General features: G+C 75.4%; 44 protein-coding genes and 1 pseudogene (2 of these 45 cut by a window edge). 15 read left to right on the top strand and 30 right to left on the bottom strand.

The annotated features are described in order from the left end of the window. The 3 genes and pseudogenes from ACOQFB_RS19135 to ACOQFB_RS19145 form a co-directional block, all read right to left on the bottom strand. Positions 1–508: the 5' portion of a MarR family winged helix-turn-helix transcriptional regulator gene (locus tag ACOQFB_RS19135; protein ID WP_421609574.1), read on the bottom strand. 29 nt of this gene lie to the left of the window's left edge; only the first 508 of its 537 coding nucleotides appear in the window; the start codon lies at positions 506–508; its stop codon lies beyond the left edge, outside the window. 81 nt (positions 509–589) lie between these two features. Next, positions 590–742 (bottom strand): hypothetical protein, encoded by a 153-nt coding sequence (locus tag ACOQFB_RS19140; RefSeq protein ID WP_494492320.1) that lies wholly within the window; start codon positions 740–742, stop codon positions 590–592. 368 nt (positions 743–1110) lie between these two features. Then, positions 1111–4008 (bottom strand): annotated as a pseudogene (locus ACOQFB_RS19145) (tetratricopeptide repeat protein); the annotation flags it as partial. A gap of 141 nt (positions 4009–4149) precedes the next feature. Here ACOQFB_RS19145 and ACOQFB_RS19150 point away from each other — a divergent pair. The 9 genes from ACOQFB_RS19150 to ACOQFB_RS19190 all read left to right on the top strand — a co-directional run bounded on the left by ACOQFB_RS19150 (position 4150) and on the right by ACOQFB_RS19190 (position 16921). After that, entirely contained in the window at positions 4150–5004 is an 855-nt protein-coding gene (locus ACOQFB_RS19150; RefSeq protein ID WP_059437856.1) for a lysophospholipid acyltransferase family protein, read from the top strand. Between the two features lie 5 nt (positions 5005–5009). Next, the gene (locus ACOQFB_RS19155; protein ID WP_082100238.1) at positions 5010–5957 is read left to right on the top strand and encodes an SDR family oxidoreductase; all 948 of its coding nucleotides are present in this window, start codon (positions 5010–5012) and stop codon (positions 5955–5957) included. A 26-nt stretch (positions 5958–5983) separates the two neighbouring features. Next, positions 5984–6556, top strand: a complete 573-nt coding sequence (locus ACOQFB_RS19160) for a hypothetical protein (RefSeq protein WP_059437855.1) — start codon at positions 5984–5986, stop codon at positions 6554–6556. A 51-nt stretch (positions 6557–6607) separates the two neighbouring features. Beyond that, positions 6608–7495, top strand: a complete 888-nt coding sequence (gene hslO / locus ACOQFB_RS19165) for an Hsp33 family molecular chaperone HslO (RefSeq protein WP_059437854.1) — start codon at positions 6608–6610, stop codon at positions 7493–7495. A 237-nt stretch (positions 7496–7732) separates the two neighbouring features. Beyond that, complete coding sequence (locus ACOQFB_RS19170; RefSeq protein WP_059437859.1) at positions 7733–8278, top strand: phosphoribosyltransferase; 546 nt, start codon at positions 7733–7735, stop codon at positions 8276–8278. Between the two features lie 23 nt (positions 8279–8301). After that, positions 8302–10251, top strand: a complete 1950-nt coding sequence (gene selB / locus ACOQFB_RS19175) for a selenocysteine-specific translation elongation factor (RefSeq protein WP_059437853.1) — start codon at positions 8302–8304, stop codon at positions 10249–10251. Between the two features lie 115 nt (positions 10252–10366). Next, positions 10367–14833, top strand: coding sequence for a GAF domain-containing protein (locus ACOQFB_RS19180; RefSeq protein ID WP_421609576.1), 4467 nt, complete (start codon positions 10367–10369; stop codon positions 14831–14833). Between the two features lie 13 nt (positions 14834–14846). Beyond that, positions 14847–16271, top strand: coding sequence for a sigma-54-dependent transcriptional regulator (locus ACOQFB_RS19185; protein WP_237757934.1), 1425 nt, complete (start codon positions 14847–14849; stop codon positions 16269–16271). Positions 16272–16579: 308 nt separating this feature from the next. Further along, positions 16580–16921: a response regulator gene (locus ACOQFB_RS19190; RefSeq protein ID WP_059437851.1), complete on the top strand. Its 342-nt coding sequence runs from the start codon at positions 16580–16582 to the stop codon at positions 16919–16921. A gap of 101 nt (positions 16922–17022) precedes the next feature. On the opposite strand, the gene ACOQFB_RS19195 is transcribed toward ACOQFB_RS19190, so the two are convergent. Genes ACOQFB_RS19195 through nuoL form a run of 3 tightly spaced genes read right to left on the bottom strand, consistent with a single transcriptional unit; the run spans position 17023 to position 22162 of the window. Beyond that, positions 17023–18498 (bottom strand): NADH-quinone oxidoreductase subunit N, encoded by a 1476-nt coding sequence (locus ACOQFB_RS19195; protein ID WP_059437850.1) that lies wholly within the window; start codon positions 18496–18498, stop codon positions 17023–17025. Position 18499: 1 nt separating this feature from the next. Next, complete coding sequence (locus ACOQFB_RS19200) at positions 18500–20128, bottom strand: complex I subunit 4 family protein (protein ID WP_059437849.1); 1629 nt, start codon at positions 20126–20128, stop codon at positions 18500–18502. Between the two features lie 3 nt (positions 20129–20131). Continuing rightward, a complete protein-coding gene (nuoL, locus tag ACOQFB_RS19205) occupies positions 20132–22162 on the bottom strand; it encodes an NADH-quinone oxidoreductase subunit L (protein WP_421609577.1) in 2031 nt (676 codons plus the stop codon). An 80-nt stretch (positions 22163–22242) separates the two neighbouring features. Between nuoL and selA the strand changes: the two genes are divergently transcribed. Beyond that, positions 22243–23718, top strand: a complete 1476-nt coding sequence (gene selA, locus ACOQFB_RS19210; protein WP_421609578.1) for an L-seryl-tRNA(Sec) selenium transferase — start codon at positions 22243–22245, stop codon at positions 23716–23718. Positions 23719–23886: 168 nt separating this feature from the next. Here the strand turns inward: selA and ACOQFB_RS19215 are convergent, their stop codons facing one another. Both ACOQFB_RS19215 and ACOQFB_RS19220 read right to left on the bottom strand, forming a co-directional pair. Beyond that, positions 23887–24579: a response regulator transcription factor gene (locus ACOQFB_RS19215; RefSeq protein WP_421609579.1), complete on the bottom strand. Its 693-nt coding sequence runs from the start codon at positions 24577–24579 to the stop codon at positions 23887–23889. Beyond that, on the bottom strand, positions 24572–25471 hold the full coding sequence (locus ACOQFB_RS19220; protein WP_494492321.1) for an ATP-binding protein: 900 nt from the start codon (positions 25469–25471) through the stop codon (positions 24572–24574). Before ACOQFB_RS19220 ends, ACOQFB_RS19215 begins: the two co-directional genes overlap by 8 nt. A gap of 727 nt (positions 25472–26198) precedes the next feature. Here ACOQFB_RS19220 and ACOQFB_RS19225 point away from each other — a divergent pair. Beyond that, positions 26199–28553 carry a multiheme c-type cytochrome gene (locus ACOQFB_RS19225; RefSeq protein ID WP_059438582.1) on the top strand — a complete coding sequence of 785 codons (2355 nt, stop codon included), beginning with the start codon at positions 26199–26201 and terminating at the stop codon, positions 28551–28553. Positions 28554–28681: 128 nt separating this feature from the next. Here the strand turns inward: ACOQFB_RS19225 and fadJ are convergent, their stop codons facing one another. Both fadJ and fadI read right to left on the bottom strand, forming a co-directional pair. Beyond that, positions 28682–30856, bottom strand: coding sequence for a fatty acid oxidation complex subunit alpha FadJ (gene fadJ, locus ACOQFB_RS19230; RefSeq protein WP_059438583.1), 2175 nt, complete (start codon positions 30854–30856; stop codon positions 28682–28684). Positions 30857–30908: 52 nt separating this feature from the next. Beyond that, complete coding sequence (gene fadI / locus ACOQFB_RS19235) at positions 30909–32216, bottom strand: acetyl-CoA C-acyltransferase FadI (RefSeq protein WP_421609580.1); 1308 nt, start codon at positions 32214–32216, stop codon at positions 30909–30911. Between the two features lie 171 nt (positions 32217–32387). On the opposite strand from fadI, the gene ACOQFB_RS19240 reads away from it, so the two are divergent. Further along, positions 32388–32867 carry a hemerythrin domain-containing protein gene (locus tag ACOQFB_RS19240; protein WP_059438585.1) on the top strand — a complete coding sequence of 160 codons (480 nt, stop codon included), beginning with the start codon at positions 32388–32390 and terminating at the stop codon, positions 32865–32867. Between the two features lie 9 nt (positions 32868–32876). Here the strand turns inward: ACOQFB_RS19240 and ACOQFB_RS19245 are convergent, their stop codons facing one another. Further along, positions 32877–33854, bottom strand: a complete 978-nt coding sequence (locus ACOQFB_RS19245; protein ID WP_059438586.1) for a ParB N-terminal domain-containing protein — start codon at positions 33852–33854, stop codon at positions 32877–32879. Positions 33855–33925: 71 nt separating this feature from the next. Between ACOQFB_RS19245 and ACOQFB_RS19250 the strand changes: the two genes are divergently transcribed. Next, complete coding sequence (locus tag ACOQFB_RS19250) at positions 33926–34930, top strand: ABC transporter ATP-binding protein (RefSeq protein WP_059438587.1); 1005 nt, start codon at positions 33926–33928, stop codon at positions 34928–34930. Positions 34931–34933: 3 nt separating this feature from the next. Here the strand turns inward: ACOQFB_RS19250 and ACOQFB_RS19255 are convergent, their stop codons facing one another. From ACOQFB_RS19255 to ACOQFB_RS19340, 18 genes are all read right to left on the bottom strand, one after another. After that, on the bottom strand, positions 34934–36184 hold the full coding sequence (locus ACOQFB_RS19255) for a small ribosomal subunit Rsm22 family protein (protein WP_421609581.1): 1251 nt from the start codon (positions 36182–36184) through the stop codon (positions 34934–34936). A 216-nt stretch (positions 36185–36400) separates the two neighbouring features. Beyond that, a complete protein-coding gene (locus ACOQFB_RS19260) occupies positions 36401–37105 on the bottom strand; it encodes a pirin family protein (protein ID WP_059438600.1) in 705 nt (234 codons plus the stop codon). A gap of 81 nt (positions 37106–37186) precedes the next feature. Then, positions 37187–38104 (bottom strand): ribonuclease Z, encoded by a 918-nt coding sequence (rnz, locus tag ACOQFB_RS19265; protein ID WP_059438599.1) that lies wholly within the window; start codon positions 38102–38104, stop codon positions 37187–37189. Between the two features lie 68 nt (positions 38105–38172). Next, positions 38173–38961 (bottom strand): ABC transporter permease, encoded by a 789-nt coding sequence (locus ACOQFB_RS19270; protein WP_059438598.1) that lies wholly within the window; start codon positions 38959–38961, stop codon positions 38173–38175. Positions 38962–38964: 3 nt separating this feature from the next. Continuing rightward, on the bottom strand, positions 38965–39762 hold the full coding sequence (locus ACOQFB_RS19275) for an ABC transporter permease (protein WP_059438597.1): 798 nt from the start codon (positions 39760–39762) through the stop codon (positions 38965–38967). A 57-nt stretch (positions 39763–39819) separates the two neighbouring features. Next, the gene (locus tag ACOQFB_RS19280; protein WP_059438596.1) at positions 39820–40797 is read right to left on the bottom strand and encodes a ferredoxin reductase domain-containing protein; all 978 of its coding nucleotides are present in this window, start codon (positions 40795–40797) and stop codon (positions 39820–39822) included. Between the two features lie 46 nt (positions 40798–40843). Then, entirely contained in the window at positions 40844–42790 is a 1947-nt protein-coding gene (locus tag ACOQFB_RS19285; RefSeq protein WP_059438595.1) for a M3 family metallopeptidase, read from the bottom strand. Positions 42791–42895: 105 nt separating this feature from the next. Continuing rightward, positions 42896–43894, bottom strand: coding sequence for an NAD(P)H-dependent glycerol-3-phosphate dehydrogenase (locus ACOQFB_RS19290; protein WP_059438594.1), 999 nt, complete (start codon positions 43892–43894; stop codon positions 42896–42898). Positions 43895–44011: 117 nt separating this feature from the next. Further along, complete coding sequence (locus ACOQFB_RS19295) at positions 44012–44740, bottom strand: tetratricopeptide repeat protein (protein ID WP_421609582.1); 729 nt, start codon at positions 44738–44740, stop codon at positions 44012–44014. Positions 44741–44797: 57 nt separating this feature from the next. Continuing rightward, complete coding sequence (locus tag ACOQFB_RS19300; protein ID WP_059438592.1) at positions 44798–45451, bottom strand: DUF799 domain-containing protein; 654 nt, start codon at positions 45449–45451, stop codon at positions 44798–44800. Between the two features lie 2 nt (positions 45452–45453). Beyond that, positions 45454–45948 carry a DUF4810 domain-containing protein gene (locus ACOQFB_RS19305; RefSeq protein ID WP_059438591.1) on the bottom strand — a complete coding sequence of 165 codons (495 nt, stop codon included), beginning with the start codon at positions 45946–45948 and terminating at the stop codon, positions 45454–45456. Next, positions 45948–46250 carry a hypothetical protein gene (locus ACOQFB_RS19310; protein WP_059438590.1) on the bottom strand — a complete coding sequence of 101 codons (303 nt, stop codon included), beginning with the start codon at positions 46248–46250 and terminating at the stop codon, positions 45948–45950. Before ACOQFB_RS19310 ends, ACOQFB_RS19305 begins: the two co-directional genes overlap by 1 nt. Positions 46251–46258: 8 nt before the next feature. Then, complete coding sequence (locus tag ACOQFB_RS19315; RefSeq protein ID WP_059438589.1) at positions 46259–47224, bottom strand: CsgG/HfaB family protein; 966 nt, start codon at positions 47222–47224, stop codon at positions 46259–46261. A 166-nt stretch (positions 47225–47390) separates the two neighbouring features. Further along, the gene (locus ACOQFB_RS19320; protein ID WP_421609583.1) at positions 47391–48485 is read right to left on the bottom strand and encodes an NAD(P)/FAD-dependent oxidoreductase; all 1095 of its coding nucleotides are present in this window, start codon (positions 48483–48485) and stop codon (positions 47391–47393) included. A gap of 3 nt (positions 48486–48488) precedes the next feature. Continuing rightward, on the bottom strand, positions 48489–50249 hold the full coding sequence (locus ACOQFB_RS19325) for an AMP-binding protein (protein WP_421609584.1): 1761 nt from the start codon (positions 50247–50249) through the stop codon (positions 48489–48491). Beyond that, the gene (locus tag ACOQFB_RS19330) at positions 50246–50548 is read right to left on the bottom strand and encodes an acyl carrier protein (protein ID WP_059438160.1); all 303 of its coding nucleotides are present in this window, start codon (positions 50546–50548) and stop codon (positions 50246–50248) included. The genes ACOQFB_RS19325 and ACOQFB_RS19330 overlap by 4 nt, the downstream gene beginning before the upstream one ends. Beyond that, positions 50542–51648, bottom strand: coding sequence for a type III polyketide synthase (locus ACOQFB_RS19335; protein ID WP_059438161.1), 1107 nt, complete (start codon positions 51646–51648; stop codon positions 50542–50544). Before ACOQFB_RS19335 ends, ACOQFB_RS19330 begins: the two co-directional genes overlap by 7 nt. A gap of 90 nt (positions 51649–51738) precedes the next feature. Then, positions 51739–53193, bottom strand: coding sequence for a trypsin-like peptidase domain-containing protein (locus ACOQFB_RS19340; RefSeq protein ID WP_059438162.1), 1455 nt, complete (start codon positions 53191–53193; stop codon positions 51739–51741). Between the two features lie 197 nt (positions 53194–53390). Here ACOQFB_RS19340 and clpB point away from each other — a divergent pair, with 197 nt between their 5' ends. Then, on the top strand, positions 53391–56003 hold the full coding sequence (clpB, locus tag ACOQFB_RS19345) for an ATP-dependent chaperone ClpB (protein WP_421609585.1): 2613 nt from the start codon (positions 53391–53393) through the stop codon (positions 56001–56003). 134 nt (positions 56004–56137) lie between these two features. After that, the gene (locus tag ACOQFB_RS19350) at positions 56138–56980 is read left to right on the top strand and encodes an LEA/WHy family protein (protein ID WP_059438164.1); all 843 of its coding nucleotides are present in this window, start codon (positions 56138–56140) and stop codon (positions 56978–56980) included. A gap of 7 nt (positions 56981–56987) precedes the next feature. On the opposite strand, the gene ACOQFB_RS19355 is transcribed toward ACOQFB_RS19350, so the two are convergent. Continuing rightward, on the bottom strand, positions 56988–57313 hold the 3' portion of the coding sequence (locus ACOQFB_RS19355) for a hemerythrin domain-containing protein (protein WP_494492322.1). The gene runs 70 nt beyond the window's last position; 326 of the gene's 396 nt are visible here — the last part of the coding sequence; the start codon falls outside the window, past its right edge; it ends in the stop codon at positions 56988–56990.

The raw sequence follows: 57313 nt of genomic DNA on the forward strand, positions 1-57313 counted from the left end.
TTCCGCCCGCGCGGCGGGCCGTCCCCGGGCGCGCCGGCGCCGCGCCCTCCGCCGGTCGGAGCCGCTCGTCCAGCCGCGCCAGGATGCGGACGAGGTCCCGCCGGTCGCGCGGCTCGAGCAGCGCGAGCAGGCCCTCCAGCCGCGCCGAGATCTCCGCGTCGAGCGCGCGCCAGGCCGCCTCGCCGCGCTCGGCCAGCGAGACCCGCACCACCCGCCGGTCGTCGCGGCTGCGCGCCCGCTGCACCAGCCCGTCCCGCTCCAGCCGGTCCACCACGCCGGTGATGGTCTTCTCGGTCACGGCCACGTGCCGCGCCAGCTCGCCCATGGTGAGCGCGCCGCCCATCCCCAGCCAGAGCAGCGCGTGCACCTGCACCGGGGAGAGGTCGAGCCCGTGGCCGCTGCCGCCGATGGGATCGCGGAGCGAGCCGCGCCGCGACAGGCGGACCAGCAGCTCGCGGACGCGGCGGGCGTCGGCGGCGGGGCCGGAGCGGGCGGGGGTACTCCGCATTGCGGAGCACCCGTAGAGCGGACCGTCGCGGCTGTCAACCGAAGACCGCGCGCGCGGCGCGCCCCGTCCGGGCAGCGCGGGTCAGCGCGCGCCGCCCAGGTCCTCGATCTCCGCCTCGATGTCCCGGCGCTCCGGCGCGTCCGGCTTCAGCGCCAGGAAGGCCCGGAACGCCTGGACCGCCCGCTCCCGCTGACCGCGCTCCTTGTACGCGTACCCGAGGAAGTAGTGCGGCATCGCGTTCTTCGGGTCCTCGCGCACGGCGCGCTCGTAGAGCGGCAGCGCGGCCCGCACCCCCTCCGCCTGGTGCACCTCGCGCGCGAGCGGGTACAGCACCTGGCCCGCGGCGGGGTCGGCCCGCTGCGCGGCGCGGAGCGTCCGCACCGCCTCGGCGTGCTTGCCGAGCTTGCCCTGGCACTCGCCCGCTCGACGCGCAGCCGGGTGGCGCGCGGGGCGAGCTCGATGGCGCGCGCGAGCGGCGCGAGCGCCAGGTCGCAGCGGCCGTTCGCGGTGTACAGCAGCGCCATCCGCTCGTGCGGGTCGGGGAGCGCCGGGGCGGCCGCGGCCGCCGCCTGGTACGCCTCGATCGCCTCCTGGAGCGCCCCGGACCGCTCCAGCGCCTGGCCGAGCTGGAGCCGCGGCTCCGGGGCGGCGGGGGAGAGGTCCACCGCCTTGCGGAGGCGCACCAGCGCGGCGGGCGTCTCGCCCCGGGCGAGGAGGGCGCGCCCGAGCCAGAGCTGCGCGTCGGCCGCCCCGGGGGCCTCGGTGGTGGCGGCGCCGAGCAGCTTCACCGCCGCCTCGGCGTCGCCCCGCTCCAGCTTCACCGCGCCGAGCCGGGTGAGCGCGGCCGCGTTGCGCGGCTGCAGGTCCACCGCGACCGCGAGCGCCGCCTCGGCCTTCTCGAGCTCGCGGGCCGACCACTCCAGCGTCCCGAGCGCGAGCTGCGCCTCGGCGCTCCGCGGCTCGAGCGCGAGCGCCCGGACCAGGCCGGCGCGCGCCGCCGCCACGTCGCCGCGCGCCTGGGCGAGGCGGGCGAGGCCCAGCACCGCCGGGGCGTGCTCGGGGTCGAGCGCGAGCGCGGCCCGGTACGCCGCCTCGGCGCCGGCCGCGTCCCCCTCCGCGGCGCGGAGCTCGCCGAGCGCGGCGTGGGCGGAGGGATCGCGCGGGCCCTTCTCGACCGCCTGCGCCAGCGCCTCGCGCGCGGCCGGGAGCTCGCCGCGCGCGAGCGCGAGCCGCCCGAGCGCCACCCGCGGCTCCACCGCCCCGGCGTCGCGCGCCAGCGCCTCGGCGTAGGCCGCGGCCGCCTCCTGGGGCTTGCCGGCCGCGGAGAGCGCCACCGCCTTCGCGACGAGGAGCGCGGGCGTCCCCGGCGCCACGCCCAGCGCCTGATCGGCGAGCTGGGCCGCGTCGAGCGCGCGCCCGGCGAGCGCCAGCGCGCGCACCCGCGCCGCCGCCAGCGCCGGATCCGAGGCCGCCTCCGCCGCCACCGGATCCGACGCCGCCACCGCGCCGGCCGCGTCGCCCCGGCGCAGCCGCTGGCGCACCAGCGCCGCGCGCGCCGCCGCGAGGCGCGGATCGGCCTCCAGCGCCGCGAGGAGCGCCTTCTCCGCGTCGGCCGCGGTGGCCGCCGAGCGGTCGAGCAGCGCCGCCTCGACCATGCGCGCGCGGCCGCGCTCCAGCGGCGCGAGGCGAGCCTGGGCGGCGTCGGCGAGCACCGGCGCGAGCTGCGCGCGCGCGCCCTCCACGTCGCCGGCCGCCTCGGCCAGGGCCGCGAGCTCGAGGCGGGCCGGCAGGTAGGCCGCGTCGGCGGCGGCGAGCTTCTCGAGGATGGGCCGCGCCTCCTCCGGCTTGCCGCGCAGCAGCGCGGCGCGCGCGAGCCCCATGGGCGCGCGCGGCCCCTGCTCCAGGCCGCCGAGCCGCTGGAACGCCGCGGCCGCCTTCACCGCGTCGGCGCGCGCCAGCGCCGCCTCCCCGAGCAGCGCGAACGCCTGCGGGTCCGGCCTCGCCCGGGCGAGCGCCCCCGCCAGCGCGGTCTCGGCCGCGGCGGTGCCGGCGCCCGGCGCGGTCGCGAGCGCCGCCGCCAGGCGCGCCTCCAGCGCGGGGAGGCTGCCGGGATCGTCGCGCTCCAGCGCCTCGGCCGCGCGGCGCGCCTGGTCGAGCGCGGGCCGGGGGGCCGCGTGGCGCCGCTCCAGCGCGGCGACCGCCATGGCGTGGAGCGCGGCGGCCTCCGCCGAGCCGGCGTCCGCCGCCACCGCCTGGGCGGCGAGGTCGAGCGCGCTCCGCTCCGAGGCGTGGTCGCCGCGGGCCAGCGCGGCGCGCGCGCCGGCGAGCTTCTGGGTGGCCACCTCGGAGTCGCCGCGGCGCAGGTGCCCGGTGAAGAACCACCCGTGGCCGGTGAGCCCGGCGCCGAGGCCGACCGCCAGCACGGCCGCGACCGCGAGGCCGGCCGCGAGCGGCTTCGCGAGCCGCCGCACCACCGGCTCGCGCTCGCCCTCCACCACCTTCGCCGCCGCCATCCGGTCGCCGAACGGCTGCCCGCCGGGAGGGCGCGCCGCGGCGGCCGGGGGCGCGTGGGCCGCCTCCTGGGCGGCGAGCCGCTCCAGCTCGGCCCCGAACGCGGGCACCGCCGAGAGGGCCTCGAACGTCGTGCCGTCGGCGGAGACGTCCTCGTTGCCGAGCAGCTCGCCCTTCGCGAGCATCTCGGCGATCTGCGCCTCGGTGAACGGGCCGAACACCTTGCCCGAGCGGCGGCGCACCCGGTACCCGTCGCCGCCCGGCGCCGGGGCGGGCCGCGCCCCCTCGCCGAAGAGCATCTCCAGCTCCTCGCTGGCGCCGGCCCGCGCCGCGCCGCTCGGGCCGCCGAAGGCGGGGCCGCCGGCGGGCGCGGGGTCGAACGGGGCGACGGAGGCGGCGGCCGCGAACGGATCCGACTCCGGCCCCGGCTCGTCCACCACGATGTCCGCGTCGTCCACCGGCGCCGGCCCGGCGTCGAACGGCTCGGGCGTGCCGCGGGACGGCGCCGCGGGCGCGTCCGGGAAGTCCACCTCGCCGAAGCCGAGCGGCGCGTCGTCGGCAGCGGCGGGTGCGGGCAGCTCCACCGCCCCGGACGCGCCCGCCGTGCCGGTGAACGCGGGCTCCGGCTCGGGCGCGGGGCCGAGCGCGAACGGCGACGGCGCCTCGGGGGCAGGCCCGAACGCGAACGGCGAGGGCCCGCCGGCCTCGGGTCCCGCGTCGGGCGGGGGGAGCGGGATGCTGCCGGTGCCGCCCGGCGGGGGCAGCGGGATCCCTTCGGTGCCGGGCGGCGGGGCCGCCGGCGCGGGGAGCGGCACGCCGGCGGTGGCGGCGGCTCCCCCGGGCAGGGGAACGGCCGCGCCGGCCTCGTCGGGCCGCCGCACCGGAAAGGACTGGTGACATCTGGGACACCGGACCTTGACGCCGGCCGGCGTGACCCGCGCGTCGTCGATCTTGTACGCGGCGTTGCAGTGCGGGCAGGTCACCCTCATGGCGTCGTCCGGGGCAGCGGGGCTCGTGGTGTGGATCCAGGAATCCCCAGGATTCTCGCGACCGTAACACCGCCCCCGCGCCCCATTCAAGGCGACACTGCCGCCGTCCCGCCGGGGCCGCGCACGTGGTAGGACCGGGGCATGGCCGAGCTGTCCGAGGCGATCAAGGCACGGCTCCGCGCCTGGACGTTCGCGCTCGGCGGCCCCGGGACGCGCAGCCGGCTGGAGAAGCTCACCCCGCCGCGCAACGAGTACGGGGTCGATCCCTACGGCTTCGACAGCGAGTATGCGGTGGCCGCCATCGCGCCGCTCCTGTGGCTGTACCGCAAGTACTTCCGCGTCCAGGTCCACGGCCTCGAGAACCTGCCGACCGAGGGCCGGGTGGTGCTCGTCTCGAACCACTCCGGCCAGCTCCCCTTCGACGCGGCCATGATCGAGGTCGCCTGCCTCATCGAGCTCGACCCGCCGCGCGCGGTGCGGGCGCTGGTGGAGCGCTGGGTGCCGACGCTGCCGTTCGTCTCCACGTTCATGGCCCGCTGCGGGCAGATCGTCGGGACGCCGGAGAACTGCCGGCGGCTGCTCGCGGCGGACGAGGCGATCCTGGTGTTCCCGGAGGGCGTGCGCGGCCTCAACAAGCCGTTCAGCCAGCGCTACCAGCTGCAGCGCTTCGGCGCCGGGTTCCTGCGGCTCGCGCTCGAGTCGGGCGCGCCGGTGGTGCCCATCGGCGTGGTGGGCGCGGAGGAGCAGGCGCCGGCGCTCTTCGACCTGAAGCCGCTCGCGAAGCTGCTCTCCTTCCCTGCCTTCCCCATCACCCCGACCGTCCTGCCCTTCCCGCTGCCCTCGCGCTACCACATCCACTTCGGCGCCCCCATGCGCTTCCAGGGCTCGCCCGACGAGGAGGACGAGGCGCTCGAGCGCAAGGTGGCGGAGGTGGAGGCGGCGGTGCGGGGGCTGCTCGCGCGCGGCCTGGCCGAGCGCGAGCACGTCTACTGGTAGCGAACATGCCCGCCGACCCCGTCACCTTCCCCGGCATGCCGCGCACCGTCCTCGTCACCGGGATCTCCGGGAACCTGGGGCGCGCGCTCGCGAAGCACCTGCACACCGAGACGCAGGTGGTGGGGCTCGACCGCCGCGCCTTCCCGGGCAAGCCCAAGGACATCGACCACCACCAGGCGGACCTGCGCAAGGCGCGCTCCGAGGACGCGTTCCGCCGCCGGCGCGTGGACGCGGTGATCCACATGGGCATCATGCACGATCCGCGCATGCCGTTCAGCGAGGCCCACAGCTTCAACGTGGTGGGCACGCAGCGGCTGCTCGAGCTGTGCGTGCGCCACGGGGTCAAGAAGGTGGTGGTGCTCTCCTCGGCGAACGTCTACGGGCCGCGCCCGCAGAACTCGAACTTCCTGCCGGAGGAGACGCCGCTCATGGGCGCCGACCGGGCCAGCGACGTGCGCGACCTCGTCGAGGTGGACATGTACGCGCAGTCGTTCATGTGGCGTCACCCCGAGCTCGAGACGGTGATCGTGCGGCCGGTGAACATCGTCGGCCCGACCGTGCGCAACGCGCCCAGCAACTACCTGCGCCTCGAGTCGCCGCTCACGGTGATGGGCTTCGACCCGATGCTGCAGCTCATCCACGAGGAGGACGTCTGCCGGGCGCTGGTGCTGGCGCTCCGGCCCGGGCTGCGCGGCGTCTTCAACGTGTCGGGGCCGGGCGAGGTGCCGCTCTCGGCGGTGCTGCGCGAGCTGGGGCGCGGGCCCATCCCCGTCCCGCACCCGCTCATCCGCCCGCTCGTCCGGCGGCTGTTCGACGCCCGCCTGACCAGCTTCCCGCCGGACGAGGTGGACCACATCCAGTACCTCTGCGTGGTGGACGGCTCGCGCTTCGCCCGGGAGGCGGGGTGGGCCCCCCGTTTCTCCATGCGCGAGACCATCCGCAGCGTGCTCTGAGGGCGGCCCCGCGTTATCGTCGCCCCATGCGTGCCCCTGCCCTGCTGCGCCTCTCCGTCCTGTGCGCCGGCCTGCTCGCGGCCGCCGCCGCGCGCGCCCAGGACGTGCCCTTCGAGCCCTCCGGCGAGATCCGCATCCTGGCCTGGGGCACCATGGGGACGAGCGCCGCCTTCGACGAGGGGCGCGTCGTCGGGCCGACCGTGAACCTCACCCGGCGCGAGGACGGCACCTGGGCCGGCGACCTCGCCGGCCGCAACGTCGCCCTCGAGATCCGCGAGGGCCGGCTCACCGGGGCGAACGTGAACCTGGTGCTCACGCAGAAGGGCGGCGCGACCCACGGCGAGGGGCTCTTCTACGGGGTCCGCTTCCGCTTCGACCTCGACGGCAAGCGGCTCTCGGCCCGCTTCGGCGACTGCACCGTGGACGCGAAGCGCCTCAAGGCGCCGGGCCAGCTCCGCGGCGATGCGGCGTGCCTGCGCCGCGGCGCCTCCTTCCCGTCCAACTCCCGCGCCACCGTGCAGCTCATCGGCGACGCCGCGAACGAGCCGCCGCCGCTGCCGCAGCTCGCGCTCGCGCTGCTCGCCACCATGGCCGGGTGACGGGCCCGCAGGGGTGGCGCACCGGGCGGTTTCCGAACAGAATCCCGCCCGATGACCGATCGCCTCTGCCGTGGCCTCCTCCCGCAGCGCGGCCTCCGCGCCGCCTTCGTCCGCGTGGGCGACACCGCCCGCATGGCGCGCGTGCTCCACGGGCTCTACCCGACGAGCGCCCACCTGTTCGCGCAGGGGCTGGCGGCCGCGGCGCTGCTCGGCGCCCTGCAGAAGGAGCAGGGGCGCGTGAACCTCCAGGTCGAGTGCGACGGCCCGGTGGGCGGGCTGTTCGTGGACGCCGACCGCGACGGCAACGTGCGCGGCTACGTGCGCCGCCCGGCGGTCCACTTCCCCGGGGATCCGGACCGCGCCGCGCGCGCCGCCCTGGGCGGCTCCGGGTTCCTCTCGGTGCTGCGCGACCCGGGGAGCGGCCAGTACTACCGGAGCGCGGTGGACCTCGAGGCGCTCGACCTCGTCGAGGACCTGCGGCGCTGGTTCGCGGCGAGCGAGCAGGTGGAGACGGCGCTCGACCTCGCGGTGGTGGGGCGCGAGGGCGAGCCGCTCGCCGAGGTGGGCGGACTGCTCCTCCAGAAGCTGCCCGACGGCGACGGGGGCGCGATCCGGGAGGCGCGCGAGCGGCTCGCCTCGGGCGCGCTCCGGGCCGCGCTGGCCCGCGGCGCGACCGCGCAGGAGGTCATCCGCGAGGTGGCCGGGGACGGCTTCGAGCTGCTCGCCGACGAGGAGATCGCGTACCGGTGCGGCTGCAGCCCGGAGCGGGCCCGCGCGGCGGTGTCCGCGCTCGGGCGGGAGGGCATCGAGCAGGTGCTCGCGGAGGAGAAGCAGGCGGTCATCTCCTGCGAGTTCTGCCGCCAGCGGTACGTGATCGGCGAGGCGGAGCTCCGCGACATCGCCCGGCGGCTGGCGGAGCGGGACGCGGAGGGCGGGTAGCGGCGCCATCCGCCCCGCCGCGTGGTAGATTTCGGGCGCCCCGTCACAGGCCGCACGCGGCCCGAGTCCCGGAGGGACATCATCGCTTCCGCCACGAAGAGGAAGACCGTCCGCAGGCGCCCGCCCGCCCGCGGCAAGGCCGCGCGCGCCGGCGCCGCCGCGCCGCGCAAGGCCGCGCCCCGCAAGCGCGCCGCGCCCCGCGCCAGGCCGAAGCGCCGTCCGGAGCAGCCGCTCGGCATGGGCGTCGCCGACGGCTTCGCCATGGACCGGCTCGCCGCGCCGGCGCAGCTCCGCCGCGCGCCCAAGAAGGCCATGCGCGAGATCGGCTGGGCCGCGTTCGGCGAGGTGGCCCGCGGCCTGGCCGCGCGCATCCACGAGTCCTTCCGGCCCGACGTGGTGGTCGGGATCGCCAAGGGCGGCGTGTTCGTGGGCGGGGCGCTCGCCGCCGCGCTCGGCGCCGAGTTCCAGCCCGTCCGCATCGAGAAGCGCCGCCGCGACGCGGGCGGCCCGGGCGCGCCCGCCGCCGAGCTGCCGGCGCTGACCGGGCGGCGCGTGCTCGTGGTGGACGACGTGGCCGCCACCGGCGCCACGCTCGCCAAGGCGCGCGCGGTGGCGCGCAAGGCCGGGGCGCGCGAGGTGCGCACCGCGGTGCTGGTGGTGCGCCCGAGCGGCGCCCGGCCCGACTTCCACGCGTTCGAGACCGACGAGCTCATCCTGTTCGCCTGGGATTACCAGCTCGACCAGCTGGGCGCGGCGGTGGATCCGGGCGAGGTCGGCGTCTAGCCGGGTCGCGGCGCCGGAGAGCCATGAAGCGCGTCGTCATCGGCACGGCCGGCCACATCGATCACGGGAAGACCTCGCTCGTCCGGGCGCTCACCGGGATCGACACCGACCGGCTCCGCGACGAGAAGCGGCGCGGCATCACCATCGAGCTGGGCTTCGCGCACCTGGCGCTGCCCGACGGCTCGGTGGCCGGCGTGGTGGACGTGCCCGGCCACGAGCGCTTCGTCCGCTCCATGGCGGCGGGCGCGGGCGGCATCGACCTCGTGGTGCTGGTGATCGCGGCGGACGAGGGGGTGATGCCCCAGACCCGCGAGCACCTCGACATCTGCCGGCTGCTGGGCGTGCCGCGGGGCCTGGTCGCCGTCACCAAGGCCGACCTGCTGCCGGAGCTGGGCGCGGACTGGCTGCCGCTCCTGGAGCAGGACGTGCGCGAGGTGACGCGCGGCACGTTCCTGGAGGGCGCGCCCATCGTCCCGGTCTCCTCCGCGACCGGCGAGGGGCTGGACGCGCTGCGCGCCGCGCTGGCGGCGCTCGCGGCCGAGGTGCCGGAGCGGCCCGCCGACGGCCCGCTGTTCCTCCCGGTGGACCGCGCCTTCTCGATGAAGGGCTTCGGCACGGTGATCACCGGGACGCTGCTCTCCGGGCAGATCGCCGAGGGCGACGCGGCCGCGCTCCTGCCCGCCTCGGCGGCCGGCGAAGGGCTGCGGGTCCGCTCGGTCCAGGTGCACGGCAAGCCCACCCCGCGCGCGCTCGCCGGCCAGCGCACCGCGGTGAACCTGCCCGGCATCGAGCCCGCGGCCATCCGGCGCGGCCAGGTGCTGGTCCACCCCGGCGTCGTCCCGGCGTCGTCGATCCTCGACGCGGAGCTGACGCTGCTCGCGGCGGCCCCGAAGCCGCTCCGCCACCGCGCCAAGCTGCTGCTGCACGTGGGCACGGCGCAGGTCCCGGCGGTCGTCTCGCTGCTCGATCGCGCCGAGCTGGCGCCGGGCGCCACCGCCCACGCGCAGCTCCGGCTGGCCGAGCCGGCCGCGGCGCTGCCGGGCCAGCGCTTCATCCTGCGCGGGTTCGCGGTGCTGGAGGGGCGCGGCAAGACGGTCGGCGGCGGCCGGGTGCTCGCGGTGGCGGCGCCGAAGCGCCGCCGCGGGCGACCGGAGTCGCTCGCGCAGCTCGCGGCGCTGGCCGGGCCCGACGCCGAGGCGCGCCTCGCCACGGTGCTCGCCATGGCCGGGCCCGCCGGCCTCGACCTGCCCGCGCTGGTGGGGCGCACCGCGCTCTCCCCGAAGGCGGCGCAGGCCGCGCTCGACCGGCTCGGCGCGCGCGGCGGCGTGGTGCTGTTCGACCGCGAGCGGCGCGCCTACGTGGCCGGGCCGGTGGCGCAGGAGCTGACCCGCCGCATGGCGGCCGGCGTGGCGGCGTTCCACCGCGATCACCCGCTCGCCGCCGGCATGGGGCGCGAGGCGCTGCGCGGGAAGCTGCCGCCGGTGACCGACCCGCGGCTGTTCCAGCGGCTGCTGGCGCAGGCCGCCGAGCGGGGCGACCTGGTGGTGGAGGGCGACCTGGTCCGCGAGCAGGGCCACGCGGCCGCGAGCGGCGAGAGCGCCGGCGGCGCGCTGAAGGAGAAGGTCGCCGCGGCGCTGGCGAAGGGCGGGCTCACGCCGCCGTGGCTGGCCGAGCTGCCCGGCGCGGTGGGCGCGAGCGCGCCGGACGTGCAGGCGGTGCTGAAGCTGCTCGCCGCCGAGGGGCGCGCGCTGCGCGTCTCGTCGGAGCTGTACTTCGACGCCGCGGCGGTGAAGGCGCTCGAGGCGAAGCTGGTGGCCTGGCTGAGGGAGCGCCGGCAGATCACGACGCAGGAGTTCAAGGACCTGGTGGGCGCGACCCGCAAGCACGTCATCCCGCTGGCGGAGTTCTTCGACCGCGAGAAGGTGACGCTGCGGGTGGGCGAGAAGCGGGTGCTGCGCGGCGAGGGACGCTGATGGCGGAGCGGTTCCAGGGCGGCTCGCTGATCGTGCGCGATCGCAAGGTCGTGTACGCGAGCGAGGGCGCCGCGGCGCTCGCCGGCCGGACCGTGGCCACCATGGTGGCCCGGACGTGCTCGACCTGGTCGCGCCGGAGGACGTGGCGCGCGTGGTGGAGCGGCACGAGCGCCGGCTGCGCGGCGAGGCGGCGCCGGCCGAGTACGAGGTCGGCGTCCTCCTGCCCGACGGCACCCGGCGGCCGGTGGAGCTGCGCGTCCGGGTGCACGGCCCCGACGTCATCGTGGAGGTGCGCGACGCCACCGCGCAGGCCGCCCGGCGCCCGCGCCTCGAGGCGCTCGCGGAGCTGGGCGCGGCGCTCCAGCGCGAGCCCACCGAGGCGGCGGTGCTGGAGCGGCTGCGCGGCGCCGCCGGCGAGCTGTCGGCGCTGGTGCTGCTGGCCCGGCCGGAGGGCGACGGGGTGCGGGTGGACTGGTCGGCGCTCCCGCCCGCGGCGGCGGCGCGGCTGGAGCGCGCGCTGGAGCGGCCGCTCGACTCGCATCTCGGGCGCTGGCCGCCCATGTTCCGCGTGGCGTGGGACGCGGGCGCGGCCTACTCCGACGACCTCCCCAACGAGGCGGCCGCGTTCGTGCCGGAGCCGCGCGCCGCGGCGACCCGCGAGGCCATCGCGGCCATCGGGATCGCGCGCGCGGTGGCGGTCCGGGTGGACGCGCGCGCCGGCCCGGCGCTGGTGCTGCTCGTCGCGGCGCGCTGGCTGCGGAGCGAGGACGTGGGCGCGCTCCGGCTGTTCGGCGCGCAGCTCGCCGCGGCGCTCGACGCGGCCCGGACCATCGCCGACCTCTCCCGCCACAACGCGGACCTGGCGCTCCTGAACCGGGTCGGACGGCTGGCGGGCGACGCCCCCGATCTCGACACGTTCTTCGCCGAGGTCACCACCGTGCTGACCTCCGCCACCGGCTGCGTGGTGGTGGCCGTGTACCTGGTGGAGGAGGGCGGCCGCGAGCTGGTCCGCACCTTCGCGAGCGGCACGAGCGCCGAGGTGCAGGCGCGGCTGCAGCGGGTGCCCGTCACCGCGCGGATCGGCGAGGTGCTGCGCGACCGGGCGGCGCGCGCCGTCCCGGTGGACGCCGCCGAGGCCGGCGCCGACGCGCTCCGCGCCGAGGGGATCCGCGCCGGCATCTGGGTGCCGCTCGTGGCCCGCGGGCGCGCGGTCGGGGTCATGGTGGCCGCGTTCCGCGAGGGGCTGGACGCGGTGCGGCCCTGGCTGGGCCTGCTCGGCGCGGTCGGCCCGCACGTGGCCAGCGCGGTCGAGACGCAGGGCCTGCTGGGCGCGCTCCGCCGCCGCGTGGCCGAGCTCACGCTCATCAACGACGTGGCCATGGGCAGCGCCCAGCTCGATCCGGTGCTGCTGCTCGACACCTCGCTGCGCCGGGTGGTGGAGACGTTCCAGGCGGACACCGGGGCCGCGTTCGTCCGCGAGGGCGAGCGCCTCGCGCTGGTGGCCGGCCACGGCCTCTCCGCCGAGACGCTGCGGCGGGCCGCGCGGCTCGGGCTGGGCGAGTCGCTGCCCGGCCTGGCGGTGAAGCGCTGCGGGCCGGCCCGGTACCCGGACGACGCCGATCCGACCGCGTTCCAGGTGGCGCGCGCCGAGGGGCTCCAGGCGGCCATGGCGGTCCCGCTGCTCGCCAAGGGCCAGGCCGCGGTGGGCTCGATCGTGCTCGGGCGCCGCACCGCGCGCCCGTTCGCGGAGCGGGAGGTGACGCTGCTCTCGGCCATGGCGGTGCAGATCGGCGTGGCGGTCGAGAACGCGCGCCTGTTCGCCGACGTCCGCCGCCGCCTCTCCGACCTGGAGGCGGTGCACGCCCTCGCGCTGCGCATCTTCGGGAACGCGCCCGGGGACGTGCCGGCGCTGCTCGACGACGGCTGCCGCGAGGTGACGAGCGCCCTCTCCTGCCGCGGCGCCGCGGTGCTGCTGGTGGACGCGCAGGAGCGCTGGCTCCGCGGCGTGGGCGGCTGGGGCGGGCCGCTCCGCGCCGAGGCGCTGCGCATCCCGGCGGGCCAGGACCTGCTGGCGGAGGACGCGCTCCGCCGCGGCGCGCCCGCCTGGACCGAGGACGCCTCGCGCGACCCGCGCAGCGCGCTGTGCGGCCGCGAGGGCCTGCCGCCCACCGCGCTGCTGGTGGTCCCGCTCACCTCCCGCCAGGCCACCCGCGGCGTGCTGTTCCTCTTCGACGACGCCGGGCGCAGCTTCTCGGATCCGGAGCTGGCGCTGGCGAACGCGCTCGCGGGCGAGCTGGCGGTCGGGCTGGAGAACGCCGAGCTGTACGCGGAGGCGAGCCGCCGGGTGGAGGACCTCTCGCTGCTGAACGAGATGAGCCGCACCGTGGCCGGCTCGCTCGACCTCGACCACGTCCTCTCCGAGGGCGTGGACGCGGCGCGGCGGCTGCTCGGCGCCGGGGTGGGCGTCGTCCACCTCTACGACCCGGTCCACCTCTCGCTGCGCGCCGCCGCCATCAGCCAGGGCGGCGCGGCGGCGCTGGAGCGGGCCTCGGCCGCGCTCGCGACCGGCGAGGGGCTGAGCTGGCGCTCGGTGCGCGAGCGGCGCACGTTCGTGGTGGAGGACGCCGAGGCCGAGTCCGCGGGGCTCAACCGGCTGCTGGTCGAGCACCACCGGGCGCGCGCCGCGATCGTGGCGCCGCTCCTGCTGCGCGGCGAGCCGCTGGGCGTGCTGGTGGTGGTGGACACCGAGCGCCCGCGCCGCTTCACGCCGGCGGAGGTGGAGCGGGTCACCGCCGTCGCGAACCAGCTCGCGGTCGCGATCGAGAACGCCCGGCTGTACGCCGAGGCCCGCGGGCGCCTGCACGAGCTCTCCACCGTCATCGACGTGGCGCGGGTGGTGTCCTCGTCGCTCGACCTCGAGGAGGTGCTCTCCGCCGGCGCCGAGCACCTGAAGCAGACGCTGCAGGGCTCCGACTGCACCATCCTGCTCGACGACTACCGGCGCCGCGAGCTGCGGCGCGCGGCGACCCGCGGCGCGCCCATCGGCCCGGCCTCGGTGCCGCTCGCCGATCGGTCGCTGGCGCGCGACGCGCTCGAGGCGCGGACGCCGGTGGCGGGGCGGCTCGCCGAGCCGGGCGTGCCGGACCGGGCGCTGCTGGCGGTGCCGCTCCACGTCCGCGACCACCCGGTGGGCGTGGCGCTGGTGGCCGCCGCCACCATGGACCGGACCTTCTCGCCCGGCGAGCTGTCGCGGGCCATGGCCATCGCCAGCCAGCTCGCGGTGGCGGTGGACAACGCGCGGCTCTACTCCGAGACGCGGCGGCGCGCCGAGGAGCTGGGGCTGCTCCACGAGGTGGGCCGCTCGCTGGTGGCCACGCTCGACTTCGAGCAGGTGCTCGACGCGGGCGTGCGCAACCTGGCGCGCATCGTGGACGCGCCGCGCGCGGCCATCGCGCTCTGCGCCCCGGGCGGCGGGCAGCTCCAGGTGCGGGCGGTCTGGGGCCTCCCGCCCGGCGCCGTCGGCGTCGAGGTGCCGGTGGAGGCCGCCGCCCCGCGGCTCGCCGCCATGGTGTTCGAGCGCCGCGAGCCCATCGCCATCGAGGACGCGGCGCGGGATCCGCGCGTGCGCGAGGACGTGGCCCTCGACCCCTCGATCCGCGCCATGCTCGGCCTGCCGCTGCTGGTGCGCGACCGCTACATCGGCGCCGCGGTGATCCTCGAGACCCGCGGCCCCCGGCGCTTCAGCCCGGCGGAGATCGAGCGCGGGGCGGCGATCGCGAACCAGCTCGCGGTGGCCGCGGAGAACGCGCGGCTCTACGAGGACCTGCGCCGCAGCTACGCCGAGCTGGCGCACGCGCAGCGCCAGCTCATCCAGCAGGAGCGGCTCGCCGCGCTGGGCGAGCTGTCGGCGGTGGTGGCCCACGAGGTGCGCAACCCGCTCGGCGTCATCTTCAACTCGCTCGGCTCGCTGCGGCGCATGCTGCGCCCCCAGGGCGACGCGCGCATGCTGCTCGACATCGTGGGCGAGGAGGCCGACCGGCTCAACCGGATCGTGGGCGACCTGCTCGACTTCGCCCGCCCCTCCACGCCGGAGGTGCGCCCCGAGCCGCTGGACCGGGTGGTGGAGGAGGCGCTCGCCACCGCGCTCGCGCAGAACGGCCAGCCCATCGACGTCCGCCGCGAGGTGGACCCGGCGCTGCCGCAGGTGCCCATGGACGCGCGCCTGGTGCGCCAGGCGGTGGTGAACGTGGCGGTGAACGCGGTGCAGGCCATGCCGCGCGGGGGCCGGCTCACGGTCCGGCTGCGGCGGGACGGGGACGCGGCGGTGCTCGAGCTGGAGGACACCGGCGCGGGCATCCCGGACGAGGTCCGGGGCCGCATCTTCGAGCCGTTCTTCACCACGAAGGCGAGCGGGACCGGCCTCGGGCTGGCGGTGGTGCGGCGGATCGTCGAGGGACACGGCGGCGAGGTGGCCGTGACCAGCCGGCCCGGCGCCGGCACCGCCTTCGCCCTGCGCTTCCCGCTCACCCCGCTCGCGGGGGAAGACGGCGGCCCGGTTGAAAAGGAGGCGGGGATTGGCTGACATTCCGGGTGGCATGATCGACCCCGTTCCGCCGGAGGACGCGCGGGCGCCGCGGATCCCCGAGCCGCCCACCGGCGGCAAGGTGCTGGTCGTCGACGACCAGAAGAACATGCGCGCCACCACCGCCATCCTGCTCCGGCAGGCGGGCCACGCGGTGGAGGAGGCCGAGGACGGCGCGTCCGCGACGCAGCGGGTGCAGCACGAGAGCTTCGACGTCGTGCTCACCGACCTGCGCATGCCCACCGTGGACGGCATGGAGGTGCTGCGGGCGGTGCAGCAGGCCTCGCCCGAGACGCAGGTCATCGTGATGACCGCGTACGGCACCATCGAGTCGGCGGTGGAGGCGATCCGGCGCGGCGCCTACGACTTCCTGGCGAAGCCGTTCAAGGAGAGCGAGGTCCTGCTCCGCGTCTCCAAGGCGCTGGAAAAGCGGCGCCTGCTCGGCGAGGTGAACCTGTTCGCCGAGGAGTTCCGCAAGCGCTACGGCCTCGAGCACATCGTGGGCCGCTCCCCCGCCATGCGCGACGTGCTCGACCGCGTGCTGCGGGTCGCGCCCACCGACGCGACCGTGCTCATCACCGGCGAGTCCGGCACCGGCAAGGAGCTGGTGGCGCGCGCGCTCCACGTCACCAGCCGCCGCAGCGACAAGCCGTTCGTCCCGGTGAACTGCGCCGCCATCACCGACACGCTGCTCGAGTCGGAGCTGTTCGGCCACGCGCGCGGCGCCTTCACCGGCGCCACCCGGGCCCGCCGCGGCCTGTTCGAGGAGGCGAACGGCGGGACGCTGTTCATCGACGAGATCGGCGAGACCTCCCCCGGCTTCCAGGCGAAGCTCTTGCGCGCGCTGCAGGAGGGCGAGATCCGCCGGGTGGGCGAGTCCAGCCCGGTGCAGGTGAACGTGCGGATCATCGCCGCCACCAACCAGGACCTGCGCCGCGCCATCGCCGAGAAGCGGTTCCGGGAGGACCTGTTCTACCGGCTGAACGTGGTGCCGCTGCGCATCCCGCCGCTCCGCGAGCGCCGCGAGGACGTCCCGCTGCTCGCCGCCCACTTCCTGCAGCGCTTCGTGCAGCGCACCGGCAGCGAGCGCGTGCTCACCCCGGAGGCGGTGGCCTCGCTCGTGGCCCACGACTGGCCGGGGAACGTCCGCGAGCTCGAGAACATCATCGAGCAGGCCGCCGCGCTCTGCACCGGCCGCGAGATCCGCGCCGCCGACGTCCAGGTCGAGGCGCGGGCCGCGCCGGCGGCCGGCGCCGGGGTGACGCTCGCCGACGCGGTCGAGGACACCGAGCGCCGGGCCATCACGGCCGCGCTGGTGCGCTGCGGGAACGACCTCGGCCGGGTGGCCCGCGACCTCGGCATCTCCGGCACCACCCTCTGGCGCAAGATGAAGCGGCTCGGCATCGAGGCCCGCGAGCACCCGTCCGTAGGGCCCTGATCGGGTCGCAAGACCACATCGGGACGGGCATCCGGGCCAGGCCGCTTTTCACTTTTGCAGCGGCGTCTTGCACATCCGAAATCGCACCGGCGCTTTCGAGGGGACCGCACCGGGAGTGGTCCGGCGAGGGCGGCAGGCAAGTGCCCGAATAGAGACGGCATCCTCCGGAGCGAGCGCACCCGTCCTGGCTGGCACCGTCATTGCTCTCTGGGACGGGTGAGAAGTGCAAAGCAGCCTGTTGAAGTAGGTCCCCCCCCGCCACTTCAGCTGCGCTTTGCACTTTTTTTTTTTCTCCCGGAAGCGTCCCCATGGCGCAGTGCTTCCTGCTCGTGGACGAGGATCGGAACTTCCGGGAGGCCCTCGCGATCGCGCTCCGGCTGGACGGACACCGGGTCGAGGTGTGCGTGGGCGCCGACGAGGCGCTCGCGCGGCTCGCCGCGGGCGGCGTGGGCTGCTGCCTGGTGGACGCGCACATGCCCGGCGCCGACGAGGTGCTCGCGGCGGCCACCGCCGCCGGCGCGCGCCCGGTCATGACCGGCCCCTACGCCGACGTGCTCGAGCAGGCCGCCCGGCGGCACCCGGCGGCGACCGCGCTGCCGAAGCCGTTCCGCGCGGCCGAGCTGGCAGACGCCGGCCGCGCCGCGCACTAGCCCCGCCGCACCCTCGCCCGCGACGGGCGCCGCCCGGAGACGGCGGCGCGGCGGCCCGGTCGCCCCGGCCGCCGCGCGAGAGGTGGGGCGTGCGCCGCCCGCTACAGGATGATGGCGCTCGCGGCCTGGGCCAGCCGCACCATCGGGTCGGCCACCACGCCGAGCAGGACCACCACCGCCACCGCCGCGGCGAGCGCGATGGTGAGCGACGTCGCCGAGAGCACCACCTCGCCGGCCTCGTCCTTCGACGGCAGGAAGTACATGTAGAGGACGACGCGCAGGTAGTAGTACGCGCCGAGCACGCTGGTGAGCACGCCCAGCACCGCCAGGCCGTAGAGGCCGGCGCCCATGGCCGCCTTGAAGATGTAGAACTTCCCGATGAAGCCGGCGGTGGGCGGCACGCCCGCGAGCGAGAACAGGAACACCGCCATGGCGAACGCGAGCGCCGGGCGGCGCCGCGCCAGGCCGGCGAAGCGATCCAGGTCCCAGGCGTCGGCCGGCTCGAAGTCGCCCCGGGTCCGCCGCTCCAGCGCCCCGACCACCGCGAACGCGCCGATGACGGTGGCGGTGTAGGCCGCGAGATAGAACAGCAGGCCCGCGAGCGCCTTGTCGCGCGCGCCCGCCACCACCGCGGAGACCACGCCCACCAGCAGGTAGCCGGCGTGGCCGATCGACGAGTACGCCAGCATCCGCTTCACGCTGCGCTGCGGCAGCGCGAGCAGGTTGCCGAAGATCATCGTGAGCACGGCCAGGGCGGAGAGCACCGTGCCGAGCGAGGTGGACATGGCGGCCGAGCCGCTCTCGGTGGCCAGGAACAGGCGGACCAGCACCGCGAAGGCGGCGGTCTTCACGCCGGCGGCCATGAACGCGGTCACGGGGGTGGGCGCGCCCTCGTAGACGTCGGGCGTCCAGGCGTGGAACGGGACGGCGGCGATCTTGAACGCGACGCCGCCGGCCACCAGCGCGATGCCGGCGAGGTAGAGCGCCGAGCCCTGCCCGCGCGGCAGGAGCGAGAACAGCGTCGAGCCCGAGGCGCCGTAGAGCAGCGCCGACCCGTAGAGCAGGAGCGCCGAGGAGATCGAGCCGAGCACCACGTACTTGAAGGCCGCCTCGGCGGGCTTCTTGCCGCGCCGCAGGAAGGCGGCGAGGCAGTACGTGGAGAGGCTCATCACCTCGACCGCGATGAACGCGATGAGGAGGTCGGTGGCCATCCCCAGCAGCACCATGCCGGCGGTGCCGAACAGCGCGAGCGCGTAGAACTCGCCGCGCTCGGAGTTGCGGGCGTTCAGCCAGCTCTGGCCCACCAGGGCCGAGAGCGCCAGGCCGGCGCAGAGCACCACCGTGACGAAGGCGGAGAAGCTGTCCACCACCGCCTGGCGCCCGAACACGTTGCCGGGCACCGGCATCCAGGCGGCGTACGCCGCGGCGGCGGCCGCGAACACCATGGTCAGGTAGGCCTGGTAGGCCCGCCGGCCCGAGGTGAGGAACACCTCGGTCATCAGCAGGACCAGCGCCCCCATCGTGAGGATCGCCACCGGGACCAGCGCGACGAAGTCCTGGATCGGGAAGCCGCTCATGTCAGTAGTTCCCTCCGGGCTGCTGGAGCGGGACCGGCGCCGGCGCGGGGAGCGGGGCGGGCTCCGCCGCCGGGGCCGGCGCGGGCGCGCGGACCATCACCGCCGGCACCGCGGTGCCCACCTGCGGCCCCTTGCCGAGGCGCGCCTCGGCCACCTGGAAGCGCTGGATGAGGCGGTCCACCGCCGGCTTGGCCGGCGCCAGGAACGGCCCGGGCAGCAGGCCCATCACCACGATCAGCGCGATCATCGGGGCGAGCACGAAGCCCTCGCGGACGGAGAGGTCCGGGAGGTGGTGGTTCTCGGGGTTCTGGTTCGGCCCGAAGAACACCTTCTCCACCAGCAGCAGCATGTAGACCGCGCCCAGGATGACGCCCAGCGCCGCGACGGTGGCGAACACCGCCGAGCCGCCCAGGCGCGAGAGCCAGGTGCCGGACAGGATCAGGAACTCGCCCACGAAGCCGTTGGTGCCGGGGAGGCCGATCGAGGAGAGCGTCACGATCACGAACGCCGCCGCGATCACCGGCACGCGCTTGGCGATGCCGCCGTACTCGGAGATGAGGCGGGTGTGGCGCCGCTCGTAGAGCATGCCGACCAGGAGGAACAGCGCGCCGGTGGACACGCCGTGGTTCAGCATCTGGTAGACGGACCCGGTCATCCCCTCGGCGGAGAGGGCCATCAGGCCCAGCATCACGAAGCCGAGGTGGGAGACCGAGGAGTAGGCCACCAGCCGCTTCATGTCGGTCTGCACGAGCGACATGAGCGCGCCGTAGATGATGCCGATGACCGCCAGCACCGCGACCAGGTTGCGGTGCTGCAGCGCCGCCTCCGGGAAGAGCGGCAGCGCGTAGCGGAAGAAGCCGAAGGTGCCCATCTTCAGGAGCACGCCGGCCAGGATCACCGAGCCGGCGGTGGGCGCCTCGGTGTGCGCGTCCGGCAGCCAGGTGTGCAGCGGGAACATCGGCACCTTGACCGCGAACGCCAGCGCGAAGGCGAGGAACAGCCAGCTCGCGGCGCCGGGCGTCACCGCCAGCGCGCGCCGGGCCTCGACGTAGTCGAAGGTGCCGCCGTCGTGGAAGTACACGTACAGGATGGCGAGCAGCATCAGCACGCTCGCCGCGAACGTGTACACGAAGAACTTCACCGTCGCGTAGAGGCGGTTCTGCGAGCCCCAGATCCCGATGAGCAGGTACATCGGGATGAGCATCGCCTCCCAGAACACGTAGAAGAGCACCAGGTCGAGCGCGATGAAGGTGCCGAGCATGGCGCTCTCGAGCACCAGCAGCGCGATCATGAACTCCTTCACGCGGTCGCCCACCGCCTTCCAGGCGGAGAGGACCACCACCGGCATGAGCACGGTGGTGAGCATGAACAGGAGCAGCGCGACGCCGTCGATGCCGACGTGGAAGCCGATGCCGATGGTGGGCATCCACGGGACCATGAGCTCGAACTGGAACTCGGGCGCGCCCGGGCTCGCGTCGAAGCCGAACCAGAGCCCCAGCGACAGCGCGAACGTGACGAGCGAGACCACCAGCGCGAGCGCCCGGTGCTGCGACGGCTCGTCCCGCGGGACGAGCACCATCGCGAGCGCGCCGAGCAGCGGGAGGAAGGTGACGACGGTGAGCAGGTTCACGAGCTAGCGCCCTCCTGCGCCGACCACGGTCCAGAGGATGACGGCCGCGGCGACCACCATGATCGCGGCGTAGCGCTGCACGTCGCCGTTCTGGGCGAGCCGGAGCACCGACCCGGCGTACCCGACCAGCCGGGCCACGCCGTTCACCACCAGGCCGTCGATGGCGAACACGTCCACGATGCGCCAGAGCAGGTAGGCGGCGGTCTTGAGCGGCTCGATGACCACCATCTGGTACAGCTCGTCCACCCGGAACTTGTCCACCGCGAACTGGTACAGGCGCGGGAACGTGCGGGCCAGGGCGGCCGGGGCGGTGCGGAGCGCGCCCGCGTACATGAGGTACGCGACCAGCGTGCCCACCGCGGCGAGCGCCCAGGCCACCGCGAACGGCCAGGCGGGGTGCGCGCCGGCGTGCAGGTGGCCGACCTCGTGGAGCTGCTCGGTGCCGGCCGCGAACACCGGCTCGGTGAACCGCGCGAACACCTCGGCGAGCGGGCCGTGACCGGGGAGGCCGAGCAGCAGCGCCACGATGGAGAGGATCGCGAGCACCCACAGCGGCAGGTACATCACCGGCGAGGACTCGTGCGCGTGCTCGGCGGCCGCGGTGCGCGGCTTGCCGGTGAAGGTCAGGAAGAACAGGCGCGACATGTAGAACGCGGTGCCGAGCGCGGCGAGCGAGCCGAGCACGTACGCGATCTGGCCGACCTGGTGCCAGGCCGGGTTGTGGCTGAACAGCGCGTTCCCGAGGATGGCGTCCTTCGAGAAGAAGCCGGACAGCGGCACGAAGCCGGTGATGGCCAGGGTGGCGATGCCGAAGGTGGCCGCGGTGTGCGGCATCTTCTTCGCGAGGCCGCCCATGTTCCGGATGTCGGTGTCCTCGTGCATCCCGTGCATCACCGAGCCGGCGCCGAGGAACAGGCACGCCTTGAAGAACGCGTGGGTGACGAGGTGCAGCACGCCGGCCCACCAGGCGCCGACGCCGACGCCGATGAACATGAAGCCGAGCTGGCTGACGGTGGAGTAGGCCAGGACCTTCTTGATGTCGGTCTGGACGAACGCGATCATCGCCGCGAACAGCGCGGTGAGCGCGCCCACCAGCGTCACCGTGGCCATGGCCGCCGGGGCGAGCGAGAACAGGTAGGCGTTGCGCGCCACCAGGTACACGCCGGCGGTCACCATGGTGGCGGCGTGGATCAGGGCGGAGACCGGCGTCGGGCCGGCCATCGCGTCGGGGAGCCACACGTAGAGCGGCAGCTGGGCGCTCTTGCCGCACGCGCCCACGAACAGGCCGATGAGCGCGAAGGTGATGGCGGCCTGGTAGGTGCGGCCGGCGAACACGCCGGTCTGGATCGCGGCGGCCGGGTCGACGCCGTGCGCGAGCGACTGCAGGTCGGCGTAGCCGACCGTGCCGAAGATCGAGAACAGCGCGAAGACCCCGATCAGGAAGCCGAAGTCGCCGATGCGGTTGGTGACGAACGCCTTGCGGCCGGCGAACGCCTTGGCCGGGTCGGTGTACCAGAACCCGATCAGCAGGTAGCTGCAGAGGCCCACGCCCTCCCACCCGACGAAGGTGAGGATGAGCGAGTCGCCGAGGACGAGCGTGAGCATCGCCGCGACGAACAGGTTCAGGTACGTGAAGAAGCGCGCGTAGCCCGCGTCGTCCTCGTGCGACATGTACGACGCCGAGTAGACGTGGATGAGCGTGCCCACGCCGGTGACGACCATGATCATCGTCGCCGACAGGCGGTCCACCAGCAGGCCCCAGCCGATCGAGACGATCGTGCGGCCGTCGGCGCCGGTCACCTGGATCCAGGGCTCACCCCGGAAGCGGAGCACCGTGCCCGTCAGCGCGTGGTAGAACGCGACCGACGAGACGAGGAACGCGCCCACCATCACGCCGATGGCGATCACCGTCACGTTCCCGCGGCCGAGCCTCCGGCCGGTGAGACCGTTGACGATCGCTCCCGCGAGCGGGAACAGGATGATGGCCCACAGATAGGACTCTGCCGCAGCGGGAGAGGGTACGATCGAGGGCATAGAGTGGGGCGAAGGATTACCTTCATAGAGCCGCTCTAGCAAGGGTCTTGTCGGCCGAAAACCTCCGGGAGCAAGCGGACATGACCACTCCAAAATTCGTCCCCGGGCCGGCCGGCTCGGCCTTGCGAGGGCTCCCGCGGACGGATCGGCTGGTGGAGGCGGCGGATCGCGCGGGCATGGTCGAGGCGCTCGGGCGCGGCCCGGTCCTCGAGGCCGTCCGGGCCGAGCTGGACCGCCACCGGGCGGCGGTGCTGGCGGGGGAGCCCTGCCCCTCCCCGGAGGCGATCGAGGCAGGGCTGCTGGACCGGCTCCGGGAGGACGCCCGGGGGTCGCTCCGGCCGGTCGTCAACGCCACCGGCGTCGTGATCCACACCAACCTCGGCCGGGCGCCGCTGTCGGACGACGCCATCGCGGCCATGGGCCGGGCGGCCCGGGGCTACACGAACCTCGAGTACGACCTCGCGGAGGGCGAGCGGGGGGACCGGTACGGCCACGCCGAGGCGCCGCTGTGCCGGCTGACCGGCGCCGAGGCGGCGGTGGCGGTGAACAACAACGCCTCGGCCGTCATGCTGGCGCTCGCGGCGCTCATGGACGCGGCGCCGGACCGGTCGGGCGGCGGGGAGGCGGGGGTGCGCCCGCTGGCCGCACCCGGCCGCGGGGAGGCGGAGGCGGGCCTGCCCGAGGTGATCGTGTCGCGCGGGCAGCTCGTCGAGATCGGCGGCGGCTTCCGCATCCCCGACGTGCTGCGCCGCTCCGGGGCCGCGCTCGTCGAGGTGGGGACCACCAACCGGACCTACCTGCGCGATCACGAGGCGGCGGTCGGCCCGCGCACGCGCATCCTCCTGGCGGTGCACCGGTCCAACTTCCGCCTGTCCGGCTTCGTGCACGACACGCCGCTGGAGGAGCTGGTGGACCTCGGCCGCCGGCGCGCGCTGTGGGTGGTGGACGACCTGGGCTCGGGCACGCTCCTCGAGACGGCGCCGTTCGGCCTGGGCGTCGAGCCGACCGTGCAGGAGCGGATCCGCGCCGGCGCGGACCTGGTGTGCTTCTCCGGCGACAAGCTCCTGGGCGGCCCGCAGGCCGGGATCCTGTGCGGCACGCGCGAGGCGATCGCGCGCGTGAAGCGCCACCCGCTCATGCGCGCGCTCCGGGTGGACAAGGTGACGCTCGCGGCGCTCTCGGCGACGCTCGCGCACTACGAGCGCGGCGAGGCGCTGGAGAAGGTGCCGGTGTGGCGCGCCATCGCCGCGGGTCCGGAGGCGCTCGAGGCGCGCGCCCGCGGCTGGCTCGCGGCGCTCGGGCCGGCCGGCGCCGGCTGCGCGGTGCGCCCGAGCCGCTCCGCGGTGGGCGGCGGCTCGCTGCCCGAGGTCACCCTCCCCACCTCCGTGCTCTCGCTGCCCGGCGCGCCCGACGCGCTCGCCGCCCGCCTGCGGCGCGGCGATCCGCCGGTGGTCGGGCGCATCGAGGAGGACCGCGTGGTGCTCGATCCGCGCACGGTGATGCCGGGCGAGGACGAGGCGCTCGTCGCCGCGGTGCGGGGCGCGCTGGCCGGCTGAGGAGCCGCCGCTCGCGGTCCCCGACCGCGCGCCGCCAGGCGCGCCCGCGGGGACACTCGCGCGAGCCCGCGAATGCGGGCGCGCGAGGTCACGGGACCCGCGCAGCAGGGTGGGGCCCCGCGGCCCCTTCGACAGGCTCAGGGTCCGTGGGGCGGGGCGCAGCCCCGTTCAGACGTTGAACCGGTAGCCGATGCCGCGGACCGTCTCGAGGTGGCGAGGCTGCTCGGCGTCGTCGCCGATGTGCGCGCGCAGCCGGGCCACGAAGTTGTCCACGGTGCGGGCGGTGCCGAAGTAGCGCGAACCCCACACCGCCTCCATGAGCTGCTCGCGCGAGTAGACGCGATCGGGGTGGGTGACGAAGAACGCGAGCAGGTCGAACTCGCGGCTGGTCAGCTCGAGCGCGCGGCCGTCCACCAGCGCGCGCCGGGCGTCGAGGTCGAGCTCGATGCCCCCCGCCCTCCGGATCGCCTTCGGCTGCGCGCCCTCGCCGCGCGCGCGGCGCCGGCGCAGCAGCGCGTCGATCCGCGCGAGCAGCTCCTTCAGCCCGAACGGCTTGCCCAGGTAGTCGTCGGCCCCGAGCTGCAGCCCGGCCACCTTGTCGGTCTCCTGGTTCTTCGCCGAGAGGATGAGGATGGGGAGCTCGGGGTCCTCCTTGCGGATCTCCCGGATCACCTCCAGCCCGCCCATGCGCGGCAGCATCACGTCCACCACCACCAGGTCCGGCCGCTCGGTGCGCGCCAGCTGCAGCCCGGTCTCGCCGTCGCTCGCGGACCGGACCGTGTAGCCCTCCATCCCGAGGTTGAGCTGCAGGCCCCGCAGGATGGACGGGTCGTCCTCGATCACCAGGATCCGCTCAGCCATGGGTCCCTCCGGCCACCGGCAGCGCGATGCGGAAGGTCGCGCCGCGCCCGGGCTCGCTCTCGACCGACACCTTCCCGCCGTGCCCGATCACGATGTGCTTCACCATCGCCAGCCCGAGCCCGGTGCCCTCCACCGTGCGCTTGAGCGGGTCGGAGGCCCGGTAGAACTTGTCGAACACGTGCTTCTGGTCGCGCTGCGGGATCCCGGGCCCGTTGTCGGTCACCGCGATGGTCACGGTGGGCCCGCTCGCCACGGCCGCGAGCCGGATCCGCTTGTCCGGCCCGGTGTACTTGAACGCGTTGTTGAGCAGGTTCAGCACCGCCTCGACCAGGGCCGAGCGGTCCGCCATCACCGAGGGCAGGCGGGGCGGGAGGTCCAGCTCCAGCTGCACCGGGTGGTGCAGCCGCTGCGGCTCGAACGCGACGAGCGCCGCGTCCAGGATCGGGCCGAGCGGCTGCCGGGTGAGCTCGTAGACGCGCCGGCCGGACTCCATGCGCGCCCAGTCGAGCAGGCGGTTGATGAGCCCGGAGAGCCGCGCGGTCTCCTCGGCGACGATCTCCAGCGCCTCGCGCTGCCGCTGCGGGTCCTGGAGGCGGCCGAGCTGGAGCGTCTCGACGAACATGCGGATCGAGGTGAGCGGGGTCCGGAGCTCGTGGCTCACCTTGTTCACGAAGTCGGTCTGCAGCTTCGCGACCCGGGCCTCCCGGAACAGCACCGCCAGCGTGGCCGCGCTGCCGATGATGGTGGTGCCGACCAGCGAGACGATCAGGATGCCGAACAGGTAGTCCCGGGCCACCGAGCCGTAGACGAGGATCAGGATCCCCACCGTCAGCATGAGGGCGGCGGGCAAGACGAAGCCGATGATGAGCGGAAGGACGTGGCGGAGCTTCAAGGGGCCCTCTGGCGCGGCATCTTAAGCCGGGCGGCCGCCTGCCGCCTGCGTCCCGGAACGCCCCGGCGCGGCGCCCCCGCCGGCGGCCGGGGCGCCGCCCGCCCGCCCGCCGGCCCGGATTGACCTCACGCGTCAGGGCGGATTGGACCGCCGCGAAATCACTGCGACGCTCCTGCGCAATCCTGGCGCCGGCGGGGCGGCCACCACCCGCGCCGCGGCGCGCAAGCCTCCATCCCTCGCCCGGACGGCCGCGCCGGCGCGGCGCGCGGGCGTCCCGCGGCGCGTGGCCAGCATTGGCTACGGCCTCGGGGGAGCGCCGGCGGGCGGCGCGCCGCGCGATTGCGCACAGGGGCACAATCCCCGCGGCCGATCGCCGCGGGGTGCGCAGCGCGGCGATCGCGCGAAACCCGCGCCAGATCGCGGCCTCCACGCGGCGCCGGCGGCGCGGCGCGCGCGGACATCGTTGCGAGGCGCCAGGGTTGATTTGCGTCATCGCCGGGCGCCCCGGATTGCAGATTGGACAGAACCGCCCACCCCCGTTCCGCGGAGCGCGGCAACCGGCCGCATGCCCAAAAGGCGCGAGATATCACCGCATTGCGCCGACGACGCGGCCGACCGCAGGAAAATTACGCAATCGTCTGGCCAATGATTTTCGCCTTGGTAGACTTCGCGCCGCGATCGGATTCGGGGGCGCTATTGCCCTATCCACGCTTGGGAGCTTCACGCCATGCAAAAACTGATGCGGTACAGCGGCGCGCTGTTCTTCGCCGGCGTGCTCGCGCTTGCTGGGTGCAAGGGGTCGGACGGGAGCGTCGGGCCCCAGGGCCCTCCGGGCCAGGACGGCACGGACGGTCAGAACGGCCAGAACGGCCAGAACGGGCAGGACGGCAAGGACGCGGCTGCCATCGCCAAGCCCGAGTCGTGCTCCGTGTGCCACGCCACCGCGGGCACGCAGCACCAGGGCATCTACAACAACTTCGCCGACGGCCTCGATCCCGAGACCACGAAGCTCGTGATCTCCGACATCCAGGTCGCGAGCGTGCCGGGCGCCACGGAAGGCACGTTCGACGTCACCCTCACCTTCGCCGTGACCTACAACGGCGTCGCGTTCACGGGCGATCTCGGCACGATGAAGCAGAAGCGCTACACCGCGACCCAGTTCGACACCGCCACGAACAGCTTCACCACCGCGACGGCGTTCTCCTGGGGCTCGCCCGTGTACGACGCGGACATCGGGCGCTACACGGCCACGAAGACCGCCGCCGCGTTCGCGCCGGAGGCCTCGAACGCGTTCGTGTACCTGTACCTCGGCGACAAGCTGATCCTGCCGGCCGAGGGCCACTACAACCTGATGGACAACGTGGCCAGCGCCGGCGTGAAGTACGGCACCTGGACCTACACGTCCGTCGCGAACGTCGCCGGCTGCGAGAAGTGCCACCCGGCGCCGTACGCGAAGCACGGCTACCGCCAGGCGACCGTGGCCGGCCTCGAGGACATGGTGGCCTGCAAGGCCTGCCACACCGACCAGCGCGAGGGCACGGACTTCGTCTTCCAGATCCTGGGCGACGACCCGGCCGCGGCGGCCGCGCTCCAGGTGGACGCGGACGGCGAGACCATCTACAGCGCCGAGCAGCAGGCGAAGTACGCCTACACCGCGACCATCGTGAACGACACGCACATGTCGCACGCGATGGAGTTCCCCTACCCGCAGACGATGGCGAACTGCGTGACCTGCCACGCGGGCAAGCTCGACCTCATCCTCACCGACGCGAACTTCACGCTGAAGACCTGCAAGAGCTGCCACCCGGTCACCGGCACGGGCGCGAACGCCCCGGCGCTCAGCGCGGTCGTGCCGCACAACATCGACCTGTACACGTACACGGGCGCCTGCAACGAGTGCCACCGCGCGACGAACGGGATCGGGCCGACGTTCAGCCAGATCCACCTCGGCTATGACGCGAAGATCTACGCGAGCGAGGGCGTGAAGCACGCGGCCGGCTTCACCACCACCATCGACACCGTCGCCTTCGACGCGGCCACCAACATCCTCACGGTGGACTTCGCCGTCGCCGGCGCCGCGGCCAACGCGCTCGTGAAGCCGACCGTGGTCGTCAGCCTCTACGGCTACGACACGAAGGACTTCATCGTCAGCGGCCACGGCTCGACCGGCGGCCTCCGCAACCTCGAGTGGACCGAGGGCTCGACCAGCAACAGCCCGCGCCTCGCGGTCGCCCCGCTGGCGACGGCCGGCAACGCGGAGTGGACGGCGACCGCCGACCTCTCCACCTGGGCCGACATGATCGCGAGCGGCGTCGTCAAGCGCGTCGAGGTGGTCGTCCTGCCGGTGGTCGGCCTCGACCAGACGGCGGCCGTCTCCGCCACCAACGTGGAGATCGCGGTCGCCGGCGTGTCGAAGACCGTGGACCTCGCCGAGGGCGCGATCGTCGCCGACGATGTGGCCTACGGCCGGAACATCGTGGCGACGTCGGGCTGCAACAACTGCCACGACGCGCTCGCCACCACGTTCCACCACCCCGCGTACGGCGCCGCCGGCGTCGTCGGCTGCCGCGCCTGCCACGTGGTCGGCAGCGGCGGCTCGCACCTGGAGATGCAGTCCCGGTCGATCGACTCCTACGTGCACGCCATCCACTCGTTCCAGGCGTTCGACATCGGCGACATCGACTTCGCCGACCCGGTCGCGAACATGGAGTACGAGCACCACATCGGCTCGACGTACCCCAACTTCACGATCCTGAACTGCCGCTCGTGCCACGAGGCCGGCAAGTTCGAGGTGCCGGATCAGCGGCTGTCGATGCCGAGCCTGCTCTCCGCCTCCGACACGATCACCGGCAAGGACCGGGCCATCGGCACCGTCCCGATGTACGTGACCGGCCCCGGCTCGCGCGCCTGCGGCTCCTGCCACCGGTCGCAGATGATCAACGCGGACGCGGCGGGCGACCTCGCCTCGTTCAACGCGCACACCGCGACGTTCGGCACGATGGTCGAGACGACGTCCACGAACGGGCAGTCCACGACGGACTTCTACGACGCCGTGGCGAAGCTCTTCGCGCAGTTCCAGTAGGCGCGGCGGGCGGGGTGGGCTCCGGCCCGCCTCGCCCACCCTGAAGACCGCAGCATCGACGTGAGGGAGGCGAGCCGGGGACCCCGGCTCGCCTCTCGCATTCCCGGGGGCGCGGCGCGCGGCCGGGCTCAGCCGTGGAACGGCCGGCCCGCCCGGCCCAGCTCGGCGAGCAGCGGCGCCGGCTCGAAGCGGTCGCCGTGCCGCCCGCGCAGCTGCTCCATCCGGTCGAGCAGCGCCTTCGTGCCCACCGCGTCGGCCCAGCGGAACGGCCCGCCGCGGAACGGCGGGAAGCCCAGGCCGAACACCGCGCCGACGTCGCCGTCGCGCGCCGAGCGCAGGATGCCCTCGCCCAGGCAGCGCACCGCCTCGTTCACGAGCTGCAGCACCAGCCGCTCCTGGATCTCGTCGGCGGCGACGCGCTTGCGGCGGCGGCCGCCGGGCAGCAGGTCGTAGACGGTCTCGTCCACCCGCTTCTCCTTGCCGCCGTACGTGTAGAAGCCCTTGCCGTTCTTGCGGCCGAGGCGCCCCGCCTTCACCACGTCGTGCAGCGCGCCCGGCGGCGCCATGCGCGCCCCGAACGCCTCCTGCAGGATCTTGCCGACCTTGTCGCCGACGTCGATGCCCACCTCGTCGAGCAGCGTGATGGGGCCCACCGGGAACCCGAACGCCACCAGGGCCCGGTCCAGGTCCTCGATGGCCGCGCCCTCCACCAGGAGATGGGCCGCCTCGTTCATGTAGGGCGCGAGGATGCGGCTCGTGTAGAAGCCGGGCCCGTCGCGCACCACGATCACCGTCTTGCCCTGCTTCTTGCCGAGCGCCACCGCGGTGGCGGTCGCCTCCGGCGCGGTGCGCGGGGTGACGATCACCTCGAGCAGCGGCATCTTGTTGACCGGCGAGAAGTAGTGCATCCCGAGCACGGTCTCGGGGTGGCGGGACGCCTCGGCGATGCGGGCGATGGGGATGGAGGAGGTGTTGGAGGCGAAGATGCCGGCCGGGTTCACCGCCTCGAACGCGCGCACCATCTCCTGCTTCAGCGAGAGGTCCTCGAACACCGCCTCGACGAGCACGTCCACCCGCTCCAGGCCGGACCAGTCGGTGGTGGTGGTGAGCAGGCGGAGCTTCTCGGCGCGCTCCAGCCGGTCGATGGACCGGCGCTTCACCCGCTCGTCGAGGATGCCGCGGACCGCCGCCACGCCCCGCGCGGCGGCGGCGTCGTCCCGCTCGCGCAGGCGCACCGGCAGGCCGGCGTTCACGGTCACGTAGGCGATCCCGCCGCCCATCAGGCCGCCGCCCAGCACGCCCACCGCCGAGACCGGGCGCGCCTTCACCGCCGGGTCGTCCACCCCGTTGTCCTTCTTGAGCGCGGTGGTGGCGAAGAAGATCTCCATGAGCCGGCGGGCCTCCGGCGTCATGGCGAGCTTCCCGAACAGCTCGGCCTCCTTCTCCAGCCCCTTCTCGAAGCCCTTCGCGTACCCGTGCTCGATGGCCTCGAGCGCGCGCAGCGGCGCCGGGTAGTGCCCCTTCGTCTTCGCGAGGGTGAGCTTGCGCGCCTGCCGGAACAGCACCTCGCGGCCGAGGAAGTTCTCCTCCAGCGCGGCGCGGGTGACGCGCTCCACCGCGCCGCCGGCCCGGCGCGCGGCGCGGCGCAGCTTGCCCGAGGCGAGCGCGGCGGCGCGCTCCCGCGCCACCTGCAGCAGGAGCGGCGGCGGGACCGCCTCGTCCACCAGGCCGAGCTTCAGCGCCTTCCTCGCCTTCACGGTCTTGCCGGCCAGGATGAGGTCGAGCGCCGGCTGGATGCCGATGAGCCGCGGGAGCCGCTGGGTCCCGCCGCCGCCCGGGATGAGCCCGAGCTGCACCTCGACCAGGCCGAGCGAGGTCTTCGGGTGGTCGGTGGCGACGCGGTAATGGCACGCGAGCGCCCACTCCAGCCCGCCGCCCAGGCAGGCGCCGTGGATGGCGGCCACCACCGGCTTCCGGCAGCGCTCCACGCGGTCGAACAGCGCCTGCCCGTCGCGCGAGAGCCGCTCCGCCTCGGCGGCGTCCTTCGCGCCCTGCATCAGCTCGACCTTCGCGCCGGCCACCCACACGTCGGGCTTGCCGCTCGCGACGACGATCGCCTTGACCGCCTCGTCCTTCTCCAGCCGGTCGAGGTGGGCGGCGAACTCCCGCATCGCCTCGGGGTGCACGGTGTTCACGCGCTCGCCCGGCTCGTCGAGCACCAGCGTGGCCACGCCGCCGGCGACCTCCACGCGGAAGTACCGCGACGCGCCCTGGCCCGCCGTCATCGCCTCAGCCGACATCATGCGTCCCTCCGTGCACGCCGGCGCGCCGCGCGGGGCGGGCGCCGGGGGCGAGTCACTCCCGCTCGAGCACCACCGCCGCGCCCAGGCCGCCCGCCGCGCACACCGTGAGGAGCGCGTGCTGCCCGCCGCGGCGCCCCAGCTCCCGGAGCGTCTGCAGGATCATGCGCGCGCCGGTGGCGGCGAACGGGTGGCCGAGCGCGATCGAGCCGCCGTTCACGTTCAGCCTGGCCGGGTCCACCTCGCCGAGCGGCTCGGCCCGGCCCAGCTCCCGCTCGGCGAAGTCCTTCGAGGCGAACGCCTGCAGGTTGGACAGCACCTGCGCGGCGAACGCCTCGTGCATGTCCACGAGGTCCATGTCGGCGAGCCGGAGCCCGGCCCGCTCCAGCGCCACCGGCGCCGCGTAGGCCGGCCCCTGCAGCAGCTGGTCGCGCGGGTCGAGCGCGGCGTAGGCGTAGGCCTTCACGAACCCGAGCGGCCGGATCCCGAGCGCCTTCGCCCGCTCCTCGCTCATGAGCACGAGCGCGGCCGCGCCGTCGGTGAGCGGCGAGGCGTTGCCGGCGGTGATGGTCCCGTACTTGCGATCGAACACCGGGCGGAGCTTCGCGAGCGCCTCGACGGTGGTGTCCTTGCGCACGATGTTGTCGCGCGCCGCCACGTGGTCGTAGCGGGGCGGCACCGGGACGTGCATGACCTCCTCGTCGAAGCGGCCCGCGTCCCAGGCCTCGGCGGCGCGGCGGTGGCTCTCGTACGCGAGCCGGTCCTGCGCGGCGCGCGAGATGCCGTTCACCTGCGCCATCTTCTCGGCGCTCTCGCCCATGGTGAGCCCGGTGGTGGGCTCCTTGAGCGCGGGCGGCGTGGGCGTGAAGTCCTTCGGGCGCAGGCCGGCGAGGATGCGGGCGCGGTCGGCGAGCGTCCGCGCGCGGCTCAGCTCCACCAGCGCCTGGGCCAGCGGGCGCGAGGCGAAGATGGGCGCGTCGGAGACGGACTCGGCGCCGCCGGCGATGGCGCAGTCGGAGTGGCCGAGCCGGATCTGGTCGGCCGCGTCGGTGGCCGCCTGGATGGAGGTGGCGCAGGCGCGCGCCACCGTGTGCGCCTGCACGCTCCGCGGCAGCTGGGTGCGCAGGACCATCTCGCGGCCGATGAGCGTGACCGTCGGCGAGGGGATGACCTGGCCGAAGATCACGGAGTCGAAGGCCGTCGGCGAAAGCCCGCTCCGCACCACCAGCTCGTTCACCACCAGCGCGCCGAGATCGGTGGCGGAGAGGTCCTTGAAGTCGGTGCCCGCCTTGACGAACGGCGTGCGGAGGCCGGCCACGACCGCGGCCCGCCGGCCGGGCGGAGGAGAACCGTTCATGCCCATGAGCGCAGCTCCGGTTGACTCGGGAATCGGTCGGTTGCCTGGCCAGATTTAGTGAGCATGGCGCGAAGCGTCAACCAAGGACCGCTCCTCCCCCCGCGGGGGATCGGGGTGTGGGGGATGGAGCCGGCGGGCGCCCTTGCGCACGTCAGGGGGGCCGGGCACGATTCATCCATGAGGCGCTCCCGCCAGCTGAAGCCACTTTCGAGCGAGCACCACCAGGCCATGCTGGTCGCGTTCCAGCTCAAGATGGGGCTGGCCGGCCACCCGGAGAGCGCGGGCGCCCCGAAGGACCTGCCGGGGCTCCTCGCCCTGGCGCGGCGTTTCGACGAGCAGGTCTTCCGGACGCACAGCCGCACCGAGGAGGACGTGCTCGGGCGCCACCTCACCGGCGCCGACCTCCACCGGCTCGGCTCGGAGCACGCAGAGCTGACGCGGCTGCTCGACAGCGCGCGGACGGCCCGCCCGCCGGAGCTCCGCGCCGCGCTGACCGCGTTCGCCGAGCTGCTGGAGCGGCACGTCCGCTGGGAGGAGCGCGAGGTGTTCCCGTACGCGGAGGACCACGTGGACGAGGAGACGCTCGCCACCATCGGGGGCGAGCTGGAGCGCCGCCTGGTCCTGGCGCACACCGAGACCCGCGCCCAGCGCCGCTGATCCCGGCCGCTACTCCGCCTCCGGCGCGCCGCCGCTCCGCGCCACGTCCTCGCTCTTGATCTTGCCGGGGTCCATCCCCTGGGCGCGCTTCGTCATCTGCGCGAACAGCTCGTCGAACGGCGGCGCCGCGCCCTTCATGAAGCGGAGCGGGTTCACTCGCGCCACCACGAAGTTCTTGAGGTAGGGCGAGTCGAAGCCGCGCGCCTTGAGCCGCGCCACCGCCTCGCCCACCGCGTCGTCGAACGCGAGCAGCACCGACGCGCGCCGCTCGCGCTCGGCCAGCGCCCGGGAGAGCTCGTCGTCGGAGAGCGCGTCCACCTTCCGGAGGATGGGCGCGTAGGCGCCGCCGGAGAGGCGCGGCCGCTGCTCGTAGGCGAAGCCGAGCGTGACGAGCGCCGGCTCCTCGAACTCGAGCGCCATCTCGCTCTCCTTCGGGTCGAGCGCGCCGGCGAGGTCGCGGTACATGCGCACCACCTCGAGCGCCTTCTCGCGGAGGTTGTGCGCCTTCTCGATGTTGAGCGCGAGGATCTGGTACGCGACCTCGCGCTCCGGCACGAGCAGCGCCAGCACGGTCCGGGCGCCGAGCTCCTTCAGCGCCGTGAGCCGGTGGCCGCCGTTCGGCGTGAGGTACCGGTCGCCCTCGCGCACCGCGACGATGGGGTCGAGGTACCGGCGGGTCTTGTCCATGGCGAGGGTGAGCTTCCGCACGTGCGCGTCGGACACGTCGCGCTGGAACGCGGTGCGCTCCACCTTCTCGACCGGCAGCGCCACGAACAGCAGCGGGTGGCCGCCCAGCGGCTCGCGGTAGGCGGCCAGCACCGCCCCGCCGTCCGCCTCCACCGCGCGCGCCAGCGCCTCCAGCTCCGGCGGCCGCTCGGCGAGCGCCACCTGCTGGGCGCCCAGCTCGGTCGGCTTCAGCGTCACCCCCTTGCGGGCGCGGGGACGGCCGGTCTTGGTGACCGGGCGCTTCTTCTTCGTGGCGGCCATGAACGCATGGTAACCGGCCGCGCGACACGGGGGTTGCCCCCGGGAGGTCCGGGCCGCAATATCTCGCCCCCGTGATCCAGGTCCGCGCCCTCGCCAAGCACTACCGCGTCGCCCGGCGCCCACCCGGCCTGGCCGCCGCGGTGCGCGCGCTGTTCCACCGCACCTACGAGACGGTCCGCGCCGTGGACGGCATCGACTTCTCGGTGGGTGAAGGAGAGCGGGTGGGGTTCCTGGGGCCGAACGGGGCGGGCAAGACCACCACCCTGAAGATGCTCTCCGGCCTGCTGCACCCCACCGCCGGCGAGGTGACGGTGGCCGGGCACGTGCCGCGCCGCCGCGAGCCGGCCTTCCTGAAGGCCATCACGCTGGTGATGGGCCAGAAGCAGCAGCTGATCTGGGACCTGCCGCCCGCCGAGACGTTCGAGCTGAACCGCGCCGTCTACGACATCCCGCGGGCGCAGTTCCAGGAGACGGTGGCGGAGCTGACCGAGCTCCTCGAGCTCGGGACGCTCGTGCAGAAGCCCACCCGCCAGCTCTCGCTGGGCGAGCGGATGAAGTGCGAGCTCGCCGCGGCGCTGCTGCACCGGCCCCGGGTGCTGTTCCTCGACGAGCCCACCATCGGGCTCGACGTCTCCATGCAGGCCACCGTGCGCCAGTTCGTGAAGGCGTACAACGAGCGCTTCGGCGCCTCGGTGATCCTGACCAGCCACTACATGGAGGACGTGCTGCAGCTCTGCCCGCGGGTGGTGGTCATCGACCACGGCCGGATCATCTACGACGGCGACCTGCGGGCGCTCGCGCACCGGGTCCGCCCGGACAAGCGGATCGTGCTGCGGCTGGCGAGCGGCAACGGCGCGGCGCCGTCGGGCGGCGAGCTGGCGCGCTTCGGCCAGGTCGTGTCGGCGGAGCCCGGGAGCGCCACGCTGCAGGTGGCGGCGGAGGAGGTCTCGGCGGTGGTGGCGCGGCTGCTCGCGGCCATGCCGGTGACCGACCTCACCGTGGAGGACCCGCCGCTCGAGGAGGTCTTCTCGGAGCTGTTCCGCGCCTCGCGGCGCGCGGCGGAGCCGGCGAAGTAGCGGTCAGCCCTCGCCGCGCGGCGGCGGGACCGGCCGCCCGGCCGGCGCGAGCACCTTCACCGTGGACGCCTCGCCGAGCGCCAGCCCGTCGCCGCGCGGCTCGGCCCCGGTCACCTCCACCACGTCGCCGCGGAGCAGCCGCTCGAAGGCGCGGTTCTCGAGGCGGACGTGCTTCTCCTGCAGGCTGAGGCCCATCCGGCCCTCGGGGCCGCAGCCCATGTAGCGCAGGCGGCCCTTCGACGGCAGCGGCTCGGAGACGATGCGGAACACCCGGCCGGCCGGCGGCGCCTGCCAGGCCTCGCCCGGCGGCGCGACCACGAGGTAGCTCATCTTCACCGCCTCCTTGCGCAGCCCGGCCGCCTTCCCGATCTGCGCGACGAGCGGCGGCGGGTCCACCGGCCGCTCGGCGTGGCACCAGTCGGTCTCGCGCAGCAGCGCCGGGCAGGGGCCGCGGAACAGGCACGGGGCGCGCACGGCGGCGCCGCGCTCCACCAGCAGGTCGCGCACGCGCAGGAGCGCCCGCGAGGTGTCGCGGAGCGCCGGCTCGATCACCAGGAGCGAGCCGCCCGGCGCCACCAGCCCGAGCGCCTCCTCGAGCAGCTCGGCGCGCCGCCGGTCCTCGTCCTGCCCCTTCCACAGCTCGTTGAGGACGTGGCCCATCGAGACGAGGTCGAAGCGGCGGCCGCCGGCGAGCGCGGCGAGCCCGGTGCGCGACGGCGCCGCCGTCCCCGGCGCCGGCGCCTGGGGCCCGTGGGGCCGCGGCGCGGGCGCGGCGCGGGCCGGGTTCCACTCGCGGGTGGCGAGCGGCTCGCCGGCGTGGCGGGAGAGCTCGCGGGCGGCGGCGAGGGCGCGGGCGGAGCGGTCGGCGGCGGTCACCTCCGCGGCGCCGGCGTCGAGCGCGGCGAACGCCATGGGGCCGGGGCCGCTGCCCAGGTCGAGCACGGTGCGCGGGCGGCGCGGCAGCTCGGAGAGCACGCCCCGCGCCTGGAGGTACGAGACCGGCCAGTAGAACAGCAGATACGCGCCGAGGAGCCGCTCCTCGTCCATGTAGCGGGCGCCCGCCAGCTCCCGGTCGCGGGTGAGGCCGCGCGAGAGCCGGGCCACCGCCGCCCCGACCTCGCGCAGCTCCTCGGGCAGGAGCGCGTCGGGCGGGGGGCGGGGTCCGCGGCGCGGCGGGCCCTTGCGCGCCGCGCGCCAGGTGGCGAGCAGGCGGGGGACCCAGCGCGCGAGGTCGTCGGCGGGCGTGTTCGGCACGCCCGTGGTTCTAGACCAACCCGCGCGCGGGCGGAACAGGCGAGCGCCGGTGACGACCCGCGGGCCGGCGAGCGCCGCGAGCCCGCCGGGGCGCCGCCGCGTGCGGCGAAGCCGCTCGCGGCGGCGCATGGGACCCGGCGAGCAGGAATGGGGCCCCGACGACCCTTCGGCAAGCTCAGGGCCGGCGGGGCGAGGGCGCAGCCCTCGCACTCATGCTCAGGCGAGGTCGAAGACGAGCAGCTCGGCCGTGCCCTCCCCCGCCCCGGCGAGCGCGACCTCCGCCTCGCCGGAGAGCGCCGCGCCGTCGCCGGCGCGGAGCCGCTCGCCGTTCACCGTGGCCTCGCCGCGCGCCACCTGCACCCAGGCGTGCCGGCCCGGCGCGAGCGGGAGCGCGGCGCGCTCGCCGGCCGCGAGCAGCGTCGCGTACACCCGCGCGTCCGCGTGGATGGTGGTCGCGCCGTCGGCGCCGTCGGGCGCGGCGACGAGGCGCAGCCTCCCGCGCCGCTCGGCCTCCGGGTACTCCCGCTGCTCGTAGGAGGGCTTCAGGCCCCGGCGGTCGGGGATGAGCCAGATCTGGAGGAAGTGGACCTCCTCGCGGTCCGAGCCGTTGAACTCGGAGTGCATGACGCCCGTGCCCGCGCTCATGCGCTGCACCTCGCCCGGCCGCAGGCGGCCGCCGCCGCCGGTGGAGTCGCGGTGCGCGAGCGTGCCGGCGAGCACGTAGGAGAGGATCTCCATGTCGCGGTGGCCGTGCGTGCCGAACCCCTCGCCCGGCTTGACGCGGTCCTCGTTGACGACCCGCAGGGCGCGGAAGCCCATGTGCGCCTCGTCGTGGTAGTCGGCGAACGAGAAGGTGTGGCGGGTGTCGAGCCAGCCGTGATCGAAGTGGCCCCGGGCCTCGGACTTGCGGACGGTGATCATGCGCGGAACCTAACGGCGAACTCCGCGCCGTCCAGCGCAGGCCATCTCGATGGCCCCGCCTATGGGCGGGGGCGCGCGCCGTCACCCCGGCAGCGGGATCTCGAGCACCATGCCGTCGTGCGCCACGTCGAGCGGGCCCGGCCAGACCTCCCGCGCCTGCTGCACCAGCGGCTCCCAGGCGCGGTCGTAGCGGGTGGAGAGGTGCGTGAGCACCAGCCGCCCCACCCCCGCCTCGCGCGCCACCTGGGCCGCGCCGCGGGCGGTGGAGTGGAGCGTCTCCTCGGCCCGCTCCGCCTCGCCGTCGCCGAAGGTGCAGTCGTGGACCAGCACGTCCGCGCCGCGCGCCGCCTCGACGGTGGCCGCGCACGGCCGCGTGTCGCCGGTGATGACCAGCGCCCGGCCGCGCCGCGGCGGCTCGACCACCTCGTCGGGCCGCACCGCGCGGCCGTCGGGGAGCGTCACCGGCTCGCCGCGCTGGAGCGCGCCGAACAGCGGGCCCTTCGGGACGCCCAGGGACGCGGCCTTCTCCGGGTGGAAGCGGCCCGGCCGCGCGTCCTCGCGGAGCGCCCACCCGACGGACGGGGTGCGGTGCTCGGTGGGGAACGGGACCATGGCGCAGCCGTCGCGCCGCACCGGCTCGCCCGCGCGCACCTCATGGATGCGGACCTCGTAGCTGAAGCGCTCCGCGCCGGTGAACAGCATGGTCTCGAGCAGCCGCTTCGCCGGGCGCGGGCCGTACAGGTCGAGCGGCTCGGCGCGGTTCTGCATCGAGAGCGTCCGCAGGAAGCCGATGGCGCCGAGGTAGTGGTCGGCGTGGAAGTGGGTGAAGAAGATGGCCGCCACGTCGAACCCGGCGCCGAACTGGATGAGCTGCCGCTGGGTGCCCTCGCCGCAGTCCACCAGGAACAGCTCGCGCTCCCGCCGCACCGCGTGGCCGGTGAGGTTGCGGCGGATGGTGGGCTGGGCGGCGGACGTGCCGAGGAAGGTCAGGCGGAGCATGCCGGCCGGAATGTAGTCGAAGCGCGGGCCCGGCGGCACGCCGGATGTGCGGGACGGCGCAGCCCTCGCTAGGAGGACGCCGAGGTATAGCGCGCGATGGAGCGCAGCCACACCGCCCGGGCCAGCCCCGCGAACGCCACCGCGCCGGCGGCGATGACCAGGGCCCGGGGCGCCGCCAGCCGGCCCAGCAGCGCCTCGGCGGGGAACGTCGTCATGACCGCGAGCGGCACCACGAACGTGAAGATCACCCGGAGCGCGCCGCGGAAGACCGAGGCCGGCCAGCGCGCGGCGTCGTAGATGGACACGAACAGGAACGAGAGGTTGTCCACCTTCACCACGAAGAACGCGGCCGCGACCACGATGATCCAGAGCGAGTACAGGATCACGGTGGCGGCCGCGAACAGCAGGCAGGCCGCGAGGATCCCGCCCGCCTCCGGGAGCCGGCCCATGCGGTGGAACGCCACCGCGAAGATGACGAGCCCGCCCAGCACGTCGATGATGCGCCACGGCTCGAACTTGGCGGTGGACACGAGGAACTGCGCGTCCGCGGGCTTCAGCAGCACGAAGTCGAGCGTGCCCTTGCGGATGTGCTCGACCACGGTGGTGAGCGACGGGTTGACCGCCCCCTCCAGCACGCCCTTCATGAGCGTGAACCAGCCCATCACCACCAGCGCCTCGTCGAAGCTCCAGCCGGCCACCGCCTCGCGGCTGCCGTAGACCACCAGCAGCGGCACGAGCGACCAGCCGGTCCAGAACAGCGCCAGCGCGCCCTCCACCAGGAACTCGACGCGGTACTGCATGGCCACCGCGGCGGAGGCGCGGAACTGCACCGCGAGCAGGCGGAGGTAGCGTCCCACGCCCTACCCTCCGAACGCCGCGAAGCGGCGCAGCCCGAGCGCCCAGGCGCCCCGCGCGCCCAGGGCCAGCGCGGCCACGAACGTCCACTGGATGGCGAGCTCGGCGAGCGCGGCCGGGCGCGGGGTCATCCCGATGATCATCTCCACCGGGAACGCCAGCATGTACCGGAACGGCAGGAACCGCGCCGCGGTCGCCACCCAGTGCGGGAACAGCTCCAGCGGCACGAGGTAGCCGGAGAACACGCCGAACAGGCCCAGCCAGATCTCGAACAGCGAGCCGGCCTGGTCGATCCAGAACGCCAGGGCGCCGATGATCGCCATCGCGAGGAAGGTGATGAGCCAGGCGCCCAGCACGGTCACCGGGAAGAGCGCCAGGAGCAGCGGGTCGCCGGTGAGCCGGTCGCGGCCGACCACCAGCAGCGCGCCGAGCGCGATGGGCAGCGACACCAGCATGCGCACCGGGAGCGCGGAGAGGTTCTCCGCCGCGTAGGCGAGCAGCGGGTGGACCGGCCGGAGCAGCCGGAACGCGAGCGTGCCCTGGCGGATCTCGTAGTTCAGCTCCCAGATCACCCAGGCGCCGGTGAGCAGGCGCACCACCAGCGTGGCGAGGTAGTAGGCGACGAAGTCGCGCTGGCCGAACCGCCCCACCGGCGCGTCGCGGGCCACCGCGGTCCACAGCGCCAGCATGACGAGCGGCATGTTGGTGGAGAGCAGCCACACCACCATCTCGGCGCGGTACGCGACCGCCTCGGCGAAGCCGACCTTGAGGAGCGTGGGGATGGCGCGCAGGGTCCTGGGCACGGGCGGGCGGAAAGGTAGATCGCCGCGCGCCCGGGCGCCACGGAATGGCGCCGGGCGCTACCCGTACGACTCGCGCTTCACGCGGTCGCGCGGCACGCCCAGCTCGTCCAGGGCGCCGAGCGCGGCCTCCAGGAACCGGGGGGCCGGGGTCTCGCCGCGCTCCTTCGCGGCGGCGCGCTCGATGGGCCCGACCGCGGGGCCGCAGGCGTAGTACAGCGCGGCGCGCGGGTCCGGGACGAGCTCGCGCAGGAGCTCCGCCGAGATGCGGCCGCGCCGCACGCCGGGCCCGTGGCGCTCCGGCTCCGGCTCGCGGGTGAGCGTGTGCACCACGCGCAGGCGGTCGGGGTGCTCGGCCTCGAGCTGGCGCAGGCCGTCGCGGTAGATGACGTCGTCCCAGGTCCGGTTCGAGTAGACGAAGGTGTGGCGCAGGCGCGGGTGCTCGCGCAGCGCGTGCTTCAGGATCGACCAGTTGGGCACCGAGCCGGAGCCGGCCACCACGTGCACGAGGTGGTCGGTCTTCTCCTCGACGCGCGGGGGCAGCACGTACGGGCCGGTGAAGCCGGTGATGACGAAGCGGCTGCCCCGCGGCGTGCGCCGCACCAGCATCGGCGAGAGGAGCGGCGGGTAGCGCGTCTGCCCGCTCTGGTAGGTCTCCTCCTTCACCGTGATGGCGAGGTAGCGCTCGTGCGGCGCGGACGCGAGCGAGTAGGCGCGCGGCGCCTCGCGCTTGCCCTTCAGGTCCTCCAGGTAGGCCACCCACCGCTCGAGCGCCGGGAACTGGCGCGGGTCGATGGTGAGGAAGTGGCCGGCCAGGTAGTCGAGCCGGTCGTTGCCGGTGAAGAGCACGAGCGTGGTGGTGTCGGCGGTCTCCTGGATGACGTCGGCGACCATCACCTCGAGGTCCTTGATGCGCCGGCGCGGGACCTCGGTGCGGACGGCCTCGCCCTCCGGCGGGACGGCGGTGCGGACGACGCGGGTCTCGAGGGCGGGCTCGCTCATCGATGGGACATAGGCGGGGGTGCGCCGGCCCGCCATGCCGCGATCGAGTCGCCCGGGCCGTGGCGCCCGCGGCGGCGGGCGATCAGGCGTCGAGCCAGGCGGCGAACGCGTCGAAGGCGTGGGGCCGGCCGAGGAAGTCCTTCACCAGCTCCGCCGCGGGCTTGGAGCCGCCCGGCTCGAGCACCGCCTTGCGGTAGCGGCGGGCCGGGGCGGGGTCGAGCAGGCCCGCCTCGCGGAACGGGCCGAACAGGTCCTTCGCGATGACGAGCGACCACATGTACGTATAGTAAATGGCGCTGTACCCGTCGAGGTGCCCGAACGACTCGTGGAAGTAGGTGCCGGGCACGTGGCGGAACGGCGTGTAGCGCTCCTGCAGCTCGGCCACCAGCGCGGTCGTGTCGAGCGCGGCCGGGTCGCGCCGGTGCAGCTCGAGGCTGGTCGCGGCGTAGAACATCTGCTGCCGGACCATGAGGCCCTTGCCGTACTCGTCGGCCGCCTTCATCCGCGCCACCAGCTCGGCGGGGATGGGCTCGCCGGTCTCGACGTGGCGCGCGAAGGTGGCGAGGACGGCCGGGTCCCACACCCACTCCTCCAGCATCTGCGAGGGCGCCTCCACGAAGTCCCACTCGGTCGCGACGCCGGACTGGCCCGCCCAGCGCGTGTGGCCGCCGAGCACGTGGTGCAGCAGGTGGCCGAACTCGTGGAAGAACGTGCGGACGTCCCCGTGCTCCATGAGCGCCGGCGCGCCCGGCGCCGGGCGCGGGAAGTTGCACACCAGCACGCCCTCCGGCAGCCGCCGCCCGGCCTGCCCCGACGCGAGCGTGAACTGGGCGTAGTGCTTGTACTTGCCGTCGCGCGGGTGCATGTCGAGGTACACGCGGCCGAGCAGCGCGCCGTCCTCCACCACGTCCCAGGCCTCGACCTCCGGGTGCCACACCGGCGCGTCCGGCGCGCGGCGGTAGGCGATCCCGAAGATCCGCGCCGTGACGTCGAGCACGCCCTGCTTCACCCGCGCGTACTCGAAGTAGGGCCGCACCGACTGCGAGTCGAAGCCGTAGCGCTCCGCCTTCACCCGCTCCTGCAGCCAGGCCGAGTCCCAGGGCTCGACGCGGTCGGCCCCCGGGCGCTCCTCGCGCTTGCGCTCGAGGAGCTGCGCGTGGTCGCGCCGCATGCGCGCCTCGGCGGCGCGCGCGATCCGCTCGATGAAGTCGGCCGCCGCGCCCTCGCTGCCGATCATCTTGTCCTCGGTGACGTAGGCGGCCCAGCTCGGGTACCCGAGCAGCCGCGCCAGGTCGCTGCGCCGCGCCAGCATGCGCGAGAGGACCTCGAGGTTGCGCGGGTGGCCGCGCAGCCGGTACAGCCGCCAGAGCGCCTCGCGCGCGGCGGCGCTCCGCGCGTAGGTGAGGAAGGGCACGTAGTCGGTGTTGTCGGTGGTGAGCGTCACCCGGCCGTCCGGCCCGGGCGGATGCGCGCGGCGCCAGTCCTCCGGGAGCCCGTCCAGCGCGGCCGGCTCGACCTCCAGCCGGCGCACGTCGTCCTTGATGTTGCGCCCGAACTCCTGCCCGACCCGCACCAGCTCCTCGCGGAGCGCCTTCACGCGCGCGCGGGTGGCGTCGTCGCGGTCCACGCCCGCCCGGCGGAAGTCGCGCAGGCTCTTCTCGACCAGGTGGCGGGTGGCGCCGTCGAGGCCCGACGGGTCCAGCCCCGCCAGCGCGTCGTACAGGCCGCGATCGAGCGACAGCTCGGTGGAGAGCGCGTCCACGTCGCGCTCCGCCGCCTCGGCCGCGTCGCGCAGCGCCGGGTCCGGGTGGACGTTCCGGGCCAGGCTCGCGCGCGAGGCGGCCTCGGAGAGCGCCGCGAAGGCGGCGTCGAACGCCTCCAGCGTGGCCAGGCCGCCCGCCGGCCCGAGCGCGCGGGCCCGGGCGGCCTCGGCGCGGGCGCGGTCCATGTCGCGGCGGCAACCCTCCGTGAAGGCGGCGGGCGTGCCGGTCAGCTCGCGGGAGGCCTCGGGGCGCAGGGGCTCGGACATGGCCTCATGTGTACTTCGCCCCGGGCCGATCCGCACGGGGCCGGTGCGGGGCCGCACCCGAGGTGCGCGCGGGGCCGCGGCCGCGCGCGCACCGGCCCGCGTCCCTCACAGCTCCGGCTTGGTCTCGCGCATCATGAGCGCCGTCACCGCCTCGCGCGGCGCGAGCCCCTCGTACAGCACCCGGTAGATCGCCTCGGTGATGGGCATCTCCACCCCGAGCCGCTTCGCCAGCTCCCGCGCGCTGCGCGCGTTCCGCACGCCCTCCGCCACCTGCCCCAGCTCGCGCTGGATCGCGTCGGCGGTCTTGCCCTCCGCGAGCCCGCGCCCGACGGTGCGGTTGCGCGACAGGTCCGACGAGCAGGTCAGCACCAGGTCGCCGAGGCCCGCCAGGCCGGACAGCGTGAGCGGGTTCGCGCCCTTGCGCACCGCGAGCCGGGTGATCTCGGCGAGCCCGCGGGTGACGAGCGCCGCCATGGCGTTCGCGCCGAAGCCCATGCCGTCGGAGATGCCGGCCGCGATGGCGACGACGTTCTTCACGCAGCCGCCGATCTCGCAGCCCACCACGTCACCGGAGGTGTACGGGCGGAACGTCTTCGTGTGGAAGGCGTCCTGCACCTGCTTCGCGATCCGCTCCCAGCGCGCCGCCACGGTGACCGCGGTGGGCAGCCCCTTCGCGACCTCCTTGGCGAAGGACGGGCCGGAGAGGACCGCCAGGTAGGGATGGAGCGGCACCGGCAGCACGTCCTCGATGACCTCGGTCATGGTCATGAGCGTGTCGAGCTCGATGCCCTTCGCGACGCAGACGATGGGCGTGCCCGCGTGGACGTGACGCTTCGCCTCGATCACCACCGGGCGGACGGCGTGCGAGGGCACGGCGAGGACCACCAGCTCGGCGCCCTCCAGCGCCTTCGCGACCTCGGCGCTCGCGTGCAGGGTCGGCGGGAGCTGCAGGCCCGGCAGGTAGCGCTCGTTGCGGTGGTTGCGCGCGATGTCGTCGAGGACCGCGGCGTCCTTGTCCCACGAGGTGACGGTGTAGCCCTTGCCGGCGAGGAGCGAGGCGAGCGCGGTTCCCCAGGAACCGGCGCCCAGGACGGTGGCGCGCATGATGGGTTCTCCTTTGCGGCCATCCTAGCCAGGACCGGTCCGCGAAAAGTTCTTGATTGTGCGGGGGATGCCGTGATGGGGCGGAACGCCGGGGCGTCCCCGGCGATGCGCGGTGCGTCAACCCGCCGCGGCGGCCACGGCCGCGAGCACGATCACCACGCCCAGGGCCACCGCCGCGGGGCGCCTTGGCTGCAGCCGCCACGCGAACGGGCGCTCGTGCTTGCGGTGGAAGCGCGGCAGCGAGACGTACTCGCGCCAGCCCTCGTCGCGCCGGCGGCGCGCGCCGTCGCGGTCGCCGAGCCGGTCGAGCGCGCGCGCCAGCCACAGGCGCCCCTCCACCGATCCGGGGCGCTCCACCAGGAGCCGCTCCAGCGCCTCGCGCGCGCCGGCCGCGTCGCCGCGGGCGAGCCGCTGGCGCCCCAGCTCGAGGTCGAGCTCGCCGGCGCGGAAGTCGGGGTCCGCCGCGCGGGCCACGGCCAGCGCGCGCTCCGCCGGCTCGGCCTGCCCGCTCCGCCCGAGCGCCGCGCCCATCAGGAACGCGGTGTGCGCGTCCTCGTCCCCTGCCTCGACGTTGGGCCGCAGGACCTCGGCGGCCCGGGCCGGCCGGCGCCCCGCGAGCAGGAGATCCGCGAGCTCGAGCCGCGCGCGGCGGTCGTGCGGGTTCACCTCGAGGGCGCGGGTGAGCTGGAGGCGGCGGCGCCACCGCGCCACGCCGCGGAGCGGATCCGGCAGGACGCCGACCGTCATCCGGTCCGTCGCCCACCAGCCCGCGAGCAGGAGCGCCAGGGCGCCCAGCGGGCTGCCGGTGAGCTGGACGAGCAGGTAGAAGAGGATGAGCTTGGACATGGAGCGGCGGGAGCGTACCCGCCGGCGCCCCGGGATGCGAGCGCCGGCGGCCCGCCCTCACCGTTGCGCGGCCACCACCTGCACGTCCTGGCCGTACTCCGGGCGATACGGGCCCGCCGGGATGCCCGGGCCGGGCCACGCGAACGCCTGCGCGTTCGCCTGCCGCGCCAGCGGCATGTAGTTCGGCGAGGCCTTCGTGACGGCGGCGTTCACGAGCGCGCCGACGAGGCCGCCGCCGGAGTTGCCGGGCTGGTAGCTCATCGACCGGCGCTCGGTCCAGAGCGTCTGCCCGGTCTTGCCGTCCTTCAGCACGTACTCGAACTCCACGTTCACCTGGGTGGTGACGACCATGTACTTCGCCTCCCACCGCTCGATGGAGGCGAGGAGCACCGCGTCGGCCCCGAACAGCGAGCAGAGCCGCACCGGGTCGGCGCCGTGCACGAGCGACGCGTCGGCGAGGCCGTCGTCCTCGAGCACGCGCTTCACCAGGTTCACCGGGAAGACGTAGTAGCCGCGCTCCGCCACCGGCACCGGCAGCGTGGAGAGGAAGTACTCGGGCGCGTCGATCTCGACGCTCTTGTTCACCACCGGCACCACCAGGATGGCGCGCGGCCGGGCGGCGTCGAAGGCCGAGTAGTCCTTCTTCACCTGGGCCGTGCCGCAGGCGGAGAGCAGCGCGGCGAGCGCCGCGAGCGATGCGAGCCGTCCCATGGTCACCTCCGCTCCAGCGCGCCGGCCGGCCCGCGCGTGGCGGCGGGCTTCGCCGCCGCCTTGGTGGCCTTCACCGGCACCGGCTTCGCCGGCACCGCGGCGGCGGCCGCGGGCGCCGCCGGCGCCTTGCCGCCGCGCCGGTCCGCGAGCCCGATCATCTTCTGCATGAGCACGCCCGACTCCGGCCACTTCTCGCGCTCCAGCTTGAAGTAGCGCGAGGCGTCCTCGTACCGGGCCTCCTCGTAGAGCGCGTAGCCGTACTCCGCGTAGCAGCCGGGCGGCACCTTCTCCCCCGCCTGCTCCGCCCCGTCGATGACCACGCGGAGGCGCTCGACGAAGGCCTCGCGGTCCTGCGGGTTCTTGTAGTGGGCGTACAGCGCCTCGTCGTACTCGCCCCAGCGGTAGAGCGTGCGCCCGGCGCACCCCTGCAGCAGGGCCGCGGACGCGGCGAGGACGAGGGCCGCTCGCGCGGCGCCACCCGGGAGGCACGCGCGCATCAGTGCACCCTCACCGTCTTCAGCTCGCTCTCGACGAACACCGTCTGCCGGAAGACCGCGGCGCCGGACGCGTCGCGGACCTCGACCTGGTGCGTGCCCGGCTCGACGCGGAGGACGGTGGGGTTGCCGTCGTACGCGCGCGCCTCGCCCACCGGCTGCCCGTCCACCACCAGGACCGCGCCGCTCGGCGCGCCCACCACCGCCAGGCTCGGGCGGCTCTCGACCGTCTTCACCGTGGTCTGGGGCATGGCGCAGCCCGCCACCAGCGCGGCGGTCGCCGCCGCGAACAGGACCTTCCGCATGGCGCACCTCACGGCGTCGGCTCCGCGACGAACAGCCTCGCGAGCGCGCCCTTCTCGATCGCGCCCGAGGTCAGCTCGCACACCGCGCCCTCGCTGGTCTCGCCGTCGCCGAACAGCGACAGCACCTTGAGCGTCCCGACGCGCTTCGGCGGGAGCGCCACCTCGAAGCCGGTCTGCCGGCTCCTCACCTTGTTGCCCTCCTCCATCACCGCGAGCACGTCGCCCTCGCGCACGCCCTGGTGGCGCCCGCCGGAGATGAAGACCTGCCTGCCCTGCACCTCCAGGATGTCGGAGCGCCAGGGGCGCGCCGCCAGCGTGGAGACCAGCCGGTCGATGACGTCGGAGATGGCCGCGGCGATGGCGCGGTCGTTCAGCGTGGCGTCGTACTCGGCGCGGCTGCCGAAGCCGGCGATCTCGCCGGACTCGGTGCTCGCCTCGCCGGCCCCGAGCGCGGAGAAGTAGGCGTGCCCGGTCTTCACGTCCACCAGGCGGATGTCCACCTTGGCGCGGGCGGTCTGCACCTTGGTGCTGCTGAGGAAGCCCTTCTTGCCGCCGACGGAGCGGCCGAACTCGGTGACCGACCCGGAGATCACGGTGTCGGCGCCCACCAGGCCGGCGACGCCGCCGAGCGCCTGCTCGCGCTCGAGCTTCTGGAGATCCGGCCGCTCGAGCACCACGAAGCTCCCCGACATGACGAGGCGCGACGTCAGCATGTCGGAGGCCTGCTTGCCGATGCGATCGAGGTCGGCGTCGTTCAGCAGCGAGCGGCCGTAGCTCGTCTCGTTGGTGAAGCGCGCGATGGCGATCCGGGTCTTGTAGCGCTTGGCCGACGGCGCGGGCGCCTGCGCCTGCTGCTGGGCGGCGACCTGGGCGGCCTTCGGGACGGGGGACTCCACCTCGACCGGAGGCTGCGAGACGGTGGCGCACGCCTGGAGCGCCAGCGCCGCCGCCGGCAGGGCGAACCGGTTCCGCATCGGACTCTCCTCCGCACCGGGTGCGGGAAAGGGACGCGGCACGGTAGCACGGGGGATGTTCCGGTGAGTGAACCGAATCGCCGGCCCCCGGTCCGCGGGACGCGTGGATGGAGGCGGGGCGCGCAGGGAAGGGCGCGGTGTGCGATGGAGGCGGAGGTCCGGGCCGTCACCCGACCGCGGCCGCGACGGCCCGCTCGAACGGGCGCGGGGCCATCGCGGCGAGGGCGATGAGGCGGCGGCGGAGCCCGGGGCGGCGCGAGAGCGCGAGCACGAGCCGGGTCCAGCGGGCGTACGGCCCGTAGCGGCGCCGCCAGGCGGTCTCGTACGCCGCCAGGTCATGGGCGGTGGCGCCGCGGGCGAGCGCGCCCGGGAGCAGCGCGGCGAGGTCGATCGCGCACCCGAAGGCGAGCGAGAGCCCTTCCCCGGTGACGGCGTCGAGGTAGCCGGCGGCGTCGCCGAGCAGCACGAGCCGGTCCGCGACCCGCGCGCGCGCGGCGCGCGCGAGCGGGCCGGCGCCGCGGGCGGGCGTCGCGAACGCCGCGCCGTCGAGCCGCGCCGCGAGCGCCGGGAACCTCCCGAGCAGCGCCTCGAAGGAGCGCGCCGCGCCGCGCTCGAACAGGAACGCGACCCCGACCTGCCGCGGGCCCACCGGCGTCACGTAGGCCTCGACCCCGTCCCCGAAGTGCACCTCGACGGCGTCGCCGGCGTCCGGGACCTCCGCGTGGCGGCGCACGCCGAAGCGCTCCGGCGCGCGCACCGGGCGCTCGAGGCCGGCGCGCCGCCGCGTGGGCGAGCCGAGCCCGTCGGCCGCGACCAGCACCCGCGCCTCCGCCGCCGCGCCGCCGGCGAGCGCGACCCGCACCCGGTCGGCGAGCACGCGGTGATCCCGCACCTCGGCGCCCTCCCGGAGCTCCGCGCCGGCCTCCCGCGCCCGCGCCCGGAGCGCGGCCTCGAGCGCCACCCGCCGCACGCCCAGCCCTCCCGCCCCGGGCAGCGCCAGGCGGGCCTCGGCCCCGGACGCGTCGATCCAGCGCAGCGCCCGCAGCGGCCGCGCCTCCGCCGGGCCGAGCCGCCCGCGCACCCCGAGGCGCTCCAGCGCCTCCACGCCGGCGGGGAGGATCCCCTCGCCGCAGGCCTTGTCCACGGGCCCCCGCCGCCGCTCCAGCAGGAGCACGTCGAGGCCGCGCGCGGCCGCGGCGGCGGCGAAGGCGAGCCCCGCCGGTCCGCCGCCCACGACCACGGCGTCGCGGAGGCGCGCCACCGCTCAGCCCCCGCGGCGCCGCGAGCGCCCGAAGGCGAGCTGCGAGCGCGCGGCGGCGAGGGCGAGGCGGAGCGCGCTCACCGGCTGCGGCGGCGTGAGCGTCCCCGCCTGGAACCGGCGCAGCGCCTCGGCGCGCCGCAGCTTGCCGGAGGACGTCCGCGGGAGCGTGCCGGGCGCGAGCAGCCGGACCGTGTGCGGGGCGATGCCGGTGGCCGCGAGCACCGCGCGCCGGACGCGCGCCTCGAGCTCGGCGTCGGAGGCCGCCTCGTCCCGCGCGCGCTCGGCGAGGACGAGCAGCGCCTCGCCCGCGCCCCCCTCCGGCTGGAAGCCGAGCGCCACCGCGCAGCCCGGCCGCAGCCCCGGCAGCGCCGCGAGCGGCGCCTCGAACTCCTCCGGCGCGTGGTTCGCGCCGCGCACGATGACGAGGTCGCGCGCGCGGCCGTGGAGGTACAGCGCGCCGTCCACCACGAACCCGAGGTCGCCGGTGTCGAGCCACCCGCCCTGGAGCGCGCGCGCCGTCGCCGCGGCGTCGCCCAGGTACCCGCGCATGAGGGCCGGGCCGCGGACGAACACGCGCCCGACCCGCCCCGCCCCCACCCGCACCCCGTCGTCGCCGCGCAGCTCGAGCTCCACGCCGGGCACCGGGGTCCCGACCGGCACCACCTCGCGCCCGCCGGGCGCGACCACGCCCTCCGAGGCGAGCCGGGCCGCGTCCACCCCGAGCCCGCCGAGCGGTGCGCCGGGCCGCGCGAACGTCACCGCCAGCGCCGCCTCGCTGAGGCCGTACACGGGCACGAGCGCCCGCGGGTCCAGGCCGTGCGGCCCGAAGCGCTCGGCGAAGCGCCGCAGCGCCACCGCCGAGACCGGCTCGGCGCCGTCGAGCAGCAGCCGCACCGACGCGAGCGAGAGGCCCGCGAGGTCGGCGTCCCGGACCCGGTCGGCCGCGAACGCGAACGCGAAGCTGGGCGCGGCGGAGATCGTGCCGCGCTTGCGGGCCAGCGCGCGCAGCCAGAGCGCGGGGCGGGTGAGGAAGTGCTCGGGCGGGATGAGCACCAGCGGGCCCGGGTAGCTCATGGCGGCGAGCAGGCAGCCGATGAGGCCCATGTCGTGGTAGAGCGGCAGCCACGAGACGAGCACGTCGTCCGGGCCCGGCGCGGTGGCCGCGAGCAGCGCGTCGGCCATGGCGGCGAGCGCGCGGTGGGTGAGCGCGACCGGCTTCGGATCCACCGTGGTGCCGGAGGAGAACTGCACCAGGCCGAGCGCGTCGGGCTCGGGCTCGCGCGCGATGCGGGCGGGCAGCGCCGACAGCGCCGACACGTCCACGCATCCGAGCTCCGGGCCGCCCCGCTCCACGGCGCCGCCGAGCAGCCGCCGCGTGCCGCCCGCCGACACGACCAGGCGCGCCCCGGCCACCTGGAGCATCCGGCCCGTGTCCTCCGCGTACGCGTCGAGCCGGCCCAGCCGCACCGGCGGGTAGAGCGGGACCGGCACCGCGCCGGCCAGCCAGGCGCCGAAGAACGCGTCGAGGAACGCGGGCTCGGTGCGGAGCACGATCGCGACCCGGTCGCCGCGCCGGACGCCGAGGTGCACGAGGTTGGCCGCGGCGCGCTCGGCGCGGGCGCGCACCTCGGACCAGGGCAGGAACGTCTCGCGCTCATGCAGGTCGAGGAACGTCGCGCCGGAGGGGTGCCCGGCCGCGGCGGCGAGCGCGTGCGCCAGCGTCGGGTGGCGGGGCGGCGGCTGGGGCGGCCCGCGCAGCCTCACGGCAGCAGCTCCGGGGCGGCGCGCGCGACCACCAGCCGTGCGAGGTCCCCCAGCGTCCGGACCGCCAGCGCCCCCTCGTCGTCGAGCGCGATGCGGAACCGGTCCTCGACCGCGACCACCAGCGAGAGCCGCGCGAGCGAGTCGAGCCGGTCCGCGAGCGGCGCGTCGCGCCCGTCCGCCAGCGCGGCGGACGCGCCGTCGAGGCGCAGCTCGTCCCGGGCGATCCGCACGATCTCCTGCGCGACGCGCCCCTCCGCGTCGTCCCCCGCCGCCTGGCCGACGTCCCGGGCGCTCACCATCGCAGCAGCACCAGCTCGGCCGCGAAGCCCGGGCCCATGGCGGCGAGCAGCCCGAGGTCGCCCGGGCGCGCCTCGCCCGACGCGAGCAGGTCGCCGAGCACGAAGAGGACCGAGGCCGAGGAGAGGTTCCCGATGTCGTGGAGCGAGCGCCAGGAGCGCTCCAGCGCGGCGCGGGGCAGGCCCAGCGCGCCGCCCACCGCCTCCAGCACCTTCGGACCGCCGGTGTGCGCGACCCAGTGCCGGATGCGCCCGCGGTCGAGGCCGTGCGCGGCGAGGAACCGGTCCACGTCCGCGCCGAGGTTCGCGGCGATGACGTCGGGCACCTTCGACGAGAGGAGGACCTTGAAGCCGCCGTCCACCACCTCCCAGCCCATCACCCACTCGGTGTCGGGGTAGAGCACCGACGCGGTCGCGACCACCTCCGGCCCGCGGCGCCGCGCCGCCGCCGGGCGCGCCCCGCCGCCCAGCACCACCGCGGCCGCGCCGTCGCCGAACAGCCCGGTCGCGATCACGTTCGCCATCGAGGTGTCGTCGCGCTGCAGCGTGAGCGAGCAGAGCTCGACCGACAGGAGCACCGCCACCTCGTCCGGGAACGCGCGCAGCGCGTCCGAGGCGCGCGCCAGGCCCGCCGCCCCCGCCAGGCAGCCCAGGCCGAAGATGGGCGTCCGCTTCACCGAGCGCGGGAGCGCCAGCCGGTTCACCAGGCGTGCATCCAGCGACGGGGTCGCGACGCCGGTGACGGTCACGTAGAACAGGTGGCCGACGTCGGCGGGGGCGAGCCCGGCCCGCTCCAGCGCGTCGCGCACCGCCGCCTCGCCCAGCTCCGCGCCGACGCGCGCGTAGGCGGCGTTGGCCTCGCCGAAGCCGTCCAGGCGCGGGTACGCGTCGAGCGGGAGCGCGAGGTGGCGGCGGGCCACCCCGGTGGCCCGGTGGAGCTCGGCCAGGCGGCCGGCGTTGTAGTGCGCCGCGCCCCAGTGCGCGGACAGCGCGGCGATGAGCGTCTCCTGGTCGGCGGCGTTCGGCGGCAGCGCGCGGCCGACGGAGAGGACTTCCGGGTGCGGGCTCGTGGATGGAACGGCGGCCTCCGCGGCGAAACCCATCCGATGCGGGACCGCGGCGCGCGTTGCAAGGTCCGCGCGGGTCCGCCCGGGGCGCTCACCGGAGCGGGCGGCCGGTCCGGACGGCCGCCCCTAGTCGAGATCCAGCTCGATCCAGCTCAGCTGGCCGCGCCGCTCCACCCGGAGCACGCCGGGGCCGCCCGGAGGGAGCGCGGCCACCGCCGCCTTCAGCGCGGCGAGCGAGGCGACGGGCGTCCGGTTCACCGCGTGGATCACGTCGCCGGGCTCGAGCGCGGCGCCCGCCTGCCCGGCCTCGGGCACCCGCGCCACCACCACCACGCCCGCCGGGGAGCGCAGCTCCGGCATGGCCGCCCGGGTCTGCTCGTCGAGGTCCATCGCCACCACCCCGAGCCGCGGGACGGTGCTGCGGGCCACGTCGGCCACGTCGGCGAGCCGCTCGGCCGGGCGGCGCGGCTCCACGCCCGCCACCTTCACCGAGAGCACCTCCTCGCCGCGCCGGAGCACCAGCGAGAGCGGCGCGTCCGCCGGGTGCAGGTAGATGGCCGGCGCGAGCGAGGGCATCCCGTCGATGGGCCGCCCGTCCACCGACACGATGATGTCGCCGGCCAGCACCCCGGCCTTCTCCGCCGGGCTGCCCGGCGCCACGTCGCCCACCACCACGCCCCAGTCCTGCGAGAGCCGGAGCCCGGACGCCAGCCCGGGCGTGATGGCCTGGGCGGCGAGCCCGATCATGCTGTGCTCGACGCGGCCGTGGCGCCGCAGGCTCTCGTAGACGTACTTCACCACGTCGGACGGGATCGCGAAGCCCAGCCCCTCGCTCCCGCCGCCCTGCGTGAGGATGAACGTGTTGATGCCGACCACGTTCCCGTCGGTGTCCACCAGCGGCCCGCCGCTGTTCCCCGGGTTGATGGGCGCGTCGGTCTGGATGTAGACGACCGGCCGCGCCGGGTCGGGCTGCCGCGCCACCGACGAGACCACGCCCATGGTCACGGTGCTGGCGAGCCCCTCCGGGCTGCCGACCGCGAACACGAGCTGGCCGGGGCGGACCTCGCGCCGCCCGAGCGCCAGCACCGGCAGGTTCCGCGCGTCGATCTTGAGGAGCGCGAGGTCGATCTCCGGCTCGATCCCGATGACGCGCGCGTCGTAGATGCGGCGCGCGGTGTGCGCCGCGGGGCCGCGCCCCTCCGGCAGGAGGATCCGGACCCGCTGCGCGCCCGCCACCACGTGCGCGTTCGTGACGATGTAGCCGTCCGGGTCGACGACCACGCCGGACCCGAGCACGCGCTGGCGCACGATCGCGCCGGAGGCGGTCTCGTCGGCGGGCGCGTAGCCGCTCACCGTGACCTGCACCACCGCGGGCGAGATCTTCTCGATCACCTCGCCGAGCGCGGCGTCGAGCGCGCGCAGGATGCCGGTGCCGGCCGGCCCCCTGGCCTTCGCCGGCGCCTGCGGCTGCGCCGCCGCGCCCGCCGGCTTCGGGCCCGCGGCGGCCGTCCCGGGCGCGCCGAGCCCCCCGAGCGCCGCCGCCAGCGCCATCGCCTTCCACCCCTGCCCGCCGCTCGCCATGGCCGTCCTCTCCCGCCCGGACCGCCGGGCCTCGGGCGGAAGTCTCCATGCCGGGCGCCCCCAGGCAAGCGAGGAATGCGTGACGCATTGTGCGCGGCCGCCCCCCCCGCCGAGGGAACCCGCGCACCCGCCCGGCCGCGCGCGCCCCTGCGGCCCGGCTCGCTTGCCAGGGGTCCTCCCGGTCTTACGTTGGCCCCATGCGAATGGAAAAGCTCACCGTGAAGGCGCAGGAGGTCCTCGCCGCCGCGCAGGGGGAGGCGCGCCGCCGCGATCACCAGGCGGTGGACGCCGAGCACCTGGTGCTCGCGCTGCTCGGCCAGGAGGAGGGCATCGCGCGCCCGGTGCTGGAGAAGATCGGCGCGGACCCGCGCCTGGTCGCCTCGCGCGTGGAGGACGAGCTGCGCTCGCTGCCGAAGGTGTCGGGCGGCGAGCCCTACCCGTCCACCCGCCTGCTGAAGCTCTTCGACCGGGCCGAGGACGACGCCCGCAAGCTGAAGGACGAGTACGTCTCGACCGAGCACCTGCTGCTCGCCGCCGCCGAGGACAAGGGCGGCGCCGGCGAGGCGCTGCGCGCGTCCGGCGCCACGCCCGACCGCGTCCGCCAGGCGGTGCAGGAGGTGCGGGGCGGCGCGCGCGTCACCTCGCCCGAGGCCGAGAGCCAGTACCGCGCGCTCGAGAAGTACGCGAAGGACCTCACCGACCTCGCGAAGAAGGGCAAGCTCGACCCGGTCATCGGCCGCGACGACGAGATCCGGCGCGTGGTCCAGATCCTCTCCCGCCGCACCAAGAACAACCCGGTGCTGGTGGGCGACCCCGGCGTCGGCAAGACCGCCATCGTCGAGGGCCTGGCGCGCCGGATCGTGGACGGCGACGTGCCGGAGGGGCTGAAGAACAAGCGGCTGCTCGCGCTCGACCTGGGCGCGCTGCTCGCCGGCGCCAAGTTCCGCGGCGAGTTCGAGGAGCGGCTGAAGGCGGTGCTGAAGGAGGTGACCGGCTCGGAGGGCCAGATCATCCTCTTCATCGACGAGATGCACACCATCGTGGGCGCCGGCGCCGCCGAGGGCGCCATGGACGCGGGCAACATGCTGAAGCCCGCCCTGGCCCGCGGCGAGCTGCACGCGGTGGGCGCCACCACGGTCAACGAGTACCGCAAGCACATCGAGAAGGACCCGGCCCTGGAGCGGCGCTTCCAGCCGGTGTTCGTGGGCGAGCCGTCGCTCACCGACACCATCTCGATCCTGCGCGGCCTGAAGGACCGCTACGAGCTGCACCACAAGGTCCGCATCCAGGACGCGGCGCTGGTCGAGGCGGCGCGGCTGTCGAGCCGCTACATCACCGACCGCTTCCTGCCCGACAAGGCCATCGACCTCGTGGACGAGGCGGCCAGCCGGCTGCGCATCGAGATCGACTCGATGCCGACCGAGGTGGACGAGGTGCGCCGCCGGATCGGGCAGCTCGAGATCGAGCGGCAGGGCCTGCGCAAGGAGCAGGACGAGGCCTCGCGCGCGCGGCTCGCCGCGGTGGAGAAGGAGCTCGCCGCCCGCAACGAGGAGTTCACCGCGCTGAAGGGGCGCTGGGACGCCGAGAAGGCGGTGATCCTGGAGCTGAACCAGGCGCGCGAGGAGCTGGAGGCGCTGAAGGTCGAGCAGGCCGCCGCCGAGCGGCAGGCCGACTTCCAGAAGGCCGCCGAGATCAAGTTCGGGCGGCTGCCGGAGCTGACGCGGCGGGTGAAGGCCGCCGAGGAGAAGCTCGCCGAGGCGCAGACCCGCGGCGCCATGCTGAAGGAGGAGGTGACGCCGGAGGAGATCGGCGAGGTCGTCTCGAAGTGGACCGGCATCCCGGTGTCGCGCCTCATGGAGGGCGAGGTCGAGAAGCTGCTCGGGATGGAGCAGCGCCTGCACGAGCGGGTGGTCGGGCAGGAGGAGGCGGTGAGCGCCGTCTCGGCCGCGGTGCGCCGGGCCCGCTCCGGCCTGCAGGACCCGAACCGCCCCATCGGCTCGTTCATCTTCCTCGGCCCCACCGGCGTCGGGAAGACCGAGACCGCCCGCGCGCTCGCGCAGTTCCTGTTCGACGACGAGCGGGCCATGGTCCGGCTCGACATGTCCGAGTACATGGAGAAGCACACCGTCTCGCGGCTGATCGGCGCGCCCCCGGGCTACGTCGGCTACGAGGAGGGCGGCCAGCTCACCGAGGCGGTGCGCCGGCGGCCGTACGCGGTGGTGCTGTTCGACGAGATCGAGAAGGCGCACCACGACGTGTTCAACGTGCTGCTCCAGATCCTCGACGACGGCCGGCTCACCGACGGCCAGGGCCGCACGGTGGACTTCCGCAACACGGTCATCATCATGACCTCCAACATCGGCTCGGCCGACATCCAGCGGCTGGCCGGCCGGCCCGGGGCGGACATGCAGCAGATCCGCGAGGCGGCGCTCGAGCACCTCCGCGGCGAGTTCCGCCCCGAGTTCCTGAACCGGGTGGACGAGATCGTGGTGTTCCGGCCGCTCGGCCGCGAGGACGTGGGCCGGATCGTCGAGATCCAGCTCGCCCGCCTGCGCAAGCTCATCGAGGAGCGCCACGTCACCCTCGAGCTCACCGAGGCGGCGCGCGAGGCCATCGCCGACGCCGGGTACGATCCGGTCTACGGCGCGCGCCCGCTGAAGCGCGCCATCCAGCGGATGGTGCAGGACCCGCTCGCGACCCGCCTGCTCCAGGGCGAGTTCAAGGCCGGCGACCACGTGGTGGTGGACGAGGGCAAGGACGGCAACATCGCCTTCCGCAAGGGCGAGCGGCCGGAGGTCACGGTCCACTGAGCCGAGGGCGGGGGCGGGCCGGCGGCGCATGTGCGCCCCGGCCCCACCTCGCCCGACGCCGGGCCTGTCGGCCCCGGATCGCGGCGGACTACAACCGGACGGCCCGCCCTCCCGCGGGCCCCGGAGGTCCCCGCATGCGTCCGCTCGGCCACGCCGCCCTCGCCGCCCTCGCCGCGCTCGTCGCCCTCACCGCCGCCTGCGGCGGCCGCGCGGTGCGGACCCCGCCGCTCGCGATCGACCCGCCGGCCTTCCGCCCCGAGGCGCTCCTCCCCACCGGCGCCGACGCGTACGGCGTGGCGCTGGCGCTCTCCGGGCGCATCGAGAACCCGAACCCGATGGCCCTGCCGGTGGCGGGCTTCACCTACGCGTTCGAGGTGATGGGCGCGCCCGCCGGCGGCGGCCAGGTGGCGAGCGAGCTCGTGCTCCCGGCCGGCGGCGCGGTGCCGGTGACGGTCCCGGTCCGGCTGCGCTGGGCCGACGTCCCCGGCTTCCTGGAGGCGCTCGCGACGCGTCCCTCGCTCCCGGTCACGGTGAGCGGCGCCGCGCGGGTGCGGGCCGGCGGCGGCACGGTGGCGGTGCCCTACCGGATGGACGGCAGCGTGGTGCTCCCGCGCCTGCCCTCGGTGACGCTCGCCGACGCGGTGGTGCGCGAGTCCACCCTGTTCCATACGGTGGTCGAGCTGCGCGTGAGCGTGCGGAACCCGAACCCCTTCCCGCTGCCCACCGGCCGCCTCTCCTACGACCTCAGCGTCTCGGGCGTGCCGGTGATCCAGGCGGCGAAGTCCGCGCTCGACGCGGTGCCGCCGCAGGGCCAGGCGACGGTGGTGGTGCCGGTCCGCTTCTCCACTGTGGGCGCGGCCGCCGGCGCGCTGGCGGGCGCGGTGCGCGGCCGGGCGGACCTGTCGGTGTCGGGGCGCGCCGGGTACGGCGCGCTGGAGGTGGGCGTGGACCTGCGCGGCGCGCTCGCGGCGCGGTGAGCGCGGCCTAGACGGCGGCGGCGCCCGGCGCGCCCGGGCGCGAGGCCACGAAGCGCGCGGTCATCGCGTCCATGGTGCGGATGTGCTGGACGAACCACGCCGGCACCGTCTCGAAGAGGTAGCCCCGGAGGCGCACCGGATCGCCGCCCTCGCGGAAGGCGCGGGCCTCGCCGTCCATCTCGGCGAGCACGCGGTCGTGCTCCCCCTTGTGCTGCGGGTAGGCGGGGAAGCCGGTCTCGCGCATGACCTGCTCCTCCCGGAGGAAGTGCTCGCGGGTGTGGACCGCGAGCAGCGAGAGGCGCTCCAGCACCGCGTCCAGGCTGCCCCGCCGGG

The sequence above is a fragment of the Anaeromyxobacter sp. Red801 genome (genome assembly GCF_049201065.2).
Lineage (GTDB): Bacteria > Myxococcota > Myxococcia > Myxococcales > Anaeromyxobacteraceae > Anaeromyxobacter.

Excerpts from the sequence above, each read along its gene's own strand:
- ACOQFB_RS19140 (WP_494492320.1), bottom strand. The coding sequence starts at position 742 with ATGCCGCACTACTTCCTCGGGTACGCGTACAAGGAGCGCGGTCAGCGG.
- ACOQFB_RS19150 (WP_059437856.1), top strand. The coding sequence starts at position 4,150 with ATGGCCGAGCTGTCCGAGGCGATCAAGGCACGGCTCCGCGCCTGGACG.
- ACOQFB_RS19155 (WP_082100238.1), top strand. The coding sequence starts at position 5,010 with ATGCCCGCCGACCCCGTCACCTTCCCCGGCATGCCGCGCACCGTCCTC.
- ACOQFB_RS19160 (WP_059437855.1), top strand. The coding sequence starts at position 5,984 with ATGCGTGCCCCTGCCCTGCTGCGCCTCTCCGTCCTGTGCGCCGGCCTG.
- hslO (WP_059437854.1), top strand. The coding sequence starts at position 6,608 with ATGACCGATCGCCTCTGCCGTGGCCTCCTCCCGCAGCGCGGCCTCCGC.
- ACOQFB_RS19170 (WP_059437859.1), top strand. The coding sequence starts at position 7,733 with ATGGGCGTCGCCGACGGCTTCGCCATGGACCGGCTCGCCGCGCCGGCG.
- selB (WP_059437853.1), top strand. The coding sequence starts at position 8,302 with ATGAAGCGCGTCGTCATCGGCACGGCCGGCCACATCGATCACGGGAAG.
- ACOQFB_RS19185 (WP_237757934.1), top strand. The coding sequence starts at position 14,847 with ATGATCGACCCCGTTCCGCCGGAGGACGCGCGGGCGCCGCGGATCCCC.
- ACOQFB_RS19190 (WP_059437851.1), top strand. The coding sequence starts at position 16,580 with ATGGCGCAGTGCTTCCTGCTCGTGGACGAGGATCGGAACTTCCGGGAG.
- ACOQFB_RS19195 (WP_059437850.1), bottom strand. The coding sequence starts at position 18,498 with ATGAGCGGCTTCCCGATCCAGGACTTCGTCGCGCTGGTCCCGGTGGCG.
- nuoL (WP_421609577.1), bottom strand. The coding sequence starts at position 22,162 with ATGCCCTCGATCGTACCCTCTCCCGCTGCGGCAGAGTCCTATCTGTGG.
- selA (WP_421609578.1), top strand. The coding sequence starts at position 22,243 with ATGACCACTCCAAAATTCGTCCCCGGGCCGGCCGGCTCGGCCTTGCGA.
- ACOQFB_RS19215 (WP_421609579.1), bottom strand. The coding sequence starts at position 24,579 with ATGGCTGAGCGGATCCTGGTGATCGAGGACGACCCGTCCATCCTGCGG.
- ACOQFB_RS19225 (WP_059438582.1), top strand. The coding sequence starts at position 26,199 with ATGCAAAAACTGATGCGGTACAGCGGCGCGCTGTTCTTCGCCGGCGTG.
- fadJ (WP_059438583.1), bottom strand. The coding sequence starts at position 30,856 with ATGATGTCGGCTGAGGCGATGACGGCGGGCCAGGGCGCGTCGCGGTAC.
- fadI (WP_421609580.1), bottom strand. The coding sequence starts at position 32,216 with ATGGGCATGAACGGTTCTCCTCCGCCCGGCCGGCGGGCCGCGGTCGTG.
- ACOQFB_RS19240 (WP_059438585.1), top strand. The coding sequence starts at position 32,388 with ATGAGGCGCTCCCGCCAGCTGAAGCCACTTTCGAGCGAGCACCACCAG.
- ACOQFB_RS19245 (WP_059438586.1), bottom strand. The coding sequence starts at position 33,854 with ATGGCCGCCACGAAGAAGAAGCGCCCGGTCACCAAGACCGGCCGTCCC.
- ACOQFB_RS19260 (WP_059438600.1), bottom strand. The coding sequence starts at position 37,105 with ATGATCACCGTCCGCAAGTCCGAGGCCCGGGGCCACTTCGATCACGGC.
- rnz (WP_059438599.1), bottom strand. The coding sequence starts at position 38,104 with ATGCTCCGCCTGACCTTCCTCGGCACGTCCGCCGCCCAGCCCACCATC.
- ACOQFB_RS19280 (WP_059438596.1), bottom strand. The coding sequence starts at position 40,797 with ATGGCGGGCCGGCGCACCCCCGCCTATGTCCCATCGATGAGCGAGCCC.
- ACOQFB_RS19285 (WP_059438595.1), bottom strand. The coding sequence starts at position 42,790 with ATGTCCGAGCCCCTGCGCCCCGAGGCCTCCCGCGAGCTGACCGGCACG.
- ACOQFB_RS19290 (WP_059438594.1), bottom strand. The coding sequence starts at position 43,894 with ATGCGCGCCACCGTCCTGGGCGCCGGTTCCTGGGGAACCGCGCTCGCC.
- ACOQFB_RS19295 (WP_421609582.1), bottom strand. The coding sequence starts at position 44,740 with ATGTCCAAGCTCATCCTCTTCTACCTGCTCGTCCAGCTCACCGGCAGC.
- ACOQFB_RS19300 (WP_059438592.1), bottom strand. The coding sequence starts at position 45,451 with ATGGGACGGCTCGCATCGCTCGCGGCGCTCGCCGCGCTGCTCTCCGCC.
- ACOQFB_RS19305 (WP_059438591.1), bottom strand. The coding sequence starts at position 45,948 with ATGCGCGCGTGCCTCCCGGGTGGCGCCGCGCGAGCGGCCCTCGTCCTC.
- ACOQFB_RS19310 (WP_059438590.1), bottom strand. The coding sequence starts at position 46,250 with ATGCGGAAGGTCCTGTTCGCGGCGGCGACCGCCGCGCTGGTGGCGGGC.
- ACOQFB_RS19315 (WP_059438589.1), bottom strand. The coding sequence starts at position 47,224 with ATGCGGAACCGGTTCGCCCTGCCGGCGGCGGCGCTGGCGCTCCAGGCG.
- ACOQFB_RS19330 (WP_059438160.1), bottom strand. The coding sequence starts at position 50,548 with ATGGTGAGCGCCCGGGACGTCGGCCAGGCGGCGGGGGACGACGCGGAG.
- ACOQFB_RS19335 (WP_059438161.1), bottom strand. The coding sequence starts at position 51,648 with ATGGGTTTCGCCGCGGAGGCCGCCGTTCCATCCACGAGCCCGCACCCG.
- ACOQFB_RS19340 (WP_059438162.1), bottom strand. The coding sequence starts at position 53,193 with ATGGCGAGCGGCGGGCAGGGGTGGAAGGCGATGGCGCTGGCGGCGGCG.
- clpB (WP_421609585.1), top strand. The coding sequence starts at position 53,391 with ATGCGAATGGAAAAGCTCACCGTGAAGGCGCAGGAGGTCCTCGCCGCC.
- ACOQFB_RS19350 (WP_059438164.1), top strand. The coding sequence starts at position 56,138 with ATGCGTCCGCTCGGCCACGCCGCCCTCGCCGCCCTCGCCGCGCTCGTC.